Source organism: Rheinheimera mangrovi, from assembly GCF_003990335.1.
In the GTDB taxonomy this organism is placed as follows: domain Bacteria; phylum Pseudomonadota; class Gammaproteobacteria; order Enterobacterales; family Alteromonadaceae; genus Pararheinheimera; species Pararheinheimera mangrovi.
This window is the reverse complement of record NZ_CP034683.1, coordinates 4,199,729-4,256,885: the sequence shown is the minus strand read 5'-3', so window position 1 is coordinate 4,256,885 and position 57,157 is coordinate 4,199,729. Positions and strand designations below refer to the sequence as shown.

The window sequence follows — 57,157 nt, the reverse complement described above, 5'->3', positions numbered from 1 at the left end:
AGCTCACTGAACGAAATAACTTTTCCAATTGCTGCCGGCTATAAAAGGAACTCAGGCCAAAGCTTTGCAGCACAGAGCCATCCGCTTTGTATAGCACAACCACGTCGCCATGCCCTGAGCTGTACCAATTATCCAGAGTGATCAATTCACCCTGATTACTGACATAGATAAACAACGGAGATACTTTGTTTTGTAAAGACAGTTGTTGATAAGGTTGATAGCTACCTTGGTTATCCCAGCGGAAAAAACTGGCTGTGGCAAAATGAGGCTGATTACTGGCATCTCTGTTGGGTAAAACACCTGGTTCAACCCTCACCAGTACCGACGCGTCTGCGCTTAAAGCGGCCATAGCTTCAGGAGGAGCCCAGCTGTCAGCATTTAAGCTAAAACTGAGCAGTAAAAACAGCGGCGCTATAAACTTCATTTGAGTTGTCCGGCTTTGGCAAGGTACTTCATCATAAAACAGATCCAGCTCAAATAAATCTGTAGTGGCAATTTACTCAGATGTAATTTAGCTCTACACTTTGCGCGTTTTTTACACAGGAGGCCTTATGGCAAAAAAATCAACGGCTGAGCATGGCCGCGGCGAAATCCGGGATAATGCACTCAAAGCTTTAGTGACCAGCAAGTTATTTCAAATGCAGGTGGTAAAAGCGAAAAAAGGCAAAGGCTCTTACAGCCGCCAGAAGTTTAAACAAGGGCAGAAGCGTGATGATTCTGCCCTTTTTGTTTGCAGCATTTAACCCTGTTTTCCAAAGTGTTCACTCTGTTTTTCTTCTTTTTTAAAACCTTCGCTATATAAAATCTCTACACATATATCCATATGGAATAAGAAGTCAGAAAAAATCACTTTTGCTTTGGTGAGGATTTCAGTATTATGCGCGCAACCATCTGGACGTCTAAATGTTTGTATGTTTTTCGGTCTGCTGTTATGCACTTCACTCTTCCATAGTCGGAGTATGACTGTCAGATCCATTATTGAGCTGTAATTCAGGCAAATCAGTCCGCTGAATGCCGGGTTTGTTGTAAAGGTAAAATCCTATGTTCACTGTTTCACTTCGCTTCTGTGTCTTGTTTGCCACTGCACTGCTGCGTTGTTGTCGAATGCCTCATTGTTCAGCCCGTCTTTTGATGTGCTGCTAAGTCTTATGCGCTCTTGCCACTGCTTATCAGTCGCACACAGCGCTGCGGTATAACCGCTTTATTCAATTTTCTATAAAAAATTAATTTGACTGACTGCTCAGGCGTTTAATCCGCCATGGCACAGCTTTATCCAATTTTGAGGTCTTTATGTTAAAAACAACTGGTTCTGGCTTTGCGCCTAAGCTTAGCCTGCTGGCTTTGGCTGTCTCTGTTTTTGTGCCCGTGCTGGCAGATGAAAGCAAAGTGGAACGTATTCAGGTGACAGGTTCCTTGATTAAAAGAGTGCAGCAGGAAAATGCCACGCCTTTGCTGCAAGTCACGGCTGAAGATATTAAAGTCAGCGGCAAAGTCACCTTGACCGATGTGTTACGCGATTTAACGGTCAATTCAGGCAATAGCTTTGACGAACAATACACAGGTAGCTTCTCTGCAGGTTCGGCGTCCATCGGCTTACGGGGTTTAAGCCCAAAAAACACCCTGGTGCTGGTGAATGGCCAGCGTGTCTCTAACTATGGTTTTGCACTGAATACCCAGGATACTTTTGTTGATTTAAATGCGTTACCGTTAAGCGCAGTAGCAAGGATTGAAGTATTAAAAGATGGTGCATCTGCTGTGTATGGCTCCGACGCCATAGCTGGTGTGGTGAACATTATTCTGAAAAAGAATGTGCAGGACACAGAAATAAAAGCCTCTACCGGCGCTGCCACTCAGGGTGGTTTAGAGCAACGGGCTTTGGGTCTGGTCAGTGGCACAGGTGATTTAAATCTGGACGGTTACAACCTGAGTTTAACTCTGGATTGGTTTGACCGTGAACGGCTGGATGCCAGTGACAGGGACTTACTTAGCAGTGGCGACTTCCGTCATTTACCAGGCGGAAAGTTATCCGGCTGGAGCAGTCAGGGTGCCAACAGCTTACAAAACCCATCTTCACCAGCAGCTTTTGCAAATTGCCCTGCAGGTGCAGTGAAGCGAGCATGGACTGATTTTACACCGGGTCGTACCGGTGAGGTTTGTGCGTTTAACGCTCAGCCTTTTAATACCTTACAACCTGAAGTAACCCGTCGTCAGGCCTCCTTGCAAGGTACCTATCAGTTGTCAGATAAACTTCAAGCCAGCACTGAAGTGCTGTACAGCTATAACGACTCGGCAATGATTTTTGGCGCCCCCTTAACTGTTGGTGCGGGTTTACGGGCTTATGATCCAGTCAACAGCACTTTGACCGATATCACGGTGGCATTGCCTGTTGGACATCCGGACAATCCAACCAATGCTGCCTTACCTTTTGAATACACACTGTTTGACTTAGGTCCACGCCTGAAAGAAAACAAACAAATCTTCAGCCGGGTGCTGGCAGGTCTACGTTATCAGGGCGATGAATGGGATTTACAGTTGAATGCGCTGCAATCGAGCAGTCATCAGCGTGAATATGTAGATAACTTCGTTGACCGTTTTGCCTTTGAGCAAGCCTTACAGGATGGCAGTTACCGTTTTGATGGCCGTGAAAATTCGGCTGATGTGTTGGATGAGTTGCGCCTGCAAACCCGCCGTCCCGGCACTTATCATTTAAGCTCTGTCAATGCCAGTGCTAGCACAGTGTTGACCGAGCTTGAGCATGGCCCACTTGCCTTTGCCGCTGGTGTGGATTTACGCCGCGAAAAAATGGATGCTGGTACTTCGCCTGAAGTCTTGTCCGGCACCGAGCTGCGTCCTGCAATTAATTTGGTCAAAGGTGAGCGTGAAATTAAAGCGGCTTTTGCGGAGTTCAGTATTCCGTTGCTGCAGGATTTAACCGCCAGTGTTGCAGGCCGGTCTGATCATTACGATGATTTTGGTAATGCCTTTTCACCCAAAGTAGGAGTGCATTATGTGCTGGCCGAAGACTGGTTAGTACGGGCGTCCTGGTCCAAAGGCTTCCGTGCCCCTTCTTTGCCTGAAATTGCCAACAGCAACACCATCAGTTATGGCACTGTGATTGACCCGAATGACCCTGTTGAACCTGGTGCGCGTCGTGGTTTTACCCAGCTACGTACCGGTAATCCGGAGCTACAGCCTGAGCGGTCAAAAAACCTCAATACAGGTGTGATTTGGTCCTTTACTCAACAAGGAAGTATTGGCGTGGACTGGTTCCGGATTGAGCAGGAGCAGATTATAGGGGCCGATAACGCCCAGTTTATTGTTAATAATCCGGCTTTATATGCCGACCGTATAAAGCGTGATGCACAGGGCCGATTACAAATTGTCAGTAATCAATACAACAATCAGGGCAGCAGAACCACTTCAGGTATAGATGTTGATTTTAACTACAGATGGGATTTGGCTTCAGGTCAGTCGCTGGCGTTTAAATCAGTCTGGTCACGTTTAATCAGCTACAAACAAGCCTTAGTGGCAGGGCAGGCCGAAATTAACGGTGCCGGAAACAACCAGTTTGGTGCTTTACCCCAATGGAAAAACAGCACCAGTCTGAATTGGTCTGTGGCAGACTGGCGCAGCAGTCTGATCAGCAGCTACAGCAGCAGTTATGAGCAAAAAGTTGCAACCCAAAGCAGCAACCCTGGTCTGCAGGCAAAAGTGGCCAGTTACACTCAACTTGATGCTCAGGTTAGTTATCTGGGGCTGAGCAATACTGAGCTGGCTTTATCCATCGGTAACTTAACAGACAGAGACCCACCTTTTGACCCGGCCGCTGGTGGCGATTACTTTGATACCAGTTTGTACAACCATAAAGGTCGCACCTGGACCTTAAGTGCCAGTTATCAGTTCTAATTATTGCTAAAAACCTCAGGGGCTGTATCATGCAGCCCTTTATTTGTAAGGCGTGTTCAGCCAGGGTTCAAGCCATCAGCTTTACTCTCTGTTTCGCGTATTTATCCACTCTATTTTCAACCCACTAATGCATTAAGGGAATTTTATGTTTGAAGCCGAATTCAGCAAGTTAGAGCAGTTAATTCAACAATTAATTTCACAAAACCAGCAACTGACAGCACAAGTACAAGAACTGGGTCAAAAAGAACAGCAGTTGCAACAGGAACTGAAAAAAAGCGCAGATCAGCTGGAAACTTTACAGTTACATGCCATGGAGTCTGACGACCAGAAGCAAAGGGCACAGCAAAAACTACAGCAACTGACCCAATTGTTTGAACAGCAATTGTCTGCCTGAACATGCTGAAGCAGCCATTGGCGGTTGAACAGAAAGTAGTGATAGCCGGTCGTGAGTACTGGCTACGCTGCGCTGTAAAAGAACAGGCCGAGCTACAGGAAGCTGCGCGGTTGCTGAACGGTAAAATTGCACAAGTGAGGCAGGGGGCTGGTCATTTGTCGATGGAACAAAGCATAGTGCTGGCGGCTTTAAGTTTAGGCCAGCAATTGGTGGTCCAGCAAAGTCCGCAATTAGATGAATGTCAGCAGCGCCTTACACAGTTAATCAGATTAATTGACACACAAAATTAAATAGTTAACTTTTATTTAACTGTTAAGTTTTGGTTCAGCTGGCTCAGCCAAAATGAATGTTAGACGTCAAGCCGGTGTGTAACAGGCACGACAGAACTTTTATTGATGACTGAGAAGGAAGGAACCGATGAAACAACTAAAAGCCTGGCTTGGTGCCACTTTGGCTCTGGTGCTGGTAAGTGCCTGTAGTTCAACAGCTGATCATCAGCAAAAGTACGCTCAGCTGTATAAAGAAACACCGAAGAAACTGATGATAGTGGTGCACGGTGGAGAAGCCGTGCCTGCTGAACTGATACAGGCTTTTAATAAAGAAGTTCCGGATATTGTCGCAGAGCATGGCTTTGAGATTATCGATGCGCAGCAGCGTCAACTGACTGAAATACCGGCATTAACTGATGTAGATGCGGTTCTGTATGTTGATGTTCAGCGTTGGAATCAGGATTACTTAGCTGTGATTGCCGCTGAATCTGTGTTGGAGCTTGAGTTTAAACTGGTGTCGACTAAATCAGATCAGGAGCTGTGGAGCCATCAGGACAAATACACAAAAACCCATTTGTTTCTGGGTGGCGATGCACTGTCTGAACTGATCCATCGTGCATTTTTTGAAGCCTCTACGGCTTATGAAAACCGTGCCAATGTCGTGACCAAACAAGCTTTTTCAGACTTCCCTGATGTACTGGCGGCTAATCGTTAACTTATTTACAAGGCTGGCTTTTACTGTTGATATCGCAAACATGGATTTTGATGGTGTAGTCCAACCATAAATCCCATTCGGTTTGCAAAGGTAAGCTGCGCCAGACTTTGTTAAAGACATAAAGCGACTCTTTTCCTGCAATGGATTTATGCAGAATTTTGGAATAAGCGCCGCTTTTGCTTTTACATTCAGACACCCAGACCAAAGCCGGATATCCATTCACCGGCTCTTTGCTTAAGATTTGACTGTCAAACAACTCGTCACAGTTACGTTGGCCTTGTTGATCATCAATAGTTTTGGTTTTCATCAGGTCGCTGTTAGGCTGCTGCTCAAATACAAAACTCTGTACATAGTTTTCTGAATCAACAGCTTGCCAGCGCATTTCTGTGACATTATTTCTGTCATTTGGATTGCTTTGAGTCACAGTCCATTCGCCTTCGGGCAAAGGCATTGGTTGCTGCAATCGCTCTGTGTAGCGTGGCATAGCGCAGGCGGTTAATAACAAACCGCTGATCAAAACAAAGCCGGAGTAGGTTTTCATAAGACTCAAATTATTTCGCGTTAACGGGAGCGCAGTCTGATCTGAGCTCCCTGCCTAGTTAAATGCTACAGGTATTTTTGTAAAAAGGCTAAATAAGCCTCTTGCGCCTTAATACGATTTTCCTTTTTCATAAAGCCGTGGCCTTCGTCCGGGAATAACACGTACTCAACTGGCACATTCTGAGCGCGGATAGCCGCCACCATTTCATCACTTTCAACCTGCAGTACCCGAGGATCGTTGGCGCCTTGCACCACCAGCACTGGTTTTTTCACCTTATCACCGTGGAACACAGGAGAAATGCGGCGTAAACGTTCGCCGTCTTTAGCCGGGTCGCCCAGTTCAGCATACAATGACTCTCGGAACGATTCCCACCAGGCTGGAATACTTTCTAAAGTACGAACCCAGTTGGTGACACCAAAAATATTAATGCCCACTTTAAACTCATCAGTAAACGCCATAGCCGCCATCGTCAGGTAACCACCATAGCTGCCGCCCATCACGCCAATACGATCAGCCGCCACCCAGTCCAGCGATTGCAGGTATTTTTTACCATACACAATGTCCTGCAAATCGTCTTCGCCGTGTTTTAAATCATCCAAATGGAAGAAGGTTTTTCCATAACCACTGGAGCCTCTGTTATTGACAGCTAACACCGCATAACCCTGATTCACCAGATGCTGAATCGCCGGGCTGTAGCCGGTACGCGACTGACCACCAGGGCCACCGTGGATCCAGATTAAGGCCGGCACTTTAGCCGAGCTGCTGGCCTGTTTCGGCTTATACAACAGCGCTGGTATAGCTAAATCGTCAAAGCTTGGGTAACGCACTACTTCACTGCTCACCAGCACACTTTCGTCCAGCGCTTTATCCAGCGCCTGAGTTAAACGTTCTGCTTTGGTTTCAGATAATTTCCAGACAAATAAGTTAGAAGGGCTATTGTCGGCGTTGACGTAAAAGCTTAAGTACTGGCTGTCAGCTGAAAAGGTAACGCCACGTAAATCACCAGCTGGTAATTCCGGCAGTTGCAGGGCTTTGCCGGTCGCTTGTTCTGTGATGCTGATTTTGGTGGAAGCGTCGGCATTTACGGCTTCTACTTTGTATTTATTATCTTTGCTAAAGCCAATGTACATAATGTCCCAGTCGGCTTTGCTGTATGGCTGCACCGCTTTTTCAGCGATGTTGTAGGCAAAGGCTTCACTGAATTCTGATTTTTCGTCAGAGCCAAAAATCAGCTGGTTATTGTCGCGGCTAAAACCATAAACCCCATGCGATACATTGCCTTGGTGTGGGGTGATATGCACTGGTGTTTTGTCGGCGCTTTGCAAATCGACTAAATACAAATTGTTATCGGCATTGGTGCGTTCTTTGGATAAAGCGATATAACGGCCATTGTCACTTAAAGCGCCAATGTCATAGCCTTCGTTATTCTGATACATCAAAGTCCGTTGGTAGGTACTGCTGTCGTAGCTGTATAAGTCGAAGAACTTAGGTTCACGCTCGTTGCTCATTACCCAGAATTTATTGTCGTCAGTCCAGCCAATAAACTCGGCTTTGTGTTTATCACCCGGGGTTAAGTCTTTGACTGAGCCATCCAATTCACGCACGTAGACATGGTGTAACTCGTTGCCGCCCTGATCGGCGCTGTAGAGTACGCGATCGTCTTGCGGAAACCAGTCAATAGGTAAAATAGATTCAGTGGTGGAGCTGGTCAAAGGTGTCCAGGTTTTACCGTCCAAGCTGACTTTATATAGGTTAAATACACCTGTTTCATCGGATGCCACCAAAAGCGCATCGGCTTTGTGGTTAATTTTATTGCCCATATAGGACTTGGTGGCATAAAACTGAGTGGGAGTATAGCTAGGAATGGCCGCGGCTTTTGTTTCCACCGCAGTTGCTTCAACTGCGGCACTAGTGTCGGTTTTTGGGGTTTTATCGCAAGCGCTGAGCAGCAAAGTGCCAGTCAGCAGCGCCAGATAGAGTGGGGTGGGCTTCATACAAAATCCTTGTTATTGATCTGATTTGATACCAGAGCTGCCTGTACTGCCTGTAGGTCAGAATTCTGGAGTGCCTCACCAATCTACGGCATCAAAGCTACAGATTCAAGGCTGGTTATTCCGCCCAGCGTTGTTTAATTTCAAGGATTTGTTGCAGGTTTTCATCCAGCAGATCCACCAGTCGAGGTTCAAAATGCAGGCCTTTCTGCTGATGGATATGCTGCAGTGTTTCTTCAATGCTCCAGGCTTGTTTGTAAGGCCGGGCGCTGGTTAAGGCATCAAATACATCGGATAACGCCACAATACGGGCTTCGATAGGGATTTGTTCGCCTGACAGACCAAAAGGGTAACCTGAGCCGTCCCATTTTTCGTGGTGATACAAAGCCACTGCTTTGGCCATTTTTAACAAATCAGATTCACAATCACCGATGATCTCAGCCCCTATCAGTGGGTGCTTTTGCATCTCTTGGTATTCTTCGGCTGTCAGTTTGCCTGGTTTGAGTAAAATGCTGTCGGCTATGCCTATTTTGCCTATGTCGTGCATAGGGGCTGCATGTAACAAGTCTTCGGCTTTTTGTTCGCTAAAACCATAAGCCAAGGCCAAGACCTGAGCATAGTGGCTCATCCGCATCACATGTAAGCCTGTTTCATTATCTTTGTATTCAGCAGCCCGGCCTAAACGCTGTATCACTTGCAGCCTGGTTTGTTTCAGCTCCTGCGCCTGTACCAAAGACAAATGAGTTTTGACGCGAGCCCGCACTACGGCCGGGCTGATAGGTTTTGTAATGTAATCCACAGCGCCCACTTCAAAACCTTTGGTTTCATCCATCTCATCTTTTAAAGCGGTCACGAATATAACCGGAATAGCTCTGGTCAGAGGATTGGCTTTTAACTGGGCACAAACGTCGAAGCCGGTTAAACCTGGCATCATCACATCCAGCAGTATTAAATCCGGTTGTTCCTTTTGTACCAGTTGCAAAGCTTCTTCACCGCTTTTGGCAAATAACAACCTGTAGTGTTCCTGCAGCACAGTGCGCAATACTCGTAAGTTAGTGGGTTCATCATCCACCAGTAACAGGCTTTGTTTTTCTGTCATCAGAGTGATTCTCCACCCAGCTTTTGCTGCAATTGTTCCAGCAGTTGCAGCGCCAGGTTAAAGTCAAAATCGTTCACGGCATCCAGTAATTTCATCAGAGTGGGTTGATGTTCGCCGCTGTAGTGAGACAATTGTTCTATCCCTTGATCGTCCAGTTCATGTCGCAGTAAAGATTCTTGTAATGCAGTTAACGCAATGCGCAGTTGCTGATCATCCAGATGATAGGCCTGACCTTGTTGCGCTTCTGGTAGTTCAGACTGCAGTTTTTGGTATTCGGTTTCAAATTTTGGCCAGCATCCGAGAATTTTTTGCAGTAATTCAGTGGCTCTTTGCTGTTGTTGTTGCCGTGCCGCTTGTTCCAGTTCTGCGCATACTTTGCTCAGCGGTTCCAAGCCAAGGTTGGCGCTGACTCCTTTAATGGCATGAGCCTGCTGTTGCACGGCCTGGTAGTCTCCACTCGTTAACTGATCGGCAGCCAGCAGTAAGCTCTGTTTTTGCTGCAGCAAAAAGGTTTCCAGTTGCGGCAGATAGGTATGCAAATTTCCCCAGAGTTGCAGTGCTTTTGGCAGATTCACTAATTGATCAGAGGGGGTTGTTTGTACCTGAAGTGACAATGGTTCCCGAACTTCAATTTGTAGCACTTGGGCGATTTCAAAACACAAAGCTGCAAAATCTATAGGTTTGCTGGCAAAACCCTGCATACCCGCTTCTTTCGCAGCGGATTTGTCCTCATCCAGCACACTGGCTGTTAAGGCGATGATAGGTAACAGATCTTTATGGTGTTGCAATTCCCACTGACGTATCTGTTGGCAGGCTTTCAGTCCGTCCAGATTTGGCATCTGTATATCCATCAGCACCAGGTCAAATTGCTGGTGCTGTACCGCCTGAACGGCTTCGATACCATCAGTGACAGCTATGATCTGGTGGCCAGCGCGTTGTAACAGTAGTTTCAGTAGTTCAAGATTTTGTGGAATATCGTCGGCAATCAATATGTTCAGAGCAGGCAAAGCGGGAACATAACCTTGTTGTGGCGCCACTATAGCTTTGCCTTCTTTGAGTGGCAGACTGAATTCAAAACAACTGCCCACGCCTTCGGTGCTTTGTACTGTGATTTGCCCACCCATCAGTTCGACCAGTTGTTTACTGATCGTCGTGCCCAGGCCTGTGCCGCCAAAACGACGACTCATGGATGCATCGGCCTGAGTAAAGGCGTCAAAAATTAAGGGTAAACGGTCGGCGGCTATACCTATGCCCGTGTCCTCAATACTGAATGTAACCTGATGTGCTTCAGGTTTCACCCGAACCAGTACCGAGCCCTGATCGGTAAATTTTATTGCATTGCCAATCAGATTCGTCAGCACCTGGCGCAACCGATCTGGCGCGCCGTAATAAAACTCACCCAGTTGAGGGTCGAGTTCAAGTTTCAGCTCCAGTTGTTTTTTCCGGGCCTGGATCCACAAAGTAGAGACCACAGCGTCCAGCACTGCAGGCAGAGAAAAATTCTGTAATTCCAGCTCCAGTTTGCCTTTTTCCAGCTTAGCACTGTCGAGAATATCGTTTAGTAAATGCAATAACGAATGAGCTGAACCATGAATAGTGGCCAGATGTTTTTTCTGCTCAGCGGATAACTCTGAGCTTAATAACAGGTCGCTAAAACCTATAATGGCGTTCATTGGCGTGCGGATTTCATGGCTCATATTGGCTAAAAATGCGCTGCGGCTTTCTGCGGCCAACTCGGCTTTGTTTTTCGCCTCCAGCAACTCAACTTCCATTTGTTTGCGCTGGCTGATATCCATTAAAAATCCGTCCAGCCAAACAATATCGCCTTGTGCCGACTTAATGGCTTCGCCATATTCCAACATCCAACGCACTGAACCATCTCTGTGCAAGATGCGGTACTCCAGACTGAAATGCTCCTGATACAAGTCAAGCTGAGTGGTGGTGCTCTTGTCGTCCGGGTGTACTAAGTCGGACCAACTGCGTTTGGCAGAGGGCAGCATAAAGTCACTGGCTGGGTAACCGGACAATGTTTCAATGGCGTCGCTGATAAACACCATATCCCAGTTTTCGTTATAGAGGCAGCGATAGGCGGCTCCGGGAATGTTGCCAATTAAGGAGCGGAATTTTTCTTCGTTATCTTTCAGCGCTTGTTCCATCTGCAGGCGGCTGCTTATGTCGGTAATAAAAGCGACAAAAATATCTTCATCCGGTAATTTGGCATGACCTATCGCCAGTCGTACTGGTACAACATGACCATTTTTATGCACTGCCTCTACATCACGGCCTACACCGATAATTTTGGCGTCGCCTGTGCTCAAGTAGTTGTGTAAGTAGGAGTCGTGATCAGGACGAATGGTCAGAGGGGTCAGGATATTGACGTTTTTATGTAGCAACTCCGCCTGAGTCCAGCCAACAATTTTCTCCGCCGCTTTGTTCATGCCCTGGATCAAACCTTGAGCATTGATTGTCACAATGCCGTCTACCGCTGTATCCATCATGGCCAACAAACGGCTTTCGCTGGCTTTAGCTAAAGCACTGGCATCACGGTATTTCAACAACAGGTTAATGGCTATGACTAAACTGCTGATCATCAGAGTGGTAAAAGTGATCGCCATAGCGAGCTCTTGGGGGATTTCAGCGGACTGATTGTCAGGTTGAAAACCTGGCGGTGGAACAAAACGTGCTGCGGCCATTCCTGTGTAATGCATGCCGCTGATGGCAGCGCCCATCACCAGGCTACTCAACAGTGTCAGCCAATGGGGAGCCAGATTAAAACGCTTTAAGCCGAAGCGGATCCAAAGCGCAACAATAGCAAGTACCACGGCCACCAGGATAGACAGCAAAAACATCGACAAGTCATAACGCAAAGCAACAGACATTTGCATGGCGGCCATACCGCTGTAATGCATAGTGCCTATGCCTGCGCCCATCAATAGCCCACCCAGCAACAGCTGAGGCAGGCTGATGTGTTTTTTACTGATAAGATCCAATGCCACCCAGGAGGCAGCTATGCTGGGCAGCATGGATAATGCGGTAATACCGAAGTGATAACTGACATCTGTGCATAAGGCAAAAGCCAGCATGCCAATAAAATGCATAGACCAGACACCACCGCCAAGTGCGATACTGCCACTGCCCAGCATCATCAGGCGCAGCGAGTTTTTGCTGACACTGATGGCCTGAGCCGTGACCTGCATTGCCATGGCCGAGGCAAAGACAGCAATTAAAAACGACAACAGCACTAAACTGAGATCGTAGCTGCCGGATAACAGCAATGGATCGGCTGGGTGTTCGAACAACTGACGTAACCAATCCATTACTTTTACCTCTACTACTTTAATTTAGTGTTTAGCGGCATAGTCCTCTACTGCACGCCAAACTCTTAGTGTATTACCTGACAAGACTTTTTCAATTTCCTGCTCTGTGTAACCACGCTCTAATAAGCCACGGATCAGGTTAGGGTACATAGAGACATCTTTTAACTCTTCAGGTAAGGAATCGCCCACACCGTCAAAGTCAGAGCCTATGCCGACATAATCTATACCGACCAGCTTTTTCACATAGTCGATATGATCCAGCACCTTAGCTAAAGAGGCAAATGGATAGGGGTTTTTCTTTTTATATTCTGCGGTAAAAGCGTCTTTGTCGGTCTGGCCTGAGGCTTTAAAAGCGCCATCTCGCTGTAAACCCCACTGATTCGCTGCTGAAACGACAAAAGCTGAACCGAAGTTAATTTGGATCACACCGCCATTTTTCGCCAGGGCTTTGATCATCTTGTCGTCCATATTGCGTTCAAAACCTGGTACAAAAGCCCGTAATGAAGAGTGGGAGGCAATGACTGGTACTTTACTGATGGCAACGGCCTGATAAAAAGCGTCATCAGACACATGAGAAATATCAATCATGATGCCTGTGTCATTCATGGCTTTAATTAGTTCTTTACCAAAAGGGCTTAAACCTTTCCACTGGCGGCGTAAATCATAGCTGGAGTCGGCTATATGGTTACTTTCGGAGTGGGCTAAGGTGATGTAACGAATACCACGGTCATAAAAGTGCTGCAGGTTTTCCAGTTTGCCTTCGATAGGAGTACCGTTTTCCATACCCAGTGCCAGCGAGATTTTGCCTTCTTTAAAGTGTTTGGCTAAATCAGCACTGCTGTAGGCCATAGCAAATTTATCCGGTGCCCGGCCCACTAAAGCTTCCATATTGTCGATTAGCTGGTTCGCCAGCAAATAACCGCCGCCTTTTTTCTCGTAAGAAGACGGAATATAAATCGACATAAAAGGTGCATTTAAACCACCGGCTTTGGCGCGTGGATAGTCAAATTCCCCTCTTTTGGTGGCTTTGGTCACATCTTCCCAGTCGTCATGTAAGCGGTAAGGGACGTCAATGTGAGTGTCGATAATCAGCTGGCTTTGAGCAATTTTATTGGCTTGCTGGCTAAAGTCTGCGGCCTGAGCCTGCAAACCCAAAGCGGCGATTAAACTGATGGATAATAGAGAAAAGCGCATAGATCCCTCGATAGTTCTGGCTGGAAAATACCCTTGGTATTTGTTGTCGTATTGCTACGCCAATTACTTTGGGTTTGTACCGCTGTCTTTTTGTGCTGCAACGGTTTTTCCTTAATCTATCGCGCTTTTTTGCTGGGGTATAGAGCAAGTCTTGTTTCTGGTCGCAGTTTTTACCCTTATGGCAGCAACCAGCCGGAGATCCACAGGCTATAGCAGGCGGAGGTGTTTAGTAGTGCCGTCAGCCAGAACAGTAACTGAAAGCTGACTTTACGGTTTTTGTGCCGAAACCAATGCTGAGCCACAAAAGCTGCTGGCCAACCACCAGCTAAGCCCAACAATAATAAGGTACTTTCCTGAGTGCGCCAGGCTTGTTGTTCAGCCGCTTTTTTATCACGCCAGTAACCAAACAAAGTCACAGCGTTGATGAGCAAAAACAAATACTTCAGCCAGGCCGGTACTAATAGTTGCCAGTCCAGATACAGCAGCCACAGGGTTAACAGCGCAAAAAGGCCACTACTGAATTTTAAACTGAAACGAAAAGTACTGGTGTCCGGTTGCATGGGCTGATCCTTAAAAGGCGTTTGATTGGGTTTCAGAACAAAGACGTTATGAAGCCGTTTAGTCTAAAGAATACTAGCTGAAATGCGGCTGAACCAGAGTGCTTTCTTATTGTTTTTTCTGGAGATATGTTTTACCGCTACTAGACTTGATTCTATCCATCCCTTATTGGAAAAACTTATGAATCACGTCATTGCTGTGAGCTGCATTTTGTTTTTGTCATTCAGATCTTCCTTATCTGCTATTGAAACAAGCGAAGCAGTAAAGGTGACGCAGGTATTAAAAACCAGCCAAAGCTGGGATGGAGTTTTATTAAACTATCCGCAAGGTCAGTTGGAAATTAGGTTAAGAAATGGTAAAAAGAATGTGGTTAGGGCGGGTGATGCTTTAGCTGAAGTGGTTAATACCGCTCATAGCGGTAAAAATATTGGCACAGAACCTGTGTTGTTGCTGATTTTTTATGCCGGGGCCGTAGGGCAGGCTAATTCAGCGTCGTTAATGGAAGGAAACTAAATGCGGCAAACAATCAACTATCTCAGCTTGTTACCTCTGGTTTTAGTCTTAACTGGTTGTGGTACTTTTCAGACTTTGGCTCCTGAAAAAGGCAAAGTGAAAATCAGTTATAACGACAAAAAGAGTTATTGTCAGTCTATTCCCCGTATTTACAGTGGAGTCGCACATAACTTTTGTCTGATGTATGGTGAACCAAGCAAAACCAGTTACACAGCTGCTGCGGATTTACCTGTTTGGGCCATAGATACCATGCTTTGCGCCGTTACTGACACCTTAGCTTTGCCTTACACTGTGACACGTCAGATCAAAGACGGCCCACTTAAAGTGGTACGCTAAACCGTTGTTTTTTCTGCTGTAGATAAAGCAGTGGCCAGATAAGCACAATCAAAAGCAGGGCGTACAGCATATGTTCTGCTATAGCCACCGCCAGCAGCAGGCACAAAGCTAAACTGATCAGACTTACTGCTTTATAGCGACCTGGCAGCAGCCTGTAAGCCGCTGCCATACTGACCAGATAAATCACTACAAAGACTCCGTTGACCCAACTGATTAAATCCTCCAGTTGCTGGCCGCTGAACCAGGTCAGTAACAACACTGCCGCCATAGCGCTGATAATGGCAGTTAAAGCGCGTTGAGGGATCTGATGAGCGTTTTTCTGCTGAAAAAAAGCAGGAGTAATGCCTTGTTCACTAAAGCTGGCCAAAGAGCGGGCCACACTGGCGGTGTAGACATTGACTGTCGCTATGCCACTGCAAAAGCCTAAGATTCCAAGCACCAGCTCGCCATAACCCCCTAACAACTGATTAAAAACGCCAATCATAGCCAGCGGATTGCCTGCTCCCATCACCAGCACTAAGTAACTACAGGCGATATAAATAGCGCCAACCACCAGACATCCGCGAAAAAGCGCAGGTAATAAATCTTTGCTGGCATCTCTGAAATCATGGGCCAGATGAGTCATGGCTTCAATACCTAAAAAACTCCAGAAGGCGATAGCACAAGCTGCAGCCAAAGCGCTGCCATTAAAAGCAGGCAAAGGGGGCTGTTGCAGGCTTTGCGGTTGCAGCAAGCCAAAGGCCAGTAATAACAACAGTACCACCGCAATAATCAGTAGTGTTAAACCAAACTGCAGGCGGGCCGAAAGCTGTAAACCACGATAATTCAGCAGCCATATTAAGCCCAGCAGGCTTAATTCAACCGGCAAGCGCCATTGCTGGGCTTGAGGTAATAAAGGCGCAATAAATTCAAAAGTAATCATCAAGGCTGCGGATGCACCAAGTGGCACTACCAGCAAAAACATCAGGCCAAGAATTCGCCCTGTCAGTTCACCAAAAGCTAAAGCTGCAAAGTGTGCAGGCCCTGTAGCATGAGGAAAACGGCTGGCCAGCAAACCAAAAGTAAAAGCCAGCGGTAATACAGCGAGGGTGAGTATCAGCCAGGCCAGCAAAGCCCAAGGGCCAGCGACAGAGACTGTCATCTGCGGCAGAATAAATACTCCGGTGCCCAGTAAAGTGGTGGCCATTAGTGCCGCACCTTGCCAACGTCCTATTCCTTTGTGTGACATAGTTTTTCTCTTCGATTAGGGCTGGTGATATTCTAATAAAAGCCAAGGCGACAAACTGTAGTTTTCTGCCGTGAAAACGCAGGTCTATCAATAAAAACAGAGTCTATGCAGCGGCTGCATGAAATTCGCGAGTTACTGGATGCCGAACTGGACGTGATTAAAATCCGGACTCATGTAGTCATGAGCGAGTGGATTAATAATCTGGGCTAGTGGGGACAGTCGCCTCAGAGCGAACTGCGCAATTGCGGCCAGCATCTTTGGCCTGATACAACGCCTGATCGGCCAGCTCGACTAAGCTTCTGCTGTCCATTGTGGCAGGTGGTATGTCGCAGTACCAACCAATACTGACAGTGCAGCGGCCCCGTTGATGGTTTAGTCGGACCTGATGCTGTTCAAGGCGCTGGAGAAAATCTTCCAGTAATTGCTGCATAGTTTCTGCATCACTACCGACACTGACTAAAATAAACTCCTCGCCACCATATCGCACCAATAAGTCGTCTTTGCGTTGAAACTGACTCTGGCATAGCTCCGCGAAGTCTTTTAAGCACTGATCACCGAAGTTATGCCCTAGTGTGTCATTGATATCTTTAAAATGATCCAAATCCATCATCGCCAGCGTTAGTGGCAGTTGCTGTCGCTGACACAAAGCCAAAGCCTGTTGCACCCTGGGTTCAAAATATTGCCTGTTGTACAAGCCCGTTAAAGGGTCATGCTGGCTGAGTTGTTCCAGCCTTGTATTGGCTTCAATCAGAGCCAAATTGAGTTTTTTTAGCTTCAGGTAACTGATACTGACCACAGATATCAGCAAGACAAACGCCAGTAGCATTTGCCAGAACAATTCATAGTCAAACCCCTGCTCGTAACGAATGGCCAGCCAACGATTGTTGATGTGTTGCTTTTGTTCCGGGCTGATCTGCAGTAATAACTTGTCAAAAATCTCCAGCAGCATGGGGTCATCGTTCCTGCAGGCCAGACTGAGCAGCGTGTCCTCGGCTAATCGCCCTGCTATTTTCAGGTTGGTGATGGAGTTTTGCTGCAGGCTATAACTAATGCTGCCCATATTGCCGAGCATACCGTACAAATGGCCTGACTGAACCTGCAACAGTCCTTGTTCGTAATCATGAAAAGGTACCAGTTGTAATTTAGGGTAACGTTGCTGATAAAGCTCAAGGGTGCCAAAGCCAGCCCTTATGCCAACAGGAGAAGAAGTTGGAATATCAGCTACCGAGCGGATAAAGGCTTTGTCTTTGGTGGTGACTACGACATTAGGTACTTCCAGATAAGCTTTGGTAAAGATCAGGTATTCAAGGCGGGAAGGGGTGGGCATGGCCAGAGTAAGCAAATCACAGTGCCTGTCTTTGGCCGCCTGCAACGATGCTGGCCAGTCGGCGGTAGGGTATAACTCCAGTGGTACCGGCAGCATGCGTTGCAGCAGACGAATATACTCAGCTGAAATACCCGTATGTTTGCCTTGTTCAGACAGAGCTTCAAAAGGCAGCCAGTTGGGGTCTATGCAATAGGTAACTTTGCCTTTTTGTTTCAGGTGCGCAATCTGGGTGTCAGACAACAAGGATTCTGCTACTGCAGACCAGCTTGTCATCCAGAGACTCAGCAAAATAACAAAACCCGAACTTTTGAAGCGTACCGCTGACATGAGATAAACAGCCCAGTGTGATAGCACATGCTCTTTTAGCACCATAGGTCTGGTTTGGATAAGCCGCAAGGAAAACAGAAAAATATAAGGAGGTATTTCTAAAGTGGTACCGAATAGAAACAAAAATGCCCCAACAAGGGGCATTTTTCTTAGTTGGCGTTTGCCGTTAACAGCTGGCCATCTTTTACCGGAATACGTTCTGCCGGTTCTTCATCCATGCGGGTTTTGTGGACTTTACCGTCCAGCAGGTAAGTTACGTCGTAACCAACCACTCGTTGTTCTTTTTTCTGTACTGTTTTACAAACGCGACGTGTAGTGCTTTCTACATCCTTGTTTTGCATGTCGCTCTGCACTTGTTTACCGGCATAACCTCCGGCTGCAGCGCCAGCAACAGTCGCGATCTTTTTACCTGAACCGCCGCCTACCTGGTTACCCAGTACACCACCAACCACAGCACCTAAGACTGTACCTGCAATTTGATGCTGATCCTGTACAGCTTTTTTCTGCTGCACTATCTGATCGGTACATTGTTCAACCGGAACGTTGTAGCTTTCATACACTGCTTTGCTGGCCACTACTTCTGCATAGTCCGGTTTTTTGTCTAAATAACTGTAGCCTGCCACAGAACCTAAAGCAGTAACGGCGATACCACCTACTACTAAACCTGCAATTAGAGACTTGTTCATGTTGCACCTCAATTCACTGTTATAAAGTTCGATTGCCTTCGGCAATGAAGTTGACAACAGTGTAGGCGCGTCAAGCTGTACTCAAACTGAATCGTAAGAAAATGTTTCACGCCTTTAAAAATGGTTGCACATAAGAGCAACTGGCCTGCATTTCATAGCCTTGTTTTTTAGCCCAATCAATACCAGCTTCAACTAACTGCCGTGCTAAACCCTGGCCTCTGGCGCTCGGTGGAACATAAGTACGGTAAAAGTTGATTTTCCTGCTAATTGGGTCAAGGCTATATAAAAGTTCTGCCTGTTCGTTTAGCCACTGAATGACAAAGCGCTGCTGCGCAGGGGAATGTTGGATCTCAACTGATGGTGACATAAGGTGCTGCCTTTATTGGCTAAGGATCATCTTATTCAGACTAAACTTTTTCTAACGGCTGGCATAGAGGTAAGCGCATGAGATGGTTGTTGTTTTTATGTATCGCCTGTAGTTTTACTGCTCAAGCCAAAACAGAACTGACTATCCTGGTTGGGCTGGATAAACCTCCTTATATAGATTTAAACGACAGTTCAGGCTACGAGCTGGACTTGTTGCGTTTGTTGGCTCAAAAAATGGGCTATGACGCCGTGTTTTTACATGTGCCTAATGCCCGAATCAAAGACCTAATGTTGGATGGCCGGGCTGATATTGCGACTTTACAGAAACCCGATCCAACACAACAAAAGCTGTATTTTTCATTGCCTTACATCCGCTATCAGAATGTCGCTGCCAGTCTGGCATCAAAAAGTTTGCAACTTATGCAGTTAGAGCAACTGAAACCTTATTCTGTAGTGGCTTTTCATAATGCCCGCACTTTGTTAGGCCCGGAGTATCAACAACTGGTTCGTTTTGTGGTGAATTATCAGGAAGTGGCTAATCAGAGTCAGCAATTGCAAATGTTGCTGCTGGAGCGGTGTGATGTGGTGGTGATGGACAGGAATATTTTTTATTACTACGCCAAACTGGCAGGCCAGAGTATGCAGCCCTTTGATATAGCGCCTCTATTTTCGGCCAGTTTATACAGCGCGGCCTTTAAAAATGAACGGTTACGAAACAAGTTTGACAAGGCTCTGGCTGAAGTCCAGCAAGAGCCGGTTTTTACTCAGCTGCAGCTGAAGTATTTTTCTGAAGTGAATCAGCAGCTTCAGGAACCTGCGTTTCAGTAGCTTCGGTTTTCGCGACTTCAGTCTGAGTTTCTGCAGCTTTCTGTTTCAGCCGGATGGAGTTTTTCACCAGAATGTTTTTCTTTTGTTTGGCTCTTTTACTTATTTTCTTTTTTAACGCTTTGCTTGAACTCATGATGTCTTTTCTCACGCCGGATATGGCCGCTAGTTTACCTGACTCTGTTTATATACCCAAGAACTTGCTGCGGCTTCGGTAGGGGCAGGGCTTGTCCCTGCCCGTCTCGTGTCTAACCTGAACTATACGAAGAGGATTAGAACCAACGGTCTTTGACCATCCCATAATGAAAATAGCCCCACTGACCTAAACGCCGCAAAGCAGGTAGCGGAAATTTAGGTAGAGCACTCTGGTACAACGGAATGGTAGGCAAAGGGACTCCCATTAAACGTTCAGACAGTCGTTTGCCAGCCTGAACTGAAAAGGTCAGGCCGCTGCCGCAATACCCCATGCTGTACAACACATTGCCTTTATCATCGGCCTGCGCCAAATGAGGAATATCATCCAGCGTCATACAAATCCAGCCTGACCAGCTGTAGTCATAGGTTAATGAATGCAGAGCTGGAAAACTGAGTTTTAATACCTCAAGCAAACGCCTGGCGAAATAAGGATCTTCTGCGCCCTTACCAGTGATAGCGCCGCGGCCACCAAACAGAATTCTGTTGTCAGGTAATTTGCGGTAGTAATACTTCAACGCGCGGGTATCCATAATGACTTGCGAGGTTAAAAAGTTGCAGGCAGCCAGTTGGGCTTCAGATAAAGGTTCAGTGACAATAATTTGTGATAACACCGGCAAAGTTCGGGATTGCACACCGCTGTGCAGCAGCTTAGGTGTATAGCCATTGCTGGCAATCACCACCTTTTTCGCTCTGACATTGCCTTGTGGAGTGATTAAAAGCTGCTGTTCGCCGTCTTGTTGCCATTGGGTGACAGGGCTTGCACTATAAATTTTCGCGCCCGCTTTTTGCGCCAATTGCTGATAACCCCATGCCAGCTTTAATGGATTAACTCCAAAACCATCGTAAAAACGTAAGGCGGCATAGGCATGCTGGTCGGCAACAAATTTTTGCTGTAGCTCATCACGGCTGAACAGCTCCACCTGATAACCAAACTCTTTTTGTAACAAGCTGGCTTGTTGTTGCAGGGTTTTGATCATGGATGGCTTATGAGCCATGCGTAAGTAGCCAGCTTCTTGCTGGTCGCAGTCTATGCCTGTGTCGATCAGCGACTTGACGGTTTCAAGCCCGGCACAGAATTCGTTATAAATTCCGTGCATAGCGGCTTCGCCATACTGGGCTCTCATCACCGAATAGGGTTTTCGACCCGAGGATTTCAATACAAAACCTGCATTACGGCCACTGCACCCCCAGGCGGTTTGATTGGCTTCCAGCACCACGGCTTTGACACCATGTTCAGTCGCCAGATGATAAGCGCAGGATAAGCCGGTATAGCCAGCGCCAATAATAGCCACATCCACGGACAAATCCTGTTGGAGCTGGCCATTATCAGCAGGAGCAAAACCAGAATGATCTGCCCAATAGCTGTGTGGGTAAGGTTGGCCCTGGCCAGGATGGGGATCAATTAGCGGGTCGTACATCCATATTTCCTCTGGTTAGACGGGCCTATTGTATTGGATAGAGCTTTTGGCGATCATGGCAAGAAGCAGATAAAAAACCAAGAGCCTTTTATGCATTCTATAGCTATTCAGTACCGTCAGTTGCAGTTGCAGGATTATACCGCTTTGCTGCACTTGGCGAATCAGGTGCATGGTGATGGTTATCTGGATCAGCAGTCTCTGGCTTACTATCACCAGTTAAGTATTAAACAAGGTATAGATGCCAGCTTTGTTGCTTATGCGGATCAGCAATTGGTGGGTTTTCGTTTATGTTGGGCGGCCGGGCAGTGGCAACCAGATCAATGGTGCAGTACAGAACTCTGGCAAACCGCTGTGGCCGATACCAGTTACTTTAAATGCAATACCATAGCGCCACTCTGGCAGGGCCGCGGTATAGGCGGTGAGTTAATGAACCGCTCTATGGCAGCGTTAAAACAACAAGGTGCCAAAGCCGGTGTGGCGCATTTATGGCGGCAAAGTCCGGGCAATGCGGCGGTAAAGTACTTCAGTAAACAAGGTGGACAGCTGGTAAAAATCCATCTGGATAAGTGGCGGGAGGATAGTCATAACGGTTATGAATGTGTGCGTTGTGGTTTTGATTGTCGCTGTGAAGCAGCCGAGATGATCATCTATTTCTGAAAATCCTGCGTCCTTGGCGCTGCAGCGGCGTTGACTGCCTGCTCTTATAATAGATAGCTCGCCCCAGTCACATAGGACAACTATGCTCCTAGGGGCTCATTCGCTTGTCGCCTTGCTGCAACAAGAAAATCTGCAGATTATTCCGTCACCCAAGGCATTTCTGGTAACAAGGCCAGATGTTCGATGTAGCGCTGCAGATTAAATGTTTCGTTGCGTTCAATCACCGCTTCCATTTCCGGTGCTAAAGCACAAGCCATTAATTCGAGAGCATCTTCTCTGCTATGACCTGTCATGCATAACCGCATCAGGGTTTCTTTCACTTGTTTTGGATTATTATCGGCCAGCTGGTTTTCCAGCACTTCAAAAATAATTTCCTGATCGACTAAGGGTTCCTGGCTCATAAGGGTATTTTCCAGATGCATTGATTTATGCGCGCAGCATGCCAGAGCCTAAGCCAAGCGGCAAGCCGAAGGACCGACCTCTGAAGTTTTTACTCTGGCCTGATGGTGTTCCGCTTTGGCTTTGGCTAAGCTGGGCCACGGCTTTTTAAACATAAAAACAAAAACTTATGCAACAGGGATATTCATCAAACTGGCACAGCAGGCTAAAAGCTTTAGGGCCGGGAGTTTTATTGGCTACGGCTGCCATTGGTGGCTCACATATTGTTGCTTCCACTCAGGCAGGTGCTTTGTTTGGCTGGCAACTGGCAGTGCTGATTTTGCTGGTGAACGTGCTGAAATACCCCTTTTTCCGCTTTGGTGTGGAATACAGCCTGCAAAGCGGTGAAACCTTACTGGAAGGTTATAAAAAACAAGGTCGGGGTTATTTATTCAGTTTTGTCTGGCTGAATTTGATAGCTGCGGTGGTTAATACCGCAGGGGTCTTATTACTGACCGCCAGTTTGTTGCAGTTTTTTATGCCGGTGCAGTTATCACTGACCGTTCTTTGTTTGATCTTGTTGGCGGTTTGTTTGCTGATTTTATTGGCAGGCCAATACAAGTTACTCGACAAGGTGTCTAAATGGGTAATGGTGCTGCTGACCATCACTACAGTGGCTGCCGCTATTATTGCCTTCAACAAAGGCCCAACAGCAGCAGCCGATTTTGTTGGCCCTTCACCCTGGCAGTTGATGTATTTAGGTTTTTTGGTGGCGTTGATGGGCTGGATGCCTGCTCCTATTGAAATTTCGGCTATTAATTCGTTGTGGCTAAAAGCCAAGCAACAGCATACCCCTGTCAATAAACAGGATGGTTTGTTTGATTTTAACTTAGGCTATTGGAGTACTACTGCACTGGCATTGGTGTTTTTATCGCTGGGTGCTTTGGTGCAATATGGCTCGGATCAGAAAGTTGAATTAGCTGGTGCTGCTTATACCAGCCAGTTTGTTGCTATGTATGCCAGCACTATAGGCGACTGGTCAAAGCTGTTGGTGGCTTTAGTCGCCTTTCTTTGTATGTTTGGTACCACGCTGACGGTGCTGGATGGATATGCCCGCACTATTAATGAATCTTTTCAACTCTTGGGTTGGCAAAAAGCTGAACGAAAACATAGCTATAACTACTGGCTGCTGGCACAAGCAGCTTCGGGGATGGCTGTGATTTTGTTTTTTAAATCTGCGCTTGGGCCCATGTTGACCTTTGCGATGAGTCTGGCTTTTGTGACTACTCCGGTTTTTGCCTGGCTAAATTACCGCCTGATGCGGGGCCAGCAAAAACATCTGATGCAACCCTGGATCCGCTTGTTATCCTGGCTAGGCCTGATTTATTTGTTCAGCTTTTCACTATTGTTTATCTGGTGGTATCTGAGTAAATAAAAATATCTATCTAATCAACTGCTTAATGGGTGGTCGCAGAAATCCGTTTGTGCTGGATTAAACTGCTCTGTAGTCTCGATTTCAGAGATCGGTTTAAACCGGTAGCAAAGCAAAAACACACAAGCTTCCCACGCTAAAACAACAACCTCTACATCAACAACTTTAGAAGTATAAATGATGAACGCATTGGAATTTGTGGGCAGCTTTGTGCTGTAATTGGCCGTTATTCTGGTCGCAGCCCAAATCTTTGGTTATCTGGCCTGCTATGGCCAGACATACAACAACAGATATTTCCTGCTGAGACTATGCCTGCTTTATTTTCCATTATGGTGCTGATGGCCATAGTCACCACGCTTATGGCGACACCGCTGTTTGAGCCGGTCTATGGGCGGCATATGAAAAAAACTCAACAACAAAAACCAGTGTTGGAAGCTCGCGAAGCCAATTAGTTTTTTAACAAGGGAACAGAGAGCAGCAGATCTCTATTCCCTGTTATGTTCATCCACTGTATCTATGTTGAAATACCCGCCCCGCTTCTTTTACTACTTGAGCAGTCTTAAGCTCACAATTCTATAACTTAAAGAAAATTAACAATTTTTTCTGCGAATTAATGGCAAAAAAACCAGCAGGATCCATACTTCTCTGGCGTCTCTTTGTAACTTTGGAACTGGCTAATGGACAAAAGGTTAATTCCTCCGCTGTGCATCATTTTATTTATTTTGGTGTTGGTCAGCCAATGGCTGAACTATTCATCTATTGGCGGGGCAATCTTCAGCACTCTGTTGTGCCTGGTTGGTGCGGCCTTATTGTGGTTGTCTTTTTCTGCAGCAGAGCCCAAAACAGAACAAATCCGGCAGGAACAAGTGCCGGAACTGCGGCCTTTTAGCCAAAATCTGCTGCAGTTACTTAGTCAGGTGTTGCCGATGTGGGTGAAACAATCGGAGTTGGTCAAAGAACAAACCGAAGCCGGAGTAGTGCATCTGAATCATAAGTTTGCTGACCTGCTCAGTGTGTTGGGATCGGGGCCAGGTAAAGGAGCTGCGCACAATGAGCAGATGCTGGTTGCAATGATTAAAGAGTCTGAACGTAAGCTGCTGGCGATGACACAGCAATTAAATCAGGCTCAGCAAAACCGCCACAAGATGCTGACTGACATTCAGGAACTTGCCAAAGTGACAGACAATTTGCAAGCCATGACCAGTGAAGTGGGCGATATAGCCGCTCAAACTAATTTGTTGGCACTCAATGCGGCTATCGAAGCAGCCAGAGCGGGTGAAAGTGGTCGGGGTTTTGCTGTGGTCGCGACCGAAGTTCGTGCTTTATCTAATCGTTCCAGCGAAGCTGGCCAAAAAATCCGCCAACGTGTGGCTGAAGTGACACAGGCTTTAACCAAAACAGTGGCAGATTCAGAGCAGCAAGTCGGTCACGAACAACAGCTTATTCAACAAACCGAACAAACCATCAGCAGTGTGCTCAGCGACTACGAAGGTGCAGTGCAGGGCATCAGTGATTCCAATCATCAAATGCAGCTACAGGCAGAGCATGTGCAGCAGCAACTATCTGATGTGGTGATGCATTTACAGTTTCAGGACAGAGTCAGCCAAATCCTCAGCCACGTGATGGACGATATGAATAAGCTGAGTGACAACGCAAACCTGTTTGCGGCCCAGCTGGATGCGGGGCAGCTGCCCGATACTATTTCAGTACAGCAGTGGCTGGAAGGATTACGAAAAACCTATACCACGCTTGAGCAAGTGTCTGTGCATACGGGCGGTAAACAACACTCAGCGTCAGATGATGATATTACGTTTTTTTAGGGATGTGCAGTGATGAAAACCATACTAATTGTCGATGACTCAATCAGCATTCGTCAGGTCGTGGGCATGACCCTCAAAGCCAACGGTTTTGACGTGATTGAAGCAGTGGATGGCGTGGACGCGCTAAAGAAACTGACAGGGCAGAAAGTCCATCTAATTATTTCGGACGTGAATATGCCAAATATGGATGGCATTACCTTATTAAAGGAAATCAAGCAGTTACCAGCTTATCGTTTTACTCCTGTGGTGATGTTAACCACTGAAGGTGCAGAAGAGAAAAAAGAACAGGGGCGTGCTGCCGGAGCAAAAGCCTGGATTATCAAGCCATTTCGCCCTGAACAAATGTTGGTCGCCGTGAATAAACTTATTCTTCCTTAGGACTTCAACATGTCAGTACAAATTACTCCAAAAGCGGATTTTCTGGTGGTTGAATTTGGTCATGATCTGACCATTTTTACTGTTCGGGATTGTTATGAAGCCCTGAAAAAGCTTACCAGCATGACGATGGAGAAAGTGATTCTGGATTTATCCGCAGTGAACGACTTTGATTCTTCCGGTGTGCAGTTAGTACTGTGGGTGATGCAGCATCACAAAGACAAAAACTTTACCCTGACTCATAGCGAAAACCCGGCTGTTAGTCGGGTATTTCAGCTGTATTCACTGGATTTTACTTCTGACGCAGCAGCAATTTAGAAGGGGCACTCTATGGATATGTCAGAAGCGAAGTCGTTGTTTTTTGAGGAAGCCATGGGGTTGCTTGAGGCTATGGAGTCCTGCTTATTAGAAATTGAATCAGGTGAAGCGACAGTTGAGTCACATATTGATGCAATTTTCCGTGCAGCTCATACCATTAAAGGCTCTGCAGGTTTGTTTGGTTATGACCATATAGTGGCTTTTACTCATAGTGTGGAGAGTGTGCTGGATAAAGTCCGCTCTCGTGAGCTGGCCATGGATGAAACGCTGATTAATCTGTGTTTCGCCAGTCAGGACCACTTAACTACTATGGTTCGACAGTTACAGGACCCAGCCATTGAGCTTGATTTTCAGGCTGGCGAATTGTTGCTGGTGGCGTTAAATCGCTATCTGGATCCGTCGCCAGTAACTGTAGTTGACGAAGCTGAGCCTGCACAGAGCTCTGAGAACTGGTTGATAGATATTCAGTATGGTCCTGATGTGTTCCGTGATGGCATGGACCCTTTATCCCAATTAGGTTTTCTGTCGACGCTGGGTCAGTTGCAACAGGTCAGATTGCTGCCCCATTTTAAAGACGACTTTGACCCGGAAACCTGTTACTTGCAGCTTTTTATTGAACTGAATTCTGCCGTCAGTAAAAAAGAGTTGGAGGATGTGTTTGAATTTATTCAGGACAGCAGCAAAATTCAGATCACTGTGCCTGCCAAAATTAGCCAGCAGCTTGAGCAGCAAGCTGTGGTTGATGAAAAACTAGGAGCTTTGCTGGTACAGGCGGGGGCTGTGACTGAGCGTGAATTAGCCCAGGCCTTGCAGGTGCATAAAACGCAGGAAATTGCGTTGGGCGAAGCCTTAGTACAGCAAGGTGCTGTATCGAAAGACATAGTCAGTACAGCGTTGGACAAGCAAAAGTCTACCGAACATAAACGACCTGCTGATTTTCAGTTTCTGAAAGTGGAAGCGAAAAAACTGGATTTACTGATCAACCTGATTGGGGAGCTGGTAACGTCTGGTGCCGAGATGGACACGCTGTTATCTCATCTGGAAGATGACAAAATTACTGAGTCCTTTTCGATTTTAACCTCCTTGCTTGAACAGATCCGGGATGGTGCTCTGGGCCTGCGTATGGTGCAGATTGGCGAATCCTTCAGCCGTTTGCGCCGTATAGTCAGGGATGTCAGTAAAGAGCTGGATAAAGAGATCAATCTAATGATTGATGGTGCTGAAACCGAGCTGGATAAAACCATGGTCGAGAAGTTATCCGACCCTTTAATGCATATAGTGCGTAATGCGCTGGACCACGGCATAGAGCCAAAAGAGTTAAGGTTATACAAAGGCAAACCAGCGCAGGGGCAATTAAAATTGAGTGCCCGGCATGAAGCCGGTTCTGTCGTCATTGAAATTTCTGATGATGGAGCGGGTTTAAATCATCAGAAGATCCGGCAAAAAGCTATAGACAAAGGCATTATCAGCGCAGATCGGGAGTTGTCTGAGCAGGATATTTTTAAACTTATTTTTGAACCTGGTTTCTCCACTGCCGCAGCCGTGACTAATTTGTCAGGTCGTGGTGTAGGTATGGATGTGGTACGGCGTAATATCGAAGAGTTACGTGGTCAAATTCAGATTTTTTCGACGCTGGACCAAGGCACGACTTTCAGTATTCGTTTACCTCTGACGCTGGCTATTATTGATGGCTTCCTTGTCAGCGTGGCTGACGCCAAAATGGTATTGCCACTGAATATGGTTCAGGAATGCATTGAATTTCATCCATCTTTGCAAACCCATGGCCGGAATTATCTCGACCTGCGTGGTGAGGTGCTGCCTTTTATTCGTTTAAGAGATTTATTTAAGCTCTCCAAAGTGCCTTGTGGGCGGGAGAACATAGTGGTTGTGCAGTATGGCTCAGACCGGGCTGGCTTAGTGGTAGACAGTCTGCATGGTGAATTACAGGCGGTGATTAAACCCCTGAATTCGATGTTTAAATCCTTAAGGGGTATTGGCGGGTCAACCATTTTGGGCAGTGGTGATATAGGCTTGATCCTCGATATCCCGCAGTTAGTTCAGTTTGCCACCAATCTGGAGATGCAAACATGTCAACAGTAACAAACAGGCCGCAAGGCAATAATCTGATCAACGATTCATTGAAACGTGACGACCTGCACCCTGAGCATTACCTGACCTTTTTATTAAGAGACGAATACTTTGGCATCAGTATCAGTTCGGTGAAAGAAATTATTGAGTATGACAATGTCACTTCTATCCCGCTGATGCCGGACTTTGTCAAAGGTGTGCTGAATTTGCGTGGTGAAGTGGTCCCTGTGATTGATTTATCCATTCGCTTTAATAAGCCTGCGACCGAAGTGCAAAAAAGAACCTGCATTATCATTATGGAAATTCCATACGACGATCAAATAGTGACCTTGGGGGCCGTGGTCGATAGTGTCTGCGAAGTGATGGAAATTTCTGATAAAAGTATTGAATCCGCCCCGACTTTTGGCGCCAAGATCAGAGCGCAGTTTATCTTAGGTGTAGCCCATATAGACGAGCATTTTGTCATTTTATTAAGAGGAGACAGAGTGCTTTCTATTGATGAAATGGCCTCTATTATTGACAAAGTGCTTGAGTAATAAGGGGTTAGCCATCGGAGGCAGACGCAGTGAGCAGCACTCAACCTAAAGCATTTATTGATCCAGCCGAGCTAAACCGGGCTATTCCGTTGTCTGATCAGGAGTTTTATCAGATCCGTGATTGGCTCAGAGGCCAGTCCGGTATTCACCTGGCCGATATCAAAAAAAGCATGGTAGTAGGGCGCTTACAAAAACGTTTGAAAGCACTGCAGATCCCAACTTTTGCTGCTTACCTTAAATTGATCCATCAGGCCGATCAAAACGCTGAGCGGCAAACCGCGGTGAATTTATTAACTACCAATGAAACCTACTTTTTCCGTGAAGAAAAACATTTCCAGTTTCTCGAACAACAGGTGCTTCCAGCGGTACAAAGCCGCGACAACTTTAAAGTCTGGAGTGCTGCTGCCTCTACTGGCGAAGAGGCGTATTCGATAGCGCTGACGCTTGGCCATTTATGGGGGCAGCAAAGTAGCTGGCAAGTCATGGGCACTGACATTAATACTGCGGTACTGCAAAGGGCACAAAAAGCTCTGTATCCCTTGGATGCCAAAGACAGGATACCGCTGCATCTGCTCAAAGCCTTTTGTTTAAGAGGCATAGGTCAGGAGACTGGCTGGTTAAAAATCAGCTCTGAAATCAGCTCGCATGTCAGTTTTATGCAGGCCAATCTTTTTAGCCTACAGATAAAACTACCTTTGTTTGATGTGGTTTTTTTACGTAATGTGCTGATTTATTTTGAATTAGAGGATAAGAAAAAAATTATCCAAAATGTGGTTCGGCAGTTAAAACCAGGCGGCTGGTTGCTGGTTGGGCACTCTGAGAGCATTCATGGCTATCACGATGATTTAAAGCAGCACAGGCCAAGCTGTTACCAGTATATGCCGGCCAGCAGGTCATAAATAAAAAGGTAGTCCAGTGGCAAAAATAAAAGTACTGATAGTGGATGATTCAGCCTTAGTTCGACAGGTGCTGAGTGGTTTGCTGGAAAAGGAAGCTGATATCGAAGTAATGGCTACGGCGCCGGATCCTATTTTTGCGATGAGCAAAATGAACAAAGAATGGCCGGATGTGATCACGCTGGACGTTGAAATGCCACGTATGGACGGTATCACTTTTTTAAAACAAATCATGGCAACCCGGCCTACACCAGTCTTAATTTGCAGTTCATTAACAGAAAAAGGTGCCGCAACCACGGTACAGGCGCTGGAAGCCGGTGCCGCCGGAATTTTTACTAAACCACAGTTAGGTGTAAAAGATTTTCTGATCAACAGTAAAGCCAGCTTTGCCGAAGCTATACGGGAAGTGGCAAAAATTAATACCAGAAACCTGAAGCATCAGCCAAAACCAGCTGCTAAGGCGATGCAAATGGCTGTGCCAGAACCTGCAGCTATAGCTATGGCCAAAACTACAGAAAAAGTGGTGGCTATTGGCACCTCCACTGGCGGTACTATTGCGCTTGAATATGTATTAAGCCGACTGGATACCGACTGTGAAGGCATAGTGATAGTGCAGCATATGCCGGAGAAATTCACCGCAGCTTTTGCTGAACGTTTAAATACACTGTGCGCTATTGAAGTGCGCGAAGCCAAACATGGTGACAGAGTCCGGCCAGGATTGGCACTAATAGCCCCAGGTGGGCAGCATATGAGCCTGATGCGTAACGGTGCTTATTATCATGTTTCAGTCAAACCTGGTCCTGCGGTAAACCGGCATTGCCCTTCTGTGGATGTGTTATTTCGCTCTGTGGCTAAAATTGCTGGTACCAATTCGATAGGCATTATTATGACTGGTATGGGTGATGATGGCGCTCGTGGTTTGTTGGAAATGAAAGAAAACGGCGCCCGCACTTTTGCTCAGGATGAAGAAAGTTGTGTGGTGTATGGCATGCCAAAAGAAGCGGTCAAACGTGGTGCGGCGGATCAACTGGTGGGGTTGGACAAAATACCTTCTGTCATTATGGCTTACAGTCGATAAGGAAAAGGTTTATGGCATCGCCCCGAGTATTAATTGTTGAAGACAGCCCTTGTCAGGCCGAGTATTTGTCTGTGCTGTGCCGCGCCTGTGGCATCAGCAAGCTGTCGACTGCAGAAAATGGCCGGGTTGCGCTGGAATTGATCGACAAAGCTGAAACCAGTTTTGATATTTTGATCTGTGATCTGGAAATGCCAGACTTAGACGGGATAGAGCTTATTCAATGGTTGGCAAAACGTAATACCTGCAGTGCTCTGATTATTGTCAGTAGCCGTGAGCAAAGCTTAATTTCGGCTGTTGAGCTGATGGCCGTCACCGAAGGTATTGATGTGCTGGGCAGCATTCAAAAACCTGTACCTCAAGGGGCTTTGGAAGCGCTGCTCAAAGACTACAGAGGCAAAGCTGTGGAGCGGACAAAAGGCGCTTGCTGTTTAAACTCGGCTTTGAGCTTACAAGAGTTGGAACAAGGCCTGGCTCAACATCAGTTTGAATTGCATTATCAGCCAAAAATTTGCATGGACAACGGCATGTTGCATGGGCTGGAAGCCTTGGTCCGATTTCGCCATCCAGCACGTGGTTTGCTTTATCCGGGCGACTTTATTGAGTTATGTGAACACAAGGGTCTGATTGACGCCTTGAGTTTTGAAGTGATCACTATGGCAATACAGCAACTGGTCGTCTGGAATCAGCAAGGTTTTGCTCCTCGTATTTCTGTCAACTTATCTGGTCGTTCTTTTAGCAACAGCGCTTTTACTCAGGATGTGATGAAGCTGCTTACTCAGGCCGCTATTGCACCTTCAGATTTAATTTTTGAAGTTACTGAAACTCAGGTGATAGGCAATATAGGTGAAGCATTGGCCTTTCTGAGCCGCTTGCGTTTGCATGGTTTTGGTTTGTCTATTGATGACTACGGCACAGGCTATTCTTCGGTTAAGCAACTGTCGCAAATTCCTTTTACCGAACTAAAAATGGATCGCAGTTTAATTGAAGGGGTAGCATCAAAATCTCATTTGCAGGTGATTTTTGAAAGTACCTTGTCGATGTGTAACAAACTGGGTATTGATCTGGTGGCTGAAGGTATAGAAAAACATAAAGACTGGGAGTATTTACGTAGCGCCGGTTGCCATGTGGCGCAGGGATATTATATTTCTCCGCCTATGCCAAGCTATGAAGTGGTGAATTGGGTACATGCAGGTATGCCTGCTTTACACGATAAAATGGCTTAGCTATTTTTTCTGTTGTAACGGCAACTGTCTGACCCAGACATCGCCACTCCACAAATCAAAAAATACGTTCCTGTGTCCAGTTCCACCTACATGTTCTGAAACAGAATTTAATCCCATGCGATGCAATAAGTCTTTCGCCATTTGAATGTTTTTGTAACCTACATCGGCTATGGTTCCTTGTTCGCCGCTAAACATACGGCCGCCACCAAAGATTTTTGCCTGAAATTGACTCAGTGGCAGACCCATATGACGGATATCTTCCCGCAATAACCAGAAGGCTTCTTCTGCATAACGGGCATCGGCCAGTTGATGGTTGATCGTTTTGAGCGACTCTTTACGTTTGGGCAGTAAGAAGTGACACATACCGCCTGTTTTAAACTTGGGGTGCCACAAAGTGACTGAAACACAAGAACCGAGTAAGGTTCGGATCCTGGTATTGGGATCATTGCTAAAGTAGTATTCTCCCGGCTGCAGCAGTATTTCGACATATTGTTTAGGTTGCATCTTTGCAACTCCTGCCGGCGGAAAGAGTACAGCTCAGCAGAACAACAATGCTGAGCTGTCTGAAGCTAAAAGCGGACAAAATCTCCATCTGCGTTGACGTTGTGATGCACCATGGCTTTTTTCGAAGGAGTCTTGTGCAATGGAGTGGAGCTGCGTGGTATCGAATCAGAGACTCCTGACACTTTGAAAAACGAAATCAGTTGCTGCAGCTGTTCTGCTTGACCACTCATCTCTTCTGCTGTTGCGGCCAACTCTTCACTGCTGGCTGCGTTTTGTTGAGTCACTTGATTCAGTTGCACCATAGCTGAGTTGATTTGTGTAGTGCCTGTGCTTTGTTCTTCACTGGCAGCGGTAATTTCCTGCACCAGCTCCGAGGTTTTATTGATGCCTGGTACTATTTCATCCAGCACTGCTCCTGCGCGTTCCGCCAGCGTGACACTACTTTTGGCCACTTCGCCAATTTCCTGAGCTGCCACCTGACTGCGTTCTGCCAGCTTGCGCACTTCGGCGGCTACTACTGCAAAGCCACGGCCATGTTCGCCCGCTCTGGCTGCCTCTATTGCAGCGTTTAATGCCAGCAAATTGGTTTGATAGGCAATGTCGTCAATAATGCCAATTTTGTCAGCGATGCTTTTCATGGCGGCTACCGTTTGGCGTACAGCCTGACCACCCTCATTGGCGTTTACTGCAGCTTTAGAGGCAATGCCTTCGGTAATTTTAGCGTTTTCCGTGTTCTGGCTGACGGATGCGCTCATTTCCTCCACTGAAGCAGAGGTTTCTTCTACACTGGCCGCCTGTTCGCTGGTTGCTTGTGACATATTTTGGGCTGTGGAGCTGACTTCTTCTGAAGCTGAAGATAAGTTATCTGCAGCGCTTCTGACCTCTCCCACTATTTGTGATAAACGAGCCACCATTTCACTGATAGCAAACAACATACTGGAAGAGTCACCAGCTTTTAGCTGCACTTTCATGGTTAAATCGCCGGCTGCGACTTTAGTGACTACATCTGCTGCATAAGCCGGCTCGCCACCAATTTGTTTCACTAGTCCACGCACTATGATCACAGCTACAGCTATGCCTAAAGCCACACTGACTAAAATCATTACACTGACAAATTGCTGGGCCGCAGCGTAAATCTCATCCCCTAAAGCACTGGCTTTTTCGCCACCTGCGACATTCAGTTCTACCAGTTTTAACAATGTTCCGGAAAAGTCATTAAATAGTTGCTGTGATTCACCGTTGAGCAAAGCGACTGCTTCCTGAGTTTTCAGGGCTGTGGATAGTGGGATCATCCTGTTATGTACTTCAAGGTATTGGCTAAACAGCTTATCGAAGTCTGCGAGCAGTTTGGCTTCTTCATCTGAAGACACTAGTTTTTCGTATTTATCTCTGCTGGTCTTTATGCGTTCCAGCAAAACAGCCATCTCTTTTTCATACAGCGCCATTTGTTCAGGCGTTTCTGCCAGTACATGATTCAGCTCAGCAATACGGTAATCTGAGGTGGCTGTATTTGTTTCGTGAATAAAGTTAATGCTTGGCATCCAGTTATTCGCAATATCAGTCGACTGGTCATTCACCTTACTCATTTCCGATAATGCGACCGCCCCCATAATGGCCATCAGCAGCAAGACGACAAAAAATCCTAAACCTAATTTAGTCGCTATTTTTAAATCACGAAACAGGTTCATATCTACTCCCGCAAGGTCGATTAAGGGTCATGAAGTAATGAATAACTAAGACTGTCTGAACAACACAACTGATAAAATCAGTAAAAGAAGCCTCTACAATACAAGCACAAGAATTTCGGCTGCGCCAGCAACTGAATAAGATAAAAATCAGTAAGTTATTTTCACCGAACTAATTTTGCGACTGCGTTGAGTAATTGAGTTGGGTGGAAAGGTTTGATTACCCAAGCCTTGGCGCCAATTTCATAGGCTTCGAGCTTTTTGTCTTCGGATTTTTCTGTGCTCAAAATAATGACTGGGGTGAATTTGTAGGCGGGAAGTTGTTTAATTTGTCTGATCAGCTCCAGGCCATCAGTGCCGGGCATATAAAGATCACAAAGAATAAGATGTATTTTCTGACCGTTCAGTAAGTCCAGTGCCTCAACGGCGTCTTCTGCTTCCAGAGTTTTATAACCAGCCTCTGTCAGCAATTGTCTGACCACATAACGTAACGAGCTGGAGTCATCAACGATCAACACTGTTTGTTGCATTGGAGTGCCGTGGCAGAAACTTATTAGTTTCAACTGTAATGCACTACAACAGAAAATGCGAATACTCAGGAAATACAGCAAGGAAAAGGACCACTGGGTTGTGGTCCTTGCAGTCTATTTCAGAGGCTTAAAGTACGTTCACCACGTGAAATGCCAGACACACCACTGCGTACTGTCTCCAGTATTTGTGTGCCGTTTAATGCCTGAATAAAGGCTTCCAGCTTCTCAGAGGTGCCTACTACCTGAATAGTGTAGGTACTAGCTGTGATATCAATAATCTGACCACGGAAGATATCAGCGCAGCGTTTCACTTCTTCGCGTTGCTCTGCCGTGGTTTTGACTTTAACCATCATCAGTTCACGTTCAATATGAGCCGATTCACTTAAATCGGCTAATTTCACCACTTCAATCAGTTTATGCAGCTGCTTGGTGATTTGTTCTATCACCTGATCGTCACCCCGGGTCACCAGCGTCAGACGGGAAATAGTCGGGTCTTCTGTCGCTGCTACGGTAAGCGAATCAATGTTATAACCGCGCTGAGCAAACAAGCCGACTACACGTGCTAAAGCGCCGGACTCGTTTTCCAGCAATACAGATAAAATATGCCGCATCTTAAGTCCGCTCCGTTTTGCTTAAAAACATTTCATTCATCGCCCCACCTGGTATTTGCATTGGATACACATGCTCGGTCGGGTCGACATGAATATCTAAAAACACCAGTTTGTCTTTGAGGGCAAAAGCGCGCTCTAACGCAGGCTCTAACTCTTCAGCTTTGGTCACGCGAATACCAACATGGCCATAAGCTTCGGCCAGCTTTACAAAGTCAGGCAAAGAATCCATATAAGAGCTGGAGTAGCGGCTGTCGTAGTTCATATCCTGCCACTGCTTCACCATGCCCAAATAACCGTTATTCAGGTTAATGATTTTGACGCCAAGGCCATATTGTTTGCAGGTGGACAGCTCCTGAATATTCATCTGAATAGAGCCTTCACCCGTCACACAGACCACTTCGGCATCAGGGTAATGCAGTTTGACGCCCATAGCAGCTGGTAAACCAAAGCCCATGGTGCCAAGGCCACCTGAGTTGATCCAGCGGTTCGGTTTATCAAACTTATAATACTGTGCAGCAAACATCTGGTGCTGGCCTACGTCTGACGTGACATAAGCATCGCCTTTGGTATGGCGGTGCACAGCTTCAATCACGGCCTGAGGTTTTAAATGCGATGCGCTGCTGTCATAACGGCCACCATGCACTTCACGCCATTGCTGTATTTGATGCCACCACTGACCTAAGGCGTCTTGATCCAGTTCGCCTTTGTTTTTCTCCAGTTGATGCAGCATTTCCTGCAATACAGGCTTCACTAAGCCCACAATAGGAATATGGGCATTGATGGTTTTGGAGATGCTGGCCGGGTCAATGTCGATATGAATAATGGTGGCGTTCGGGCAGAATTTTTTGGTGGCGTTGGTCACGCGATCGTCAAAACGCGCGCCTACGGCAAAAATCACATCGGCGTTATGCATTACCTGATTGGCTTCGTAACTGCCGTGCATGCCCAGCATACCAACAAACTGTGGATCGGAAGCCGGATAAGCACCTAAGCCCATTAAGGTATTGGTGACAGGTAAATTCAGCTTGCGGGCGAGCACTGTCAGTTCGTCTGAGGCCCGGCCTAAAATCACACCGCCACCTGCATACAGCACAGGTCTTTTCGCCGCTAATAAAGTGGTCAGGGCTTTTTTGATCTGGCCCGGATGGCCTTTAGCGTTCGGGTTATAAGAGCGCAGCTTGATCTCTTTTGGATACTCGTACGGGAATTTCTGACTCGGTATCGTCATATCCTTTGGAATATCCAATACCACAGGACCTGGCCGGCCGCTTTGCGCTATATAAAAGGCTTTTTTGACTAAATACGGAATATCTTCAGGCCGGCGCACCGACATATTGTGTTTCACAATAGGGCGGGAAATACCCAGCATATCGGTTTCCTGAAAGGCATCGTCGCCAATCAGATGGCTCATCACCTGACCACAGATCACCACCATAGGAATTGAATCCATATAAGCAGTAGCTATGCCGGTGACCGCATTTGTAGCACCAGGGCCGGACGTGACGAGCACTACACCAGCTTTGCCGCTTGCTCTTGCGTAGGCGTCCGCCATATGGGTCGCGGCTTGCTCATGGCGGACCAGGACGTGTTTCACCTGATGCTGTTGAAACATCGCATCATAAATGTGTAACACGGCACCGCCGGGGTAACCATAGACATACTCTACGCCTTCGTCAGCTAAGGCGCGGATCAGCATGGCTCCACCAGACAGCAGTTCTGGTTGGGTGTTTTGGCTTGTCATTATTTAGGTCTCATAGTTTGCACGTGCGAACCTTAAGCCCTATTGCGGGCGCAAAAAGGCTTAAAGCAAAAATCACCGCTCTGCTTACACAGAACAGCATTAATTTTCTTTTACGTGGACGGACAGAGTAAGGGGTCTGTCAAAACTATGTGCCTGTTATCCTTCGTACTTGAAGCCGCAGCTTTGTTGACCGCGTTCTCTCACCCCAGTCACATAGTGGTCTATGTTCCCGGGGATTCGTTCGCTTGTCGCCGCGCTGCAACTCCAATTACTTTGGATCGATAAGTGACTCAGTGGTCGTTTTTATATTTTATTTAGCAGGCTTGATGGCTAATTTAAGGGAAGACGTGTTGAAAGTCGACCGCTTTTTCTGGTCTGACCAAAAAAAGTCTCGCTGTAGCAGCGCAGCGATGATGGCCTGTTAGGGGGGAGGCTGAGAATACAAAATTCTCGGAATAAATTTGAATGTTGGGATGAATTACATAAACGCTTTAAAGGCTGCGTACCGTTACATCAACAATGCACAACCCCCGACTTGCAAATCTAAGGTGCCGGCCACATAGTGATGCAAAGCATTCCATAAAACCGGAGCTGTCCGGTTCGCATAAAAATAGGTGAGTTGTGTCCGCTAATATCAAGCCCGTTACGATAGAAAATGTCCGTGAACTGTTAGAGCAGTCTTTTACCCAGCCTGTGCTGTTTTATTTTTATTCTGAACGTAGCCCGGCTTGCTTGAATTTAGGCCCAGTATTGCAGCGTATAGCGCAAAGTTATCCGGATGCGCTGACATTAGCCGTTGTGGATTGTGATCAGGAACAGCAGCTTGCGGCCCATTTTGGTGTGCGTTCAGTGCCTACAGTGCTCTTTATCAAGGAAGGTCAGCCGGTTGATGGTTTTGCCGGCGAAGAACCAGAACAGGCTATTTTGCAGCGTTTAAGCGCATTTTTACCTAAACCTGAAGATCAGTTGTTGCAGCAGGCTATGCCTTTGCTGGAGCAACAAAACTGGACTGAAGCTTATCCATTGCTAAAACAAGCCAATGAACTGGCTGTTGAGCGAGTGGATATTCGCTTGCATCTGGCTTTAGTACAGGTAGAACTCGGTCAACTGGAAGCGGCAGAAAAAGCCCTGGCTACCGTATTAATGGCTGATCAGGATGCGTTGTATCAGAGTGTGAAAGCGCGTCTGGAATTAGCGCAACAAGCGGCCGACAGCCCAGAAGTAAAAGCGCTGGAGCAAGCGTTAGTGACTGATCCTGACAACAAAGAGCTGCAACAACAGCTGGCTGTGCAGTACCATCAGGTGCAACGTTCTGCCGAAGCTTTGGCATTGCTGTTTGAAATATTGAAGCAGGATCTGAACTTTGGTGAGGCGAAAAAGCTCTATCTGGATATTCTGGCCACTTTACCCAAAGGTGAGCCTTTAGCGTCCAGCTACAGACGTAAACTCTATAGCCTGTTGTATTAATTGCTGATTTGAAAGGACTCCCTATGCTGCAAAAAACATGGACCAGCTTATTATTGCTGGTTCTGTGCTGTTGCTCAGCCCCTTGTTACAGTGCTGCTGTCGCTGAAAAAGTATTTGCGGATTACGCCGATGCATTACTGCAAATTAAAGTGCTGGAGCATGCTTCTGGTGCTAAATCGGCCATAGGCAGTGGTTTTTTATTGGCCGAACCTAATCTGGTGGTCACCAACTACCATGTAGTGTCTGAAGCCGTGTTATTCCCACAGAAATACCAGCTGGAGTTTTTGGCGCAAAATCAGCAAAAAGGCAAACTCGAGATAGTGGCCGTTGATGTGGTGAACGATTTAGCTTTGCTAAAAACCGACTACAAGGCAGCCAAGAGTTTTCTGGTGCAACAGCAGGCTCCGGTGCAGGGGGCTGCTGTGTATTCGTTGGGAAACCCTCATGATTTAGGCTTAATAGTGGTTCCAGGTACCTACAACGGCCTGCAAAAACACAGTTTTTATCCCCGAATTCATTTTACAGGCGCTATTAACAGCGGCATGAGTGGTGGGCCTGCAGTGAATGAAACAGGTGAAGTGATTGGTGTCAATGTGGCATCAGCTGGCAATGATTTGGGATTTTTAGTACCGGCAGCTGCCTTGCAGAAGCTACTGGCGAAAGAGCCTGTTGCTGATCTGAAACAGGATATTCACCAGCAACTGATCAGTAACCAGCAGGCCATGTTTCAGCAAATTTTGCAGGCAGACTGGCAGCTGAAAAGCTTTGGCCCTGCCACAGTGCCGGACGAAATAGTGCCTTTTATCCGCTGCTGGGGCATGTCCAATGTGGAAAAAGACAAAGACGATGTCAAAAGAGTAAATGCCTTTTGTAATCAGCCGGAAGAAATCTTTTTGTCGTCAGAATTCAGTACAGGCCGCATTGAAATGCAGTTTGAGTGGGTTCAGGCTAAAGACTTGCATCCACTGCAGTTTTTCCGTCGCTATCAGCACAGCATTAATCAGATGAATGCTGACAACAGGGCTGGTGAAGACGATGTCACAGCTTTTTCTTGTCAAAACCAACTGATAAGCCCGGTAGAAGGTCAGCACGCCAAAGCCGTATTTTGTTTGAGAGCGTATCGAAACTATCCGCAACTTTTTGACGTGGCTTATATTTCAGCTTCTTTAGACCATCAGCAGCAAGGCGTGATCAGCCACTTCACTTTAGCAGGTGTTGATCAAAAAATGGCCTTAGAGTTCAGCCGTAAGTTTATTGGAGCTGTGGTATGGCAGTAATAGTGGAAGTGCTGAATAAGCAGCTAAAAGTCACAGAGCGGCATAAGTTTTTACAGCATCAGGTTAAATTAGGCCGGGCTTTTGACAACGATGTAATTTTATTTAACAAACATGTGTGTCCTTATCATGCTCAGTTGCAGCAAGACGAGGAAGGTCACTGGTGGCTGGAAGATTTAAGTTCAGTCAATGGCAGTTTTGTCTCAGCCCGAAAAGCTGTAGTTGCGAAAGAGCCATTACGTTCGGGAGAAGTCTGTTGGTTGGGTGAGCAAGCTCTGAGGTTATATGATGACGCGCATCCTGTGGCTGAAACTATACCCTTTAGCATTATAGGCCAAAGGTTACAGGCGATGGGGCACTGGGCCTTTATTCTGCTGTTTGCGTTGATATTAGCCGCTAATCAAGTGATCGAAATCTGGTTAACTCTTCCAAAACAGCTTGAGCATTTATGGGCGCTCCGGCTGCTGGAATTGCCGAAATCTTTACTGATGTTTTGTATCTGGCCCGCTATTCTGGCGCTATGGAGCCGGTTTAACCAACAGGAAAGTCATTTTCTGCCTCAATTAAGTCTGACCTATGCGGCACTAGCCTGCAGTTCAGTCTGGGCTGCATTTTGTTATTGGCTGGGCTTTAACCTGGACGGTTCTGCTGTTGCGCAGGTGCTCGAAGTACTGGGCTATACCCTGATCTTAGCGGCTTTGTTTAGTGGAAATTTATGGTTGGCGACTCACTGGTCAATCAAGGTTCAAACCTCTGTTGCTCTTGCTGTTGCTTTACTGGCGACATCAGGCCAGTGGGCTAGCTTGCTGACCCCTCCGTCACCTTTTGAACGCAGCTTGCAGTACGATTCACGTTTGTTGCCTTTGTCTTTTTATCTGGGACAAGGCAAAGATATGCAGCAGTACGAACAGGATTTGCAGCAGCTATTTGAGCAAGTGGAACAGAAACGACAAGAGGGTCATAAAGAATAAAAGGTCAGAGCTTCGGCTCTGCCTCTCCCATTCGATCATTCAGCTCAGATATCGGCAGTAGGATCAGAGTCAAGACTCTGATCCTTGCAGTTTCTGCCAGATGTCGCGAATTTGATCGGACAAGGTCATAGGATCAAAAGGTTTTACCACCACATCGGCGGCGCCTAAGGCTTTGTAGGATTCAATTTCGTTGGCTTGCACTTTAGCCGTCATAAACACCACAGGAATAGTGCTTAAGTCAAAATCGGCCTGCATTTTTTTTAAGGTGCTGGGACCATCCATTCCGGGCATCATTACATCCAGTAAAATCAGCTGCGGCTGAAAAGCATGAAAACCTTTTAGCGCCTCTTCACCACCACTGCAGGTTTCAACGGTAAATCCACCTACGACTTCCAATGCAACCTTGGCTACGGCCTGAATAGATGGATCATCTTCCACATGCATAATACGTTTGAGTTCTGTCACCTGAATATCTCTTTGTTCGGGTCATTATGTATTGGATTGAGTGTGCATTATTTTTAGCCTTGATGCCAGTTGAAGTCTGGCAATGCTGAACAAAATACTAAGCAAAAGCCGAAGCCGCTTTTGTTGTCTGCGGTGTTATAGTAGCAACAGTTTTTGTGGTCACAGATGTTTTATCCGCTTATGCCCCAGCTTTTGTCTGAACAGTTTTTGCACCTGGATCTGTTACTCACTCAGTACCAGCAGTTCTGGCGCTTTAGCCCTTTTCATCTCACAGCTTTACCATGGGCCGATACCGGACTAGGCCAGCATTTACAGCAGGTCACTCCGGCAGAAATACAGCGGCTGGATCAGGACGAAGTGTATCGTCGCAACTATTTTTCTGAGTTTTTCCCAGAGCTAAATCAGTTCAGTCCTTTTAATCTGGCAACAGCCGGCAGTAAAAAGCCAACACAAACCGAGCTACCATTCTGGTTTAGCCGTGATATTAAAGGCCGTAAACTGGAACAAATTCAGGCTTTTGCTACAGGGATGCAACAAAGCGATTTGCCTGTACTGGAATGGTGTGCCGGTAAAGGTCATTTAGGACGCTGGCTTAGTTTTAGTCGGCAGCGAGAGGTATGCAGCCTGGAATGGCAGGAGGAGCTTTGCAGTGAGGGCCAGCAACAGGCGGAAAAACTAAAACTACCACAGAACTTTATTCAGGCGGATGTGTTATCTGCTGGCACTTCAAAACACCTTAGAACAGGGCAGCAGGTTGTGGCTTTGCACGCTTGTGGTGAATTGCATATTCGCTTGCTGCAGCTGGCCAGCCAGGCTGGTACAAAGCAACTGGACATAGTGCCTTGTTGTTATCATTTAATAGCCACTGAGCAGTACCAGGCCTTATCCACTTTGGCGCAGCACAGTACTTTGGCTCAGTTAAGCCGTGACGAACTCAAGCTGGCAGTGCAGGCTCAGGTCACAGCGGGCGACCGGGTCACACGATTACGTCATACCGAAGTCATGTGGCGTTTGGCTTATCAGGAGTTGTATCAGGCGTTGCAAGGTGTAACAGAATACCGGCCTTTATCTTCTGTACCTAAACATTGGTTTAGTGGCGAGTTCAGCGCTTTTGCGCACTGGGCAGCTTCGCAGCATCAATGGCAAATTCCGGCTGATACAAACTGGGATTATTATCTGCAACTGGGGCAACAGCGGCATTTATTAGTACAAAAAATGCAGCTGGTGCGATCCTTGTTCCGGCCTTTGCTGGAGCAGTGGCTTGTGCTGGACAGAGCCTTATTTTTGCAACAACAAGGCTATCAGGTGAATGTTAAACAATTCTGTGACTATCAACTCACTCCCCGTAATCTGCTGATTAGTGCATACAAAAGTTAAAGCTCATGCTGCCTGCCACCTATTCGCTGAAAGGTGCTTAATGTGAACAAGGGCAGTGTAGCAAACAGGGTTTCGAAAATCTCTGCCTGAATTTGCTCGTAGTTGGTCCAGACTTTATCTGAACTGAAACAATAAATCTCCAGTGGTAAACCTACTTCGTTAGATTCCAGCTGACGCACCATCAGCGTCATATCCTGATTGATATTTGGGTTCTGCTGCAACAGCCACTGGGTGTAATGGCGAAAAAGCTTCAGGTTGGTCAGGTGCGGTTGCTGTAACAAGTCCTTCGCCTGCTGTGTAGCAAAAAATGGTTGTAGCACTTGCTGTTGCAGCAGTTGTTGTATTTCCGCTTCGTCCAGAAAACCTATGCTGTGAATATCAATTTTGATGGCTCTTTTAATACGGCGACCACCGGATTGCTGCATGCCCCGCCAGTTTTTAAAAGAGTCGGAAATTAGTGCATAAGTAGGAATAGTGGTAATGGTGTTGTCCCAGTTCTGCACTTTGACCGTGGTCAGTGCCACTTCAATCACAGCACCATCTGCACCGTATTTAGGCATTTCAATCCAGTCGCCGCGGTTTACCATGTTATTAGTGGCTAACTGAATACTGGCGACTAAACCCAAAATAGTGTCTTTAAATACCAATAATAACACCGCAGTTAAAGCGCCTAAGCCGCTGAGTAAATAGACCGGAGATTTGTCCAGCAGCGTACTGAGGATCAGTATGCCTACGACGATAAAGTCGAGTAATTTCAGAATTTGAGCAAGCCCCAGATAAGGCACATTGCTCTGACGGTCTACTGCGCTGTAAATAGCGGTGGCAAAATTAATCAGTGCAGCAAAAGCCATACCTGCAAAACAATAGAGATAGATCCAAAGGCCCAGATGCACAACCGACATAAAATCTGGCCAATGCAGGAAAAATTTTTCGGCTGAGCTGATCAGTACCACTGCTGGTATTAAATGCGCCACATGGCTGGCCAGTTTCAGCCGTTCTTTTTCAGTTTGGTGTTCTAAGTCGCCATCTACTTTGTCCAGCAAATGAGCTATAGCAGGCATCAGATAACGGCGGGCCAGAGCAAAAAGCAGGCATAACAATACAAAGGCCAGTAGTAGTCTGACGGCTAACATCAGTAAATGTTCTGGTGGTAAGTTCTGGCCAAAATAGCTGGCCGCTTGTTGTAAATACATGTCTAACACAAGGCGTTTTCCGAAGCTGATGTCTCTGGATCATGGTAAGCCGCTATGGCCTGATCTTTTTTCAGCCAGCGCTGATTCAGCCAGTTCTGAAAGCTGACTCTGAAAGTTTCATCGTTAAAATAGTCGCCAATAATTTGATGATCAACCGGCAAGATTTCAACCAAAACTACCACGCGTTTTAAACGGCCACAGAGCATATCTAAGGCTACATGGCCTGGATTGTCAGGGTATAGAATAGTGACATCTAATACCGAATGAAACTGCGGGCCCATGCTGGCCAGCGTAAAGGCAATGCCGCCTGCTTTGGGGGGCAATAAGTGCCGGAACGGGCTACGTTTCTGTTTATGTTTGTGTTTGGTAAAGCGGGTGCCTTCGACAAAGTTGATAATGGTAGTTGGGGTGTTTTTAAACTTTTCGCAGGACTCTCGGGTGGTTTCAATGTCTTTGCCTTTCAGTGCCGGTTTTTTCGCTATTTGTGCCTGGCTATAGCGTTTCATAAAAGGCATATCCAAAGCCCAGGAACCTGATCCAATAAAGGGCACCCATTTTAACTGTTCTTTTAAAAAGAATTTAGGTTCAGGAATACGGTTTAATGCAAACTGACTTAACACCGGAATATCCAGCCAGCTTTTATGGTTGGAGATCAGCAAATACCAGCTGTCTTTTTTCAGTTCAGCTACGCCACTGACTTGCCATTCCACTTTGTTAAACAATTCCATCAAGACTTTGTTATAACGCGACCACCCCCGGTATGCCCAATGTGCAGGTCTAGACCAAAAGGTTCTTGCTGCTGCGTTTGGCGACAACAACTTGGCTATGCCAATCAGGGTGACAATAGTTCCCCACAACGCCAGATTGCAGCTAAACAGCAAAAACGCCAAAGGGGCTTTCAGTACTACAGGCAACCAATACAGCATTAGCTCCGCTCTCCTTGCTTCAGCTCTGTTAATAACAAATCTTTATCTAACCAGAGTTGATTCACCCAGGCTTGAAATTTTTGTTTAAAAACCGGATCTTCATAATCACCAATCAGGTTTGGCTCTATAGGCAATACCCGCACCCGCACTTTAATGTCGTGCACTTTGCCGGAAATATAGTCCCAGAAGGTAGGGATACCCTTGGGGTAACAAATGGTTACGTCCAGCAGTTTATGCAAATGTTCACCCATCGCATTCAGTACAAAAGAAATGCCACCGGCTTTAGGCTTGAGCAAGTGGGTAAAAGGCGATTGTTGTTTGTCATGTTTGTATTGAGTGAAGCGGGTGCCTTCAAGGAAGTTCATCACAGACACCGGCTTGTAGCGAAACTTTTCGCAGGCTTTACGGGTCGTGGCTATATCAGTGCCTTTGAGTTCAGGCTTTTCGGCCAGCTGTTTGGCTGTTAAGCGCTGCATAAAAGGAAAATCCAGCGCCCACCAGCATAAGCCAATTACAGGCACATAAATCAGTTCTTTTTTCAGGAAGAACTTTAAAAACGGCGCTTTGTGGTTAAAGACTTTTTGCAGTACCAGAATATCAACCCAGGACTGATGGTTCGCCATTACCAGATACCAGTCTTTCACGCTTAAATTATCTATACCCTTGATATCCCAACGAATACGGCTAAAGATTCGGCTGGTTAAGTTATTTAAGGTGATCCAGCTGGTAGCACAGAAATCCAGTAAATAGGTGATCCAGGTTTGCCAGATTTTTACCGGAGGCAGCTTCACTATGGCCAGGATCAGAATGGGCGTGGCCCAAAAAATAGTGTTGATAAAGTACAGCAGAAAAGAAAGCGAGCCACGTATTGGGGCTGGTAAGAAATGCAACATAACACCACCATCTAAAATTTAGAGGGGCAGAGCACAATCGTAAGTGCTCTAACCCCTTCACTCATCTGATCAGTGGCAAGTTTACCTTAATCTTCGAAGTAGGTGTAACCATAAACCCCGGATTTCAGTTCATCTAAATAAGACGCCTGCATTTCAGGGGTAAAGTCCATCCGTGCTAATTGCTTCTGGTAAGAGGCAAGCAGCTTCTTCGCGTCAAACTGAACATAACGTAATACGTCAGCCACTGTGTCGCCTTTAATCGCATTGGTCAGACGGTAACCGCCTTCGTCGTCCAGTTCAACATGGACAGAGTCGGTGTCGCCAAACAGGTTGTGTAAGTCGCCCAGAATTTCCTGATACGCGCCGACCATAAACATACCCAGCAGGAACTGCGAGTCTTCTTTATACGAAGGCAGCGGCAAGCTGGATTCAATACCGTTACCGTCGGCATAACTTTTCAGTACGCCGTCTGAGTCACAGGTAATGTCCTGAATAATAGCGCGGTGTTCCAACGACTCGTTCATGCGTTCCAGTGGCATCACAGGGAATAACTGGTCAATACCCCAGGCATCTGGCATAGACTGGAACAAAGAGAAGTTCACAAACAGCTTGTCGGCTAATTTCTCGTTCAGTTCATCGTGAATATCACGGTGTGAACGTGAGGATAAATCCAGCTTGTTTTTCACTTTGTTGATAGTGGCAAAGTAAATTTGCTCAAGCAAAGACCAGTCTTTTAGCGTCAGCAGGCCGTGCACATACTGAGCGTGGGCATCGGTAAAATAATGCACAGCATCGTGGTAAGCTTCGACCGCAGTACGAGGCGTGACGTTTTTATAGGAATCCCACAAGGCCCAAATCACAGCTGGTGAGTCTTCGCTTGGTTCTGGCATGTTAACCAGACCTGGCGCACGTTCTACGTCAATCGCATCGGTAATTAACACAGCGTGGTGTGCAGTCATAGCACGGCCAGACTCAGTGATAATGTTCGGGTGCGGTAAGTCGTATTCGTCACAGACTTCTTTTAAGCCGTACACTACGTTACGGGCGTATTCCAGCATGGTGTAGTTCATGGAGCAGGCAGAACGTGAGTTCGAACCTTCGTAGTCCACACCTAAACCACCACCTACGTCTACGGTTTGAATAGGCACACCTAAAGTGCGCAGTTCAGCGTAGTGACGGGCACATTCGCGAATGGCGTTGTGAATGTCGCGAATGTTCGCAATTTGCGAGCCGATATGGAAATGCACTAACTGCAACAGGTCCAGTTTGCCGGCATCACGCAAAATGTCGATGGCTTGTAATACCTGAGTGGCGGTTAAGCCAAACTTGCCTTTTTCACCACCTGTATTCTGCCACTTACCTTTACCAACCGAGTTCAGCTTGATTCGGATACCAATTAAAGGTGCCTGACCTAAGCTGTCGATTTCGCGGATTAAGGTTTTTAATTCAGTGATTTTTTCAACCACCACATAAACCTGATGGCCCATCATCTGGCCAATGGTGGCCAAACGCAGGAATTCAGAATCTTTATAGCCGTTACATACGATACGCAGTGGTTTGTCTGTGATGCCTAAAATAGCCATCAGTTCAGGCTTGGAACCTGCTTCTAAACCTACTTTACCGCTGTCATGGCTCACCAGCTTTTTCACTACAGAAAATTGCTGGTTTACTTTGATAGGGTAAACGGCAGTGTATTCACCTTGGTACTCACGCTCTTGTTTCGCCTGAGCAAAAGAATTAATTAAGGTGCCAACACGGTGCTGCAGAATATCGGTAAAACGCACCAATACGGGCAGGGTTAAACCTTCCTCTTTAAAACGGGCAGTCAGTTCCGGGAAATTAATACCGGGTTTTTTATGGTCCTGGTCCGGATAAGCTACCAGGTCGCCATTATTGTTAACATCAAAATAGCCTTCACTCCAGACTGCTACGTTATATATGGATCGTGCTTTTTCGATACCCCAATCTGCCATTGTCGTGCCCTTAAAAAAATGATGCGCTATTTTAAAGCCAATGCTGTGAAAAAAACATGAAAAGTTTGTCTCATAGTGCCCTGACTGGCAAAATACCTAGCTTAGTTGATTTTCAGGAGATGAGTATGTCGGGCGACAACAAATGGTTCACCGAAATTTTTACGGCCAGTGGTAGTGCTTTTGGTTTGGCCATCACCAAAAAACTGGATGAGGTGCAGTCGCCTTTTCAACATATCGAAATGTTTGAGACCACGCATTTTGGTAATCTGATGGTGATTGATGGCGTGATTATGCTGAGCAGCCGTGACAATTTCCTTTATCACGAAATGTTAAGCCACCCGGTTTTATTTACTCACCCGGCGCCAAAACAAGTGGTGATTATAGGTGGTGGTGACTGTGGTACTTTGCGCGAAGTATTAAAACACCCTGATATCGAACAAGTCACCCAAATTGATATCGACGAACAAGTCACCCGCATGGCGGAAAAATACTTCCCAGAGCTTTGTGCATCCAACAACGATCCACGCGCGACCTTAAAATTTGCCGACGGTATTCAGTTTATGCGTGACGCTGAACCAGAATCTTTAGACGTTGTGATCGTCGACTCCACAGACCCTATAGGCCCGGGCGAAGGATTATTTAACAGAGCATTTTATGAAAGCTGCTTAAAAGCACTGCGCCCAGGCGGTATTTTAGTGCAACAAAGTGAGTCGCCTCTTATTCATATGCCGCTGCTGAAAGCCATGCGTGATGCCATGACAGACGCTGGTTTTGCTGATTTACAAAGCTTGTTGTTCCCACAGATGGTCTATCCATCCGGCTGGTGGACTTGTACTTTGGCCCGCAAAGACAGCAAATTTGAAGGCTTCCGTGTGGACGCTGCACAAAATCCTGCCTTTGAAACTCAGTACTACAATGCAGAAGTGCATCAGGCCGCTATGGCTTTGCCTAATTTTGTAAAGAAGGCTTTTGCAGAGCAGTAACAACCTAACCTAAGACAAGGGAGTCACTTGCGATGAAATGGATATTTGCTGCATTTATAGTTTTGGGGGCATGGCTGCTGTTGGCAAAGAGCAATTCTTTGGTACCAGCAGAACCCGGCACCGTGAAAAAGCCTGATCAGGTATCGGAGCTGTTACCACAGAACGAACGCGCTCAAGACGTCGCAATGCCAGATATAGGCATAGAGCTGCAGCATGCTGAGGCGAAGCCTGACTCAGAGTTGGTAGAATCCTCTTCCGCCTTATGTCTGGATGGTCGCGGCTGCACTCTGGATTTACACGAAAACTGGCATTTAAAACTGATCAGCAAGAATGGCAGCTTATTAAGTCGTGAGCTTGAAGCTGTGTTTAAAAGCCGGAATTTCATTGAAGCAGCAGAGCAGTTGCATTACTCCAGACAAAAAGCTGCTGACCATGAAACAGAGCTTAAGCTTGAGCAGCTGATGTTAGCTGCAGTGCAAAAGTTTAAGGCGCAACCGCAAGCCTTAGGCTGCAGAGATAACATCTGTTTGTTGCAAATCACTGTACCAAGAGAAATTAAAGTGGATGAAGTTCGGCATGTGCTCAATGCACCAGACTTATCCTGGCGCATGCTGACTATGTCTAAACGAAAAAGTAAATACCACTGGAGCTTACGTTTTGTTGCCAGTGTTGATGAACATTCAGTGATAGCGAAGTATTAGCTGCACACCTGAGTGAATGCGACTCGTTGATCGTCAATAGGATGTAAAGACTCCAGAGTTCTTTCACTTGCCCTGAAGTAATAAATCACAGGTCTATAGCTTTATAGACTGCTCAGAAACCTCATGTGGCCTTATTAAAAACGTTACCTGTTGACATATTGTTTCTTTTTTTTGGTATGTTCATATTTTGTTTCTTAATGTTAAATAAATGGGGTTTTTATGAGGGGCGTACTTGTTTTACTGTGCTGTTTGTCAGGTCTTTATATCAATGAAGTACAAAGTCAGGTTGATAAAACGGACTGCGTCACCAATTGTGTATCGGAAACCCGACAGGGCGATTCAATAGTTTATACATGGAAAGATAAAAACGGAGAGAGTGTCAGGGCATTTGTTGTGCAACTGTCGGCTGGCGAAATGAAAAAACACAGCTTATCTGTTTTAAACACCGAGGCTAGCGCGGGCAACACAATGACATCAGAAGAGAGTCTGCCAGGAGGTAAAAAGGCGGTTACATCCGTTACCACTATAGCGGCACGGGGAAAGATGGCAATTATTACAATAATTAAGATCTATGACAGGGATGGCAATTTAATTGATGTGAAAGTTATCCCCTCTGAAATGCCTATTCCTATCGACGATAAGCTGGAGTAAGGTGCTTTTTACATGGCGTAACCAGCTACCTGAGGTTTTATTAAAAAACTCAGGTAGTACGACCCGCCCAGAACAAAGATAAAATAATAAGTGCTGTTCCTATACAAAATGTCCACCAATTAACGTTGTGTTGCCAGAATACAAAGTTCACCAGTAAACCTGCAGGAATTAAGACATTATTCATCACGGCCAACTGGTTAGCATTCACTTGCCGCGCGCCTGCGTTCCACAGCCAATAGCCTAAACCAGAAGCCACCAGGCCTAACCAGACTAAAATGCTGTAATCCAGAGTGGTCCTTGGTATCTTGTTCCAGTCAGCAAATAAAGCTGTCGCCAGTAAGCTGATGAGAGTGGCACCAACAAAAAACCAACCGAAGTTATAGCGTTGTGAGCCCGTAGAACCCAAATCCAGCTGGCGATAAGCCACCTGACCAAAAGCAAAACATAAGTTGGCCGCTTGTATCAGCACTAAACCCCACCAGAAATCTGCGCTTAAGTTTTGATAACGAATCACTAAAGCACCCAGAATAGCCAGCAGAGCAGGGCCTAACCAGCGCAGATGCAGCTTTTTATAACGCCAGAAGTAATCCAGTATAGAGATATAGGCAGGGGTCAGAATGGTAAACAGCAGCACTTCGGCCACAGTTAAATACAGAAAACTGTGATACAGCAGCAGGTACATCAGCCCCAGTTGTATAGCGCCAATGGCGGCAAGAGCCATAGCCTGAGTTTTAGAGCTGGTGCTTTTTAATAGCCAGGGCAGGAATAACACTAAAGCCAGCAGCATACGGCTACTGACCGCCAGATAAGGGTCTACCCGGCCAGACAAAAATTCGCCAATCAGGGAAAAACTAAAAGCCCAAATCAGCGTAACTAACCACAATAAACCCATAAAAAACTCCGGCTATGCTGCTACTGCATTCAATGCAGCGGCAGAGCGGTAGGGGCGTGGGCTTGTCCCCGCCCGTCTCAAATTCAGAACTGTTCTATCGTGGTACAGGGTTGGGACAAGCCGCGACCCCTACAATCCACCCGCTGCAAATTACAAGTCCAGACCGGCCTTTTTGTATAGCCAAAGTAATTGGAGTTGCAGCTAGGCGACAAGTGATCGAGACCCCAGGAACATAGTCGTCTATGTGGCTGGGGCGAGAGCACGCAGTCAACAAAGCTGCAGCTTCAAGTACGTAGGGTATATCACTGGGTGATGGCTTCGATATGTATCTCAACGCGGCGGTTCATGGCTCTGTTGCTTTCCGAATTGTTTGGCACTGCCGGGTAGCTTGGGCCTAAACCCTGAGTTTCAATCCGAATTGGGTTCAAACGCTGCGCTACTAAATAATCTTTGACGCTTTCAGCCCGTTTTTTCGACAGCTGCATATTGTAGTCGTAAGCACCGGTATCGTCCGTATGACCGCTGATGACCAACATAGTTTTGTCGTATTCACCCAGTACTTTTGCAACGTCGTTTAACACCGGATACAGCTGAGGCTGGATGGCGGATTGATTCACAGCAAAGGTGATTTGGGATGGAATTTCTAAACGCAAAATATCGCCGTCACGGTGCACTTTGACACCAGTACCGGATAACTGATCACGCAATGCCATTTCCTGATGGTCCATATAACGACCTACAGCGGCACCAGCTAAAGCGCCAATAGCAGCACCAATGGCCAGTCTTTTGTTTTTATGATTGCCTGTAGCTTTACCCAGCACTGCACCCACGCCAGCACCTATAGCGGCGCCTTTGGCTGTGTTCTGGTTTTCCGGCGCAATATTCATACTGGCACAACCGGATAAAACTAAAGTGCTGCATAAGGCAACTAAACCTAACTGTTTGGCTATCATACGAAATCTCCTGATTTTCTGTGCCGTTATTCTAACTCAGTTGAGCTGAATTAGCGCTGAACTAAAAACATGACCCTGAGCAATGTTTAACAACTTGTGGCCTTGGTCCTTTAAGGAGATTGCTGGATGGCGGCAAATAAAGCTGAAGGTTGTAAAGGTTGGAGAGTCTAAGTAAGAGGCGCTCCCCAGTATTCTGGTGAAGGAATGGTGCCTGGTGAAGGAATGGTGCAGCGATTAGGTTTGCTTTAGTTGCCTTAACAGTTCGCGCTCAATAGCAAACACATGTTCGTCTTGCTCATTCATATCGCGCAGCGCCTGCGCCAGCTGAAGCAGGTATTCACTGTTAGGCCCACTTGGACCATGACTTCGCGCTATATGCGCTGCTATAGCTGCTTCTGTATCCGGGCCCAGATAAGCCTCATTATCTGGGCGGGCTAAATACACCACGCCTTGCACTTCACCTGTTTCATTCAGCCAGTGTAGTGGGGTAAATATACGCAAATAGCCATTTTTTTCACGATGGTCCAAATGTTCAAAGGTCGCTGGTGTTACTTGATAAGCCATGCCGGCGCAACGTGCGCCAGGTGATTCAATCAGGGTTAACACCCGTCCAGGCGCCTCAGGCGTACCACGATGATCATGTGAGCCCTGCCAAAAGCGGCGTTCCCAACCATAAATGCAGGCTGGTTTAGCAACCACATAGTCAAAGTCAGTTTTATAAATCAGTGAGCCGTAACCAAAGAGCCAGACAGAGTCGAGGTGATCCAAAGGTTGGCGCTGTTGGTTTAGTGCAATAGTGTTGTGCGACATCAGGCTCTGCTTATGACAAAAAGTAATGCATTGTGGGTCAGATTTTACCGAACTACCTTTTACTTAGGCTATACGCCATTTACTGTTGTTATGCGTTATTTTGAGGCCAAAACGAGTAGCAAAAGTAATTGCAGCTGCAACAAGGCGACAAGTGATGGAGACCCCAGGAGCATACATAGTTCACTATGTGATTGGGTGAAGCCTGCAGTCAACAAAGCTACAGCTTCAAGTAAGACGGGTATAGACATATATACGTCTAAATAGGTATGCTCGGGTGGTCAAAAAATAACTGGAGATAAATGGGTTTTATGGCAGGGTTAAAGTGGCGACGTCTGGTGCTGAAAGTGGGCAGTGCCCTGATCGCACCGGAAGCAAAAGGTTGCTCCACTCGTTATTTGCTGGCGATCGCTGGGTTTATCAGCGAGTGCAGGCAACAAGGGGTTGAAGTGGTATTGGTCTCTTCAGGTAGTGTGGCTGCAGGCCGCGCTGCTATTCCCTTTGCCCATCACCCCTTACCCATTAACGTTAAACAAGCTATGGCTGCTGTAGGCCAAACCCGCATGATGCAAAGCTGGCGTAACTTGCTCGACTTTGACTGCGCACAAATTCTGCTGACACATGATGATTTGCAGCACCGTAACCGTTATTTAAATATCCACAATACGCTGCGTACTTTGCTCGATCACGGTGTGCTGCCTATCGTCAATGAAAACGATACTGTGGCGACAGCTGAACTAAAAGTGGGTGATAACGACAATCTGGCCGCTTTGGTCGCGACTGTTGTCGATGCCGATGCCTTAATTATTTGCTCTGATGTCGACGGTTTATATACCGCCAATCCACGTGCTGACAGCAATGCGCTGCTTATTCCTGAAGTGCATCAAATCACACCGGAGATTTATGCCATGGCCGGCGGCAGTCATCATGCCATTGGCACAGGGGGCATGACCACCAAGTTGCAGGCGGCCAGTAAAGCCACTTCACAAGGCATTGATACCTTAATTATTAACGGCCAGAAAGCTGACAGCTTCGCAGCACTCTTGGCTGGTAAAGCTTGTGGCACGCTGTTTCATAAACAGCAAGAGCGTTTAAGTGCAAAAAAACACTGGTTATTACACAGTTTAAAAACCCGCGGTGAGCTGCAACTCGACAGCGGCGCCGTGCAGGCTTTATTGCATAAAGGCGCCTCTTTGCTGCCAAAAGGCATCAGCAGTATCAGCGGTGATTTTGATAAAGGTGATGCGATTTGGTTGTGTGACCAAGCCGGTAAACAGCTGGCAAAAGGCATCAGTCAATACAGTGTGGCTGAGCTTGGTAAAATCCGTGGCGTGCACAGCCAGCAAATTGAAAGTATTTTGGGGTATTGCCCAAGCGAAGTTGTGGTGCACCGCGACGATTTAGCTTTGGTAGAGGGCTGAGTATGACTAGTGTGAATATTAAAGCCATTTGCCAGCAAGCCAAAATCGCGGCTTTGCAACTGGCTCAGTTATCCGAAACTGATAAAAATCAGTTATTGCTGGCTATGGCTGATCAGTTAGAAGCCGACACAGCTTTGATTCTGGCAGGCAATGCCAAAGATATGGCGGCAGGGCGCGAAAAACAGTTAGCAGAGGCCATGCTCGACAGGTTATTACTCACCGAAGAGCGAATTAAAACCTTAGCCAATGCAGTGCGTTACATAGCTGCTTTACCAGACCCTGTAGGCCAAATCCGTCAGATGGCGCCACGACCAAATGGTATTCAGGTGGGTAAAATGCGGATCCCGCTGGGCGTCATCGCCATGATTTACGAGGCCAGGCCTAATGTCACAGCAGACGCTGGCGCTTTATGTTTAAAGTCTGGCAATGCGGTGATATTACGCGGTGGTCGTGAAGCTCTGCAGTCCAGTCTGGCTATTGCCGCTTCGTTGCATAAAGCGATGGAAAATCAAGGCGTCAACCCTGCAGCTATCAGTGTGATCCCCGATCCGGACCGGGCTTTATTGCTGGAACTACTGCAGCAAAAAGATTCGGTTGATTTAGTGATACCAAGAGGCGGCGAAGGTTTAATCCATTTTGTCAGCGACCACAGCAAAATACCTGTGATCCAGCATTACAAAGGTATCTGCCATTTGTATGTCGACAAAGCGGCCGATCTGGATAAAGCCATGGCGTTATTGCTCAATGGTAAAACCCAAAGGCCTGGGGTTTGTAATTCGCTGGAAACCTTATTAGTGCATCAGTCGATAGCGCCAGAGTTTTTAGCTCTGGTGTCTGCGGCTTTTGAAGAAAAACAGGTGGAGGTGTTTGCCTGCGATTTGTCTTTGCCTTATTTCAGTCAGGCCAGCAAAGCGGATGAAGCGCAATATGATACCGAGTATTTACGTTTAGCTATGTCAGTGAAAACTGTGGCCAGTTATGGCGAGGCCGTATCTCATATCCAGCGCCATAGCTCAGGTCATACCGAGGTAATTTGCACTCAGGATATCAGCACAGCGCAGAGGTTTTTAAAGCAAATTAACAGCGCTGTGGTGATGGTGAATGCGTCTTCACGCTTTAGTGACGGTGGCGAGCTGGGTTTAGGGGCTGAAATTGGTATTTCTACCTCTAAGCTGCACGCCTACGGCCCTATGGGGCTGGAGTCGCTCACTACAGAAAAATACATAGTGATAGGGGACGGCCAAACCCGCTAAAGCTGCTTCAAGTTTATTGAAGTGGCGCCGATAACAGAGTGAATTCTCTGTTTTCGGTGCAAAGCTGATGATAAAAATGGACTTAAATCAGATGCTCAATGTTAGCATTCAAAATGCAGTGCCTGCAGCAACGCCGCCAGCTTCGGTTTCGGATGACAACAGCTCAGAGCCGGAAAAAGACAGCAGTAAAGCTCCTGTCGGTATTCATGTTGATCTGTCGCCGCTGGGTTTAGATAAATCCAAAAAAGCCGAAAGGGACAAAGATATAGACGAAAGTGAGTTGCCTGACAGCGTTAAGCAGTCACTGAAAGCTATACGTGATAAACAGGAAGAGCTTGAAAAAAAACAGCAAGAGTTGCAACAGCTGATGAGTAATAGTTCTATGCCACCTGAAGAAAAACAGGAAAAGGTAAAAGCGCTACAAGCAGAAGTCAGCACTTTGAGCCGTGGTGTGGTTGATGCGAAAAATAACCTGGTCAGCTCAATGCAGGATCAGGGCTTAACTGAACAGCAAATTCAAACTGCTATGGCGTTGATGAACTAAGGTGCTGTATTTGTTTTGCAGTCGGGGTTAAACACCCTTGTAGCAGAAGGCGGATTGCCTGCTAATTTAGAGGCTGGGCGTATCGGCCTTTTGACCAGCTCCCCGCTGCAATTTGGACAAATCCCTGCCAGTTGGTGCATGCACTCCGGACAAAAGGTACATTCAAAAGAGCAGATATAAGCCTGATCTGCTGGCGCTAAATCCGTATCACAACACTCGCAGTTTGGTCTGAGTTCTAACATCTGTGTCTCCTGCTATTGAGTTGGAGCTATAGCAACAGAGAGAGGAGCTGGTGTCTGCATGCATTCAGGTCGAATCATATCATTTATCAGCCATTCGTCAGATGAGCTGACAGACACCAGCACAAAACTGGTAACTGTCAGCTCAATTCTGAACTAGCAGAAGTAACAGGTGTGCTACTTTAGATTTATTTGCTTGTCCTTGCAGCGTCGGAAAGCTCTGTCGCATAGTTTGGAATAGCTTCTGTTACTTTGCGCAAATACTTCCGAGTTTCATCATAGGGTAATTCTGTAATCAGTTTCTCGTACACTTGCTTAGGTGTCAGTGTGTTGATTACCTTTATAGCTTCAGCAACCGCCTTTTCACGTTTTGGATGAAATACGCTGGCTACATTGCCTGCTCCGGTGTTGTATGCGGCTATTACACAATAATGTCTGCTGAGTGGATCTGTAACACTGGACAGATAATTTGTCTCAAGAATATTCAAATAAGCGCTACCAAACTTAATATTGTGAGCTGGTGCAAACAACTGTTCTGGACTCGGTGCTTTTTTGATCTTAAATACCCTAGTATTGACGTCTTTTCCCGCGCTCTCAGGAACTATCTGCATTAAGCCAAAAGCTGGAATGGGCGACTGTGCCATGGGGTTAAAACTGGATTCAACTTGCATTATTGCCAGCAACAGTGAGCTGTCCAATTTGTACTCTTTGGAGGCTTTACTTACATATTCTTTATATGCGGCCGCTCTGTGCTGCAGCAAGTTTTTGTTGCCCAGCTTGACTGTATATTGTTTGACACGCTTTTCTGCCGCTGTGCCAGTTTTTGCTGATACAGTCGACCCCGGATGCTCTGGTGCAGGATTTACCTTCGTTTCCTGTACTTCTACTACCGACTGTTCTATCGCTGCTGCAAATGATTGATCTGGCACCATGGCAACAGCCAGACTTCGCGTGTCACTAACATTCACGTCCGATAATAATGGGTCTTCAGCTGCGGCAGCCGATACGGATTGTGAAGTAAATTGCAAGATAGTCTGTTTTATGTCCTGTGCTGTGGTGACACTTCCGTTGCCTTCCAGAATTTCCACACGGATCTC

General features: G+C 46.6%; 58 protein-coding genes (2 of these 58 cut by a window edge). 29 read left to right on the top strand and 29 right to left on the bottom strand.

Annotated elements, in window-relative coordinates; genetic code table 11:
• A protein-coding gene (locus EK374_RS19090) for a hypothetical protein (protein ID WP_127026116.1) crosses the window boundary here: on the bottom strand, positions 1-424 show its 5' portion. The gene continues 140 nt to the left of window position 1, outside the view; only the first 424 of its 564 coding nucleotides appear in the window; its start codon is at positions 422-424; the stop codon falls past the left edge of the window.
• Between the two features lie 127 nt (positions 425-551).
• Between EK374_RS19090 and EK374_RS19085 the strand changes: the two genes are divergently transcribed.
• Positions 552-743, top strand: coding sequence for an alternative ribosome-rescue factor A (locus tag EK374_RS19085; RefSeq protein ID WP_127026115.1), 192 nt, complete (start codon positions 552-554; stop codon positions 741-743).
• Here EK374_RS19085 and EK374_RS19080 read toward each other — a convergent pair.
• On the bottom strand, positions 740-937 hold the full coding sequence (locus tag EK374_RS19080; RefSeq protein ID WP_127026114.1) for a hypothetical protein: 198 nt from the start codon (positions 935-937) through the stop codon (positions 740-742). The genes EK374_RS19085 and EK374_RS19080 overlap by 4 nt on opposite strands.
• Before the next feature lie 353 nt (positions 938-1,290).
• On the opposite strand from EK374_RS19080, the gene EK374_RS19075 reads away from it, so the two are divergent.
• From EK374_RS19075 to EK374_RS19060, 4 genes are all read left to right on the top strand, one after another.
• Entirely contained in the window at positions 1,291-3,906 is a 2,616-nt protein-coding gene (locus EK374_RS19075) for a TonB-dependent receptor plug domain-containing protein (protein WP_127026113.1), read from the top strand.
• Between the two features lie 145 nt (positions 3,907-4,051).
• Positions 4,052-4,300: a hypothetical protein gene (locus tag EK374_RS19070; RefSeq protein ID WP_127026112.1), complete on the top strand. Its 249-nt coding sequence runs from the start codon at positions 4,052-4,054 to the stop codon at positions 4,298-4,300.
• Positions 4,301-4,317: 17 nt separating this feature from the next.
• Positions 4,318-4,590 (top strand): cell division protein ZapA, encoded by a 273-nt coding sequence (locus tag EK374_RS19065; protein WP_206099243.1) that lies wholly within the window; start codon positions 4,318-4,320, stop codon positions 4,588-4,590.
• Positions 4,591-4,717: 127 nt separating this feature from the next.
• Positions 4,718-5,284, top strand: coding sequence for a GNA1162 family protein (locus EK374_RS19060; protein ID WP_127026110.1), 567 nt, complete (start codon positions 4,718-4,720; stop codon positions 5,282-5,284).
• A 1-nt stretch (position 5,285) separates the two neighbouring features.
• Here the strand turns inward: EK374_RS19060 and EK374_RS19055 are convergent, their stop codons facing one another.
• The 6 genes from EK374_RS19055 to EK374_RS19030 all read right to left on the bottom strand — a co-directional run bounded on the left by EK374_RS19055 (position 5,286) and on the right by EK374_RS19030 (position 13,986).
• Positions 5,286-5,825: a hypothetical protein gene (locus tag EK374_RS19055; RefSeq protein ID WP_127026109.1), complete on the bottom strand. Its 540-nt coding sequence runs from the start codon at positions 5,823-5,825 to the stop codon at positions 5,286-5,288.
• Between the two features lie 65 nt (positions 5,826-5,890).
• On the bottom strand, positions 5,891-7,819 hold the full coding sequence (locus tag EK374_RS19050; RefSeq protein ID WP_127026108.1) for a S9 family peptidase: 1,929 nt from the start codon (positions 7,817-7,819) through the stop codon (positions 5,891-5,893).
• Positions 7,820-7,934: 115 nt separating this feature from the next.
• Entirely contained in the window at positions 7,935-8,915 is a 981-nt protein-coding gene (locus EK374_RS19045) for a response regulator (RefSeq protein WP_127026107.1), read from the bottom strand.
• Positions 8,915-12,232: an MHYT domain-containing protein gene (locus EK374_RS19040; RefSeq protein WP_127026106.1), complete on the bottom strand. Its 3,318-nt coding sequence runs from the start codon at positions 12,230-12,232 to the stop codon at positions 8,915-8,917. Before EK374_RS19040 ends, EK374_RS19045 begins: the two co-directional genes overlap by 1 nt.
• A gap of 24 nt (positions 12,233-12,256) precedes the next feature.
• Complete coding sequence (locus EK374_RS19035; RefSeq protein ID WP_127026105.1) at positions 12,257-13,426, bottom strand: dipeptidase; 1,170 nt, start codon at positions 13,424-13,426, stop codon at positions 12,257-12,259.
• A 176-nt stretch (positions 13,427-13,602) separates the two neighbouring features.
• Entirely contained in the window at positions 13,603-13,986 is a 384-nt protein-coding gene (locus EK374_RS19030) for a DUF1294 domain-containing protein (RefSeq protein WP_127026104.1), read from the bottom strand.
• Between the two features lie 82 nt (positions 13,987-14,068).
• Between EK374_RS19030 and EK374_RS19025 the strand changes: the two genes are divergently transcribed.
• Positions 14,069-14,497 (top strand): cupin domain-containing protein, encoded by a 429-nt coding sequence (locus EK374_RS19025; RefSeq protein WP_233280286.1) that lies wholly within the window; start codon positions 14,069-14,071, stop codon positions 14,495-14,497.
• The gene (locus EK374_RS19020; protein WP_127026103.1) at positions 14,498-14,833 is read left to right on the top strand and encodes a YceK/YidQ family lipoprotein; all 336 of its coding nucleotides are present in this window, start codon (positions 14,498-14,500) and stop codon (positions 14,831-14,833) included.
• Here the strand turns inward: EK374_RS19020 and yjeH are convergent.
• From yjeH to EK374_RS18995, 4 genes are all read right to left on the bottom strand, one after another.
• The gene (yjeH, locus tag EK374_RS19015) at positions 14,817-16,061 is read right to left on the bottom strand and encodes an L-methionine/branched-chain amino acid transporter (protein WP_127026102.1); all 1,245 of its coding nucleotides are present in this window, start codon (positions 16,059-16,061) and stop codon (positions 14,817-14,819) included. The two genes, EK374_RS19020 and yjeH, sit on opposite strands and share 17 nt — an antisense overlap.
• 193 nt (positions 16,062-16,254) lie before the next feature.
• Positions 16,255-17,661 carry a diguanylate cyclase gene (locus tag EK374_RS19005; protein ID WP_164731915.1) on the bottom strand — a complete coding sequence of 469 codons (1,407 nt, stop codon included), beginning with the start codon at positions 17,659-17,661 and terminating at the stop codon, positions 16,255-16,257.
• A 203-nt stretch (positions 17,662-17,864) separates the two neighbouring features.
• Positions 17,865-18,401, bottom strand: coding sequence for a glycine zipper 2TM domain-containing protein (locus EK374_RS19000; protein ID WP_127026100.1), 537 nt, complete (start codon positions 18,399-18,401; stop codon positions 17,865-17,867).
• 106 nt (positions 18,402-18,507) lie between these two features.
• Entirely contained in the window at positions 18,508-18,768 is a 261-nt protein-coding gene (locus EK374_RS18995; protein ID WP_127026099.1) for a GNAT family N-acetyltransferase, read from the bottom strand.
• A 77-nt stretch (positions 18,769-18,845) separates the two neighbouring features.
• Here EK374_RS18995 and EK374_RS18990 point away from each other — a divergent pair, with 77 nt between their 5' ends.
• Complete coding sequence (locus EK374_RS18990; RefSeq protein ID WP_127026098.1) at positions 18,846-19,595, top strand: substrate-binding periplasmic protein; 750 nt, start codon at positions 18,846-18,848, stop codon at positions 19,593-19,595.
• A 269-nt stretch (positions 19,596-19,864) separates the two neighbouring features.
• Here the strand turns inward: EK374_RS18990 and EK374_RS18985 are convergent, their stop codons facing one another.
• Positions 19,865-21,205, bottom strand: a complete 1,341-nt coding sequence (locus tag EK374_RS18985) for an NAD(P)/FAD-dependent oxidoreductase (protein WP_127026097.1) — start codon at positions 21,203-21,205, stop codon at positions 19,865-19,867.
• Between the two features lie 90 nt (positions 21,206-21,295).
• On the opposite strand from EK374_RS18985, the gene EK374_RS18980 reads away from it, so the two are divergent.
• The gene (locus EK374_RS18980; RefSeq protein WP_127026096.1) at positions 21,296-21,862 is read left to right on the top strand and encodes a GNAT family N-acetyltransferase; all 567 of its coding nucleotides are present in this window, start codon (positions 21,296-21,298) and stop codon (positions 21,860-21,862) included.
• A gap of 137 nt (positions 21,863-21,999) precedes the next feature.
• Here the strand turns inward: EK374_RS18980 and EK374_RS18975 are convergent, their stop codons facing one another.
• A complete protein-coding gene (locus EK374_RS18975; protein WP_053423112.1) occupies positions 22,000-22,263 on the bottom strand; it encodes a hypothetical protein in 264 nt (87 codons plus the stop codon).
• Positions 22,264-22,430: 167 nt separating this feature from the next.
• Here EK374_RS18975 and EK374_RS18970 point away from each other — a divergent pair, with 167 nt between their 5' ends.
• From EK374_RS18970 to EK374_RS18925, 10 genes are all read left to right on the top strand, one after another.
• Positions 22,431-23,675: an NRAMP family divalent metal transporter gene (locus tag EK374_RS18970; protein WP_127026095.1), complete on the top strand. Its 1,245-nt coding sequence runs from the start codon at positions 22,431-22,433 to the stop codon at positions 23,673-23,675.
• Positions 23,676-23,980: 305 nt separating this feature from the next.
• Complete coding sequence (locus EK374_RS18965; RefSeq protein WP_206099242.1) at positions 23,981-24,124, top strand: hypothetical protein; 144 nt, start codon at positions 23,981-23,983, stop codon at positions 24,122-24,124.
• Between the two features lie 225 nt (positions 24,125-24,349).
• Positions 24,350-25,492: a methyl-accepting chemotaxis protein gene (locus EK374_RS21105; protein ID WP_127026094.1), complete on the top strand. Its 1,143-nt coding sequence runs from the start codon at positions 24,350-24,352 to the stop codon at positions 25,490-25,492.
• A gap of 12 nt (positions 25,493-25,504) precedes the next feature.
• Complete coding sequence (locus EK374_RS18955) at positions 25,505-25,870, top strand: response regulator (protein ID WP_233280285.1); 366 nt, start codon at positions 25,505-25,507, stop codon at positions 25,868-25,870.
• A 9-nt stretch (positions 25,871-25,879) separates the two neighbouring features.
• Complete coding sequence (locus EK374_RS18950; protein WP_127026092.1) at positions 25,880-26,185, top strand: STAS domain-containing protein; 306 nt, start codon at positions 25,880-25,882, stop codon at positions 26,183-26,185.
• 12 nt (positions 26,186-26,197) lie between these two features.
• Positions 26,198-28,285 carry a chemotaxis protein CheA gene (locus tag EK374_RS18945; RefSeq protein ID WP_127026091.1) on the top strand — a complete coding sequence of 696 codons (2,088 nt, stop codon included), beginning with the start codon at positions 26,198-26,200 and terminating at the stop codon, positions 28,283-28,285.
• Positions 28,273-28,809 (top strand): chemotaxis protein CheW, encoded by a 537-nt coding sequence (locus tag EK374_RS18940; RefSeq protein WP_127026090.1) that lies wholly within the window; start codon positions 28,273-28,275, stop codon positions 28,807-28,809. Before EK374_RS18945 ends, EK374_RS18940 begins: the two co-directional genes overlap by 13 nt.
• A gap of 29 nt (positions 28,810-28,838) precedes the next feature.
• On the top strand, positions 28,839-29,708 hold the full coding sequence (locus EK374_RS18935; protein ID WP_127026089.1) for a CheR family methyltransferase: 870 nt from the start codon (positions 28,839-28,841) through the stop codon (positions 29,706-29,708).
• A gap of 16 nt (positions 29,709-29,724) precedes the next feature.
• A complete protein-coding gene (locus EK374_RS18930; protein WP_127026088.1) occupies positions 29,725-30,783 on the top strand; it encodes a protein-glutamate methylesterase/protein-glutamine glutaminase in 1,059 nt (352 codons plus the stop codon).
• A gap of 11 nt (positions 30,784-30,794) precedes the next feature.
• A complete protein-coding gene (locus EK374_RS18925) occupies positions 30,795-32,006 on the top strand; it encodes an EAL domain-containing response regulator (protein WP_127026087.1) in 1,212 nt (403 codons plus the stop codon).
• On the opposite strand, the gene EK374_RS18920 is transcribed toward EK374_RS18925, so the two are convergent.
• The 5 genes from EK374_RS18920 to EK374_RS18900 all read right to left on the bottom strand — a co-directional run bounded on the left by EK374_RS18920 (position 32,007) and on the right by EK374_RS18900 (position 37,077).
• Positions 32,007-32,510 (bottom strand): chemotaxis protein CheD, encoded by a 504-nt coding sequence (locus EK374_RS18920; RefSeq protein WP_127026086.1) that lies wholly within the window; start codon positions 32,508-32,510, stop codon positions 32,007-32,009.
• A gap of 65 nt (positions 32,511-32,575) precedes the next feature.
• A complete protein-coding gene (locus EK374_RS18915) occupies positions 32,576-34,198 on the bottom strand; it encodes a methyl-accepting chemotaxis protein (protein WP_127026085.1) in 1,623 nt (540 codons plus the stop codon).
• Between the two features lie 161 nt (positions 34,199-34,359).
• Positions 34,360-34,725 (bottom strand): response regulator, encoded by a 366-nt coding sequence (locus EK374_RS18910; protein WP_127026084.1) that lies wholly within the window; start codon positions 34,723-34,725, stop codon positions 34,360-34,362.
• Between the two features lie 119 nt (positions 34,726-34,844).
• The gene (gene ilvN / locus EK374_RS18905; RefSeq protein WP_127026083.1) at positions 34,845-35,336 is read right to left on the bottom strand and encodes an acetolactate synthase small subunit; all 492 of its coding nucleotides are present in this window, start codon (positions 35,334-35,336) and stop codon (positions 34,845-34,847) included.
• Position 35,337: 1 nt separating this feature from the next.
• On the bottom strand, positions 35,338-37,077 hold the full coding sequence (locus tag EK374_RS18900) for an acetolactate synthase 3 large subunit (RefSeq protein WP_127026082.1): 1,740 nt from the start codon (positions 37,075-37,077) through the stop codon (positions 35,338-35,340).
• A 621-nt stretch (positions 37,078-37,698) separates the two neighbouring features.
• Between EK374_RS18900 and EK374_RS18895 the strand changes: the two genes are divergently transcribed.
• The 3 genes from EK374_RS18895 to EK374_RS18885 are packed head-to-tail and all read left to right on the top strand — an operon-like array spanning position 37,699 to position 40,789.
• Positions 37,699-38,544 (top strand): tetratricopeptide repeat protein, encoded by an 846-nt coding sequence (locus tag EK374_RS18895; RefSeq protein ID WP_127026081.1) that lies wholly within the window; start codon positions 37,699-37,701, stop codon positions 38,542-38,544.
• 23 nt (positions 38,545-38,567) lie between these two features.
• Entirely contained in the window at positions 38,568-39,821 is a 1,254-nt protein-coding gene (locus tag EK374_RS18890; RefSeq protein WP_127026080.1) for a S1 family peptidase, read from the top strand.
• Positions 39,812-40,789, top strand: a complete 978-nt coding sequence (locus EK374_RS18885) for an FHA domain-containing protein (RefSeq protein ID WP_127026079.1) — start codon at positions 39,812-39,814, stop codon at positions 40,787-40,789. Before EK374_RS18890 ends, EK374_RS18885 begins: the two co-directional genes overlap by 10 nt.
• A gap of 69 nt (positions 40,790-40,858) precedes the next feature.
• On the opposite strand, the gene EK374_RS18880 is transcribed toward EK374_RS18885, so the two are convergent.
• Positions 40,859-41,254, bottom strand: a complete 396-nt coding sequence (locus EK374_RS18880) for a response regulator (RefSeq protein WP_127026078.1) — start codon at positions 41,252-41,254, stop codon at positions 40,859-40,861.
• Positions 41,255-41,419: 165 nt separating this feature from the next.
• Between EK374_RS18880 and EK374_RS18875 the strand changes: the two genes are divergently transcribed.
• On the top strand, positions 41,420-42,631 hold the full coding sequence (locus EK374_RS18875) for a methyltransferase (protein WP_233280284.1): 1,212 nt from the start codon (positions 41,420-41,422) through the stop codon (positions 42,629-42,631).
• Here EK374_RS18875 and EK374_RS18870 read toward each other — a convergent pair.
• The 4 genes from EK374_RS18870 to speA form a co-directional block, all read right to left on the bottom strand.
• A complete protein-coding gene (locus EK374_RS18870) occupies positions 42,628-43,824 on the bottom strand; it encodes a mechanosensitive ion channel family protein (protein WP_233280409.1) in 1,197 nt (398 codons plus the stop codon). The two genes, EK374_RS18875 and EK374_RS18870, sit on opposite strands and share 4 nt — an antisense overlap.
• 2 nt (positions 43,825-43,826) lie before the next feature.
• Entirely contained in the window at positions 43,827-44,750 is a 924-nt protein-coding gene (locus EK374_RS18865) for an acyltransferase (RefSeq protein ID WP_127026077.1), read from the bottom strand.
• A complete protein-coding gene (locus tag EK374_RS18860) occupies positions 44,750-45,643 on the bottom strand; it encodes an acyltransferase (RefSeq protein ID WP_127026076.1) in 894 nt (297 codons plus the stop codon). The genes EK374_RS18865 and EK374_RS18860 overlap by 1 nt, the downstream gene beginning before the upstream one ends.
• 86 nt (positions 45,644-45,729) lie before the next feature.
• Positions 45,730-47,616, bottom strand: a complete 1,887-nt coding sequence (gene speA / locus EK374_RS18855) for a biosynthetic arginine decarboxylase (protein WP_127026075.1) — start codon at positions 47,614-47,616, stop codon at positions 45,730-45,732.
• Between the two features lie 125 nt (positions 47,617-47,741).
• On the opposite strand from speA, the gene speE reads away from it, so the two are divergent.
• From speE to EK374_RS18840, 3 genes are all read left to right on the top strand, one after another.
• A complete protein-coding gene (gene speE / locus EK374_RS18850) occupies positions 47,742-48,599 on the top strand; it encodes a polyamine aminopropyltransferase (RefSeq protein ID WP_206099241.1) in 858 nt (285 codons plus the stop codon).
• 32 nt (positions 48,600-48,631) lie between these two features.
• A complete protein-coding gene (locus tag EK374_RS18845) occupies positions 48,632-49,300 on the top strand; it encodes a hypothetical protein (protein WP_127026074.1) in 669 nt (222 codons plus the stop codon).
• Between the two features lie 219 nt (positions 49,301-49,519).
• Entirely contained in the window at positions 49,520-49,951 is a 432-nt protein-coding gene (locus EK374_RS18840) for a hypothetical protein (protein WP_127026073.1), read from the top strand.
• A gap of 49 nt (positions 49,952-50,000) precedes the next feature.
• On the opposite strand, the gene EK374_RS18835 is transcribed toward EK374_RS18840, so the two are convergent.
• The 3 genes from EK374_RS18835 to EK374_RS18825 form a co-directional block, all read right to left on the bottom strand.
• Positions 50,001-50,843: an EamA family transporter gene (locus tag EK374_RS18835; RefSeq protein ID WP_127026072.1), complete on the bottom strand. Its 843-nt coding sequence runs from the start codon at positions 50,841-50,843 to the stop codon at positions 50,001-50,003.
• Positions 50,844-51,145: 302 nt separating this feature from the next.
• A complete protein-coding gene (locus tag EK374_RS18830; RefSeq protein WP_127026071.1) occupies positions 51,146-51,796 on the bottom strand; it encodes an OmpA family protein in 651 nt (216 codons plus the stop codon).
• 234 nt (positions 51,797-52,030) lie between these two features.
• Positions 52,031-52,606 carry a gamma-glutamylcyclotransferase gene (locus EK374_RS18825; protein WP_127026070.1) on the bottom strand — a complete coding sequence of 192 codons (576 nt, stop codon included), beginning with the start codon at positions 52,604-52,606 and terminating at the stop codon, positions 52,031-52,033.
• Between the two features lie 299 nt (positions 52,607-52,905).
• Here EK374_RS18825 and proB point away from each other — a divergent pair, with 299 nt between their 5' ends.
• The 3 genes from proB to EK374_RS18810 all read left to right on the top strand — a co-directional run bounded on the left by proB (position 52,906) and on the right by EK374_RS18810 (position 55,821).
• Positions 52,906-54,024 carry a glutamate 5-kinase gene (gene proB / locus EK374_RS18820; protein ID WP_206099240.1) on the top strand — a complete coding sequence of 373 codons (1,119 nt, stop codon included), beginning with the start codon at positions 52,906-52,908 and terminating at the stop codon, positions 54,022-54,024.
• A 2-nt stretch (positions 54,025-54,026) separates the two neighbouring features.
• Positions 54,027-55,277, top strand: a complete 1,251-nt coding sequence (locus EK374_RS18815) for a glutamate-5-semialdehyde dehydrogenase (protein ID WP_127026069.1) — start codon at positions 54,027-54,029, stop codon at positions 55,275-55,277.
• A 67-nt stretch (positions 55,278-55,344) separates the two neighbouring features.
• Positions 55,345-55,821, top strand: a complete 477-nt coding sequence (locus EK374_RS18810) for a hypothetical protein (protein ID WP_127026068.1) — start codon at positions 55,345-55,347, stop codon at positions 55,819-55,821.
• Here EK374_RS18810 and EK374_RS18805 read toward each other — a convergent pair.
• On the bottom strand, positions 55,818-56,063 hold the full coding sequence (locus EK374_RS18805; protein WP_127026067.1) for a DUF1272 domain-containing protein: 246 nt from the start codon (positions 56,061-56,063) through the stop codon (positions 55,818-55,820). The genes EK374_RS18810 and EK374_RS18805 overlap by 4 nt on opposite strands.
• A 185-nt stretch (positions 56,064-56,248) precedes the next feature.
• A protein-coding gene (locus tag EK374_RS18800; protein WP_127026066.1) for a transglycosylase SLT domain-containing protein crosses the window boundary here: on the bottom strand, positions 56,249-57,157 show its 3' portion. The gene runs 267 nt beyond the window's last position; 909 of the gene's 1,176 nt are visible here — the last part of the coding sequence; its start codon lies beyond the right edge, outside the window — the gene reads right to left on this strand; the stop codon is at positions 56,249-56,251.

Coding starts and splice junctions, on each gene's coding strand:
- EK374_RS19085 (WP_127026115.1), top strand. CDS start 552: ATGGCAAAAAAATCAACGGCTGAGCATGGCCGCGGCGAAATCCGGGAT.
- EK374_RS19075 (WP_127026113.1), top strand. CDS start 1,291: ATGTTAAAAACAACTGGTTCTGGCTTTGCGCCTAAGCTTAGCCTGCTG.
- EK374_RS19070 (WP_127026112.1), top strand. CDS start 4,052: ATGTTTGAAGCCGAATTCAGCAAGTTAGAGCAGTTAATTCAACAATTA.
- EK374_RS19060 (WP_127026110.1), top strand. CDS start 4,718: ATGAAACAACTAAAAGCCTGGCTTGGTGCCACTTTGGCTCTGGTGCTG.
- EK374_RS19055 (WP_127026109.1), bottom strand. CDS start 5,825: ATGAAAACCTACTCCGGCTTTGTTTTGATCAGCGGTTTGTTATTAACC.
- EK374_RS19050 (WP_127026108.1), bottom strand. CDS start 7,819: ATGAAGCCCACCCCACTCTATCTGGCGCTGCTGACTGGCACTTTGCTG.
- EK374_RS19045 (WP_127026107.1), bottom strand. CDS start 8,915: ATGACAGAAAAACAAAGCCTGTTACTGGTGGATGATGAACCCACTAAC.
- EK374_RS19040 (WP_127026106.1), bottom strand. CDS start 12,232: ATGGATTGGTTACGTCAGTTGTTCGAACACCCAGCCGATCCATTGCTG.
- EK374_RS19035 (WP_127026105.1), bottom strand. CDS start 13,426: ATGCGCTTTTCTCTATTATCCATCAGTTTAATCGCCGCTTTGGGTTTG.
- EK374_RS19030 (WP_127026104.1), bottom strand. CDS start 13,986: ATGCAACCGGACACCAGTACTTTTCGTTTCAGTTTAAAATTCAGTAGT.
- EK374_RS19025 (WP_233280286.1), top strand. CDS start 14,069: ATGCGGCTGAACCAGAGTGCTTTCTTATTGTTTTTTCTGGAGATATGT.
- EK374_RS19020 (WP_127026103.1), top strand. CDS start 14,498: ATGCGGCAAACAATCAACTATCTCAGCTTGTTACCTCTGGTTTTAGTC.
- yjeH (WP_127026102.1), bottom strand. CDS start 16,061: ATGTCACACAAAGGAATAGGACGTTGGCAAGGTGCGGCACTAATGGCC.
- EK374_RS19005 (WP_164731915.1), bottom strand. CDS start 17,661: ATGACAAGCTGGTCTGCAGTAGCAGAATCCTTGTTGTCTGACACCCAG.
- EK374_RS19000 (WP_127026100.1), bottom strand. CDS start 18,401: ATGAACAAGTCTCTAATTGCAGGTTTAGTAGTAGGTGGTATCGCCGTT.
- EK374_RS18995 (WP_127026099.1), bottom strand. CDS start 18,768: ATGTCACCATCAGTTGAGATCCAACATTCCCCTGCGCAGCAGCGCTTT.
- EK374_RS18990 (WP_127026098.1), top strand. CDS start 18,846: ATGAGATGGTTGTTGTTTTTATGTATCGCCTGTAGTTTTACTGCTCAA.
- EK374_RS18985 (WP_127026097.1), bottom strand. CDS start 21,205: ATGTACGACCCGCTAATTGATCCCCATCCTGGCCAGGGCCAACCTTAC.
- EK374_RS18980 (WP_127026096.1), top strand. CDS start 21,296: ATGCATTCTATAGCTATTCAGTACCGTCAGTTGCAGTTGCAGGATTAT.
- EK374_RS18975 (WP_053423112.1), bottom strand. CDS start 22,263: ATGAGCCAGGAACCCTTAGTCGATCAGGAAATTATTTTTGAAGTGCTG.
- EK374_RS18970 (WP_127026095.1), top strand. CDS start 22,431: ATGCAACAGGGATATTCATCAAACTGGCACAGCAGGCTAAAAGCTTTA.
- EK374_RS18965 (WP_206099242.1), top strand. CDS start 23,981: ATGCCTGCTTTATTTTCCATTATGGTGCTGATGGCCATAGTCACCACG.
- EK374_RS21105 (WP_127026094.1), top strand. CDS start 24,350: ATGGACAAAAGGTTAATTCCTCCGCTGTGCATCATTTTATTTATTTTG.
- EK374_RS18955 (WP_233280285.1), top strand. CDS start 25,505: ATGAAAACCATACTAATTGTCGATGACTCAATCAGCATTCGTCAGGTC.
- EK374_RS18950 (WP_127026092.1), top strand. CDS start 25,880: ATGTCAGTACAAATTACTCCAAAAGCGGATTTTCTGGTGGTTGAATTT.
- EK374_RS18945 (WP_127026091.1), top strand. CDS start 26,198: ATGGATATGTCAGAAGCGAAGTCGTTGTTTTTTGAGGAAGCCATGGGG.
- EK374_RS18940 (WP_127026090.1), top strand. CDS start 28,273: ATGTCAACAGTAACAAACAGGCCGCAAGGCAATAATCTGATCAACGAT.
- EK374_RS18925 (WP_127026087.1), top strand. CDS start 30,795: ATGGCATCGCCCCGAGTATTAATTGTTGAAGACAGCCCTTGTCAGGCC.
- EK374_RS18920 (WP_127026086.1), bottom strand. CDS start 32,510: ATGCAACCTAAACAATATGTCGAAATACTGCTGCAGCCGGGAGAATAC.
- EK374_RS18915 (WP_127026085.1), bottom strand. CDS start 34,198: ATGAACCTGTTTCGTGATTTAAAAATAGCGACTAAATTAGGTTTAGGA.
- EK374_RS18910 (WP_127026084.1), bottom strand. CDS start 34,725: ATGCAACAAACAGTGTTGATCGTTGATGACTCCAGCTCGTTACGTTAT.
- ilvN (WP_127026083.1), bottom strand. CDS start 35,336: ATGCGGCATATTTTATCTGTATTGCTGGAAAACGAGTCCGGCGCTTTA.
- EK374_RS18900 (WP_127026082.1), bottom strand. CDS start 37,077: ATGACAAGCCAAAACACCCAACCAGAACTGCTGTCTGGTGGAGCCATG.
- EK374_RS18890 (WP_127026080.1), top strand. CDS start 38,568: ATGCTGCAAAAAACATGGACCAGCTTATTATTGCTGGTTCTGTGCTGT.
- EK374_RS18885 (WP_127026079.1), top strand. CDS start 39,812: ATGGCAGTAATAGTGGAAGTGCTGAATAAGCAGCTAAAAGTCACAGAG.
- EK374_RS18875 (WP_233280284.1), top strand. CDS start 41,420: ATGTTTTATCCGCTTATGCCCCAGCTTTTGTCTGAACAGTTTTTGCAC.
- EK374_RS18870 (WP_233280409.1), bottom strand. CDS start 43,824: ATGTATTTACAACAAGCGGCCAGCTATTTTGGCCAGAACTTACCACCA.
- EK374_RS18865 (WP_127026077.1), bottom strand. CDS start 44,750: ATGCTGTATTGGTTGCCTGTAGTACTGAAAGCCCCTTTGGCGTTTTTG.
- EK374_RS18860 (WP_127026076.1), bottom strand. CDS start 45,643: ATGTTGCATTTCTTACCAGCCCCAATACGTGGCTCGCTTTCTTTTCTG.
- speA (WP_127026075.1), bottom strand. CDS start 47,616: ATGGCAGATTGGGGTATCGAAAAAGCACGATCCATATATAACGTAGCA.
- speE (WP_206099241.1), top strand. CDS start 47,742: ATGTCGGGCGACAACAAATGGTTCACCGAAATTTTTACGGCCAGTGGT.
- EK374_RS18845 (WP_127026074.1), top strand. CDS start 48,632: ATGAAATGGATATTTGCTGCATTTATAGTTTTGGGGGCATGGCTGCTG.
- EK374_RS18840 (WP_127026073.1), top strand. CDS start 49,520: ATGAGGGGCGTACTTGTTTTACTGTGCTGTTTGTCAGGTCTTTATATC.
- EK374_RS18835 (WP_127026072.1), bottom strand. CDS start 50,843: ATGGGTTTATTGTGGTTAGTTACGCTGATTTGGGCTTTTAGTTTTTCC.
- EK374_RS18830 (WP_127026071.1), bottom strand. CDS start 51,796: ATGATAGCCAAACAGTTAGGTTTAGTTGCCTTATGCAGCACTTTAGTT.
- EK374_RS18825 (WP_127026070.1), bottom strand. CDS start 52,606: ATGTCGCACAACACTATTGCACTAAACCAACAGCGCCAACCTTTGGAT.
- proB (WP_206099240.1), top strand. CDS start 52,906: ATGGGTTTTATGGCAGGGTTAAAGTGGCGACGTCTGGTGCTGAAAGTG.
- EK374_RS18815 (WP_127026069.1), top strand. CDS start 54,027: ATGACTAGTGTGAATATTAAAGCCATTTGCCAGCAAGCCAAAATCGCG.
- EK374_RS18810 (WP_127026068.1), top strand. CDS start 55,345: ATGATAAAAATGGACTTAAATCAGATGCTCAATGTTAGCATTCAAAAT.
- EK374_RS18805 (WP_127026067.1), bottom strand. CDS start 56,063: ATGTTAGAACTCAGACCAAACTGCGAGTGTTGTGATACGGATTTAGCG.